Source organism: Dactylosporangium sp. NPDC051484 (genome assembly GCF_040689395.1).
Lineage (GTDB): Bacteria > Actinomycetota > Actinomycetes > Mycobacteriales > Micromonosporaceae > Dactylosporangium.
Genome location: NZ_JBFAZX010000005.1, coordinates 114,952 through 171,745 on the forward strand (window position 1 = coordinate 114,952; position 56,794 = coordinate 171,745).

At 71.9% G+C, this 56,794-nt stretch carries 54 protein-coding genes and 1 pseudogene (2 of these 55 running past the window's edge); 8 read left to right on the forward strand and 47 right to left on the reverse strand.

Translation table 11 applies throughout. The annotated features are described in order from the left end of the window. The 3 genes from AB0367_RS11450 to AB0367_RS11460 form a co-directional block, all read left to right on the forward strand. Positions 1-1,059: the 3' portion of a cellulase family glycosylhydrolase gene (locus AB0367_RS11450; protein ID WP_366226146.1), read on the forward strand. The gene continues 156 nt to the left of window position 1, outside the view; only the last 1,059 of its 1,215 coding nucleotides appear in the window; its start codon lies beyond the left edge, outside the window; it ends in the stop codon at positions 1,057-1,059. A gap of 86 nt (positions 1,060-1,145) precedes the next feature. Continuing rightward, a complete protein-coding gene (locus AB0367_RS11455; protein ID WP_366226147.1) occupies positions 1,146-1,955 on the forward strand; it encodes a DNA-formamidopyrimidine glycosylase family protein in 810 nt (269 codons plus the stop codon). Positions 1,956-2,070: 115 nt separating this feature from the next. Next, the gene (locus AB0367_RS11460) at positions 2,071-2,955 is read left to right on the forward strand and encodes a hypothetical protein (RefSeq protein ID WP_366226148.1); all 885 of its coding nucleotides are present in this window, start codon (positions 2,071-2,073) and stop codon (positions 2,953-2,955) included. A 24-nt stretch (positions 2,956-2,979) separates the two neighbouring features. Here AB0367_RS11460 and AB0367_RS11465 read toward each other — a convergent pair whose 3' ends face one another. The 18 genes and pseudogenes from AB0367_RS11465 to AB0367_RS11550 form a co-directional block, all read right to left on the reverse strand. Next, complete coding sequence (locus AB0367_RS11465) at positions 2,980-3,741, reverse strand: hypothetical protein (RefSeq protein WP_366226149.1); 762 nt, start codon at positions 3,739-3,741, stop codon at positions 2,980-2,982. Positions 3,742-3,772: 31 nt separating this feature from the next. Then, the gene (locus AB0367_RS11470; protein ID WP_366226150.1) at positions 3,773-4,627 is read right to left on the reverse strand and encodes a PspA/IM30 family protein; all 855 of its coding nucleotides are present in this window, start codon (positions 4,625-4,627) and stop codon (positions 3,773-3,775) included. Between the two features lie 145 nt (positions 4,628-4,772). Continuing rightward, entirely contained in the window at positions 4,773-5,591 is an 819-nt protein-coding gene (locus AB0367_RS11475) for a hypothetical protein (RefSeq protein WP_366226151.1), read from the reverse strand. Between the two features lie 30 nt (positions 5,592-5,621). Next, complete coding sequence (locus AB0367_RS11480) at positions 5,622-7,445, reverse strand: substrate-binding and VWA domain-containing protein (RefSeq protein ID WP_366226153.1); 1,824 nt, start codon at positions 7,443-7,445, stop codon at positions 5,622-5,624. A 312-nt stretch (positions 7,446-7,757) separates the two neighbouring features. Further along, positions 7,758-8,294 carry a helix-turn-helix transcriptional regulator gene (locus AB0367_RS11485; protein ID WP_366226154.1) on the reverse strand — a complete coding sequence of 179 codons (537 nt, stop codon included), beginning with the start codon at positions 8,292-8,294 and terminating at the stop codon, positions 7,758-7,760. Between the two features lie 93 nt (positions 8,295-8,387). Next, entirely contained in the window at positions 8,388-8,885 is a 498-nt protein-coding gene (locus AB0367_RS11490; RefSeq protein ID WP_366226155.1) for a CinA family protein, read from the reverse strand. A 443-nt stretch (positions 8,886-9,328) separates the two neighbouring features. Continuing rightward, positions 9,329-9,883 (reverse strand): annotated as a pseudogene (pgsA, locus tag AB0367_RS11495) (CDP-diacylglycerol--glycerol-3-phosphate 3-phosphatidyltransferase); the annotation flags it as partial. After that, entirely contained in the window at positions 9,880-11,319 is a 1,440-nt protein-coding gene (rimO, locus tag AB0367_RS11500) for a 30S ribosomal protein S12 methylthiotransferase RimO (protein WP_366226156.1), read from the reverse strand. The pseudogene pgsA and the gene rimO, both read right to left, overlap by 4 nt. A gap of 50 nt (positions 11,320-11,369) precedes the next feature. Then, positions 11,370-11,681: a DUF3291 domain-containing protein gene (locus AB0367_RS11505; protein ID WP_366226157.1), complete on the reverse strand. Its 312-nt coding sequence runs from the start codon at positions 11,679-11,681 to the stop codon at positions 11,370-11,372. Beyond that, positions 11,615-12,214 carry a helix-turn-helix domain-containing protein gene (locus tag AB0367_RS11510; protein WP_366226158.1) on the reverse strand — a complete coding sequence of 200 codons (600 nt, stop codon included), beginning with the start codon at positions 12,212-12,214 and terminating at the stop codon, positions 11,615-11,617. The genes AB0367_RS11505 and AB0367_RS11510 overlap by 67 nt, the downstream gene beginning before the upstream one ends. A 19-nt stretch (positions 12,215-12,233) precedes the next feature. Continuing rightward, complete coding sequence (locus AB0367_RS11515) at positions 12,234-14,621, reverse strand: DNA translocase FtsK 4TM domain-containing protein (protein ID WP_366226419.1); 2,388 nt, start codon at positions 14,619-14,621, stop codon at positions 12,234-12,236. Between the two features lie 296 nt (positions 14,622-14,917). Further along, on the reverse strand, positions 14,918-15,307 hold the full coding sequence (locus tag AB0367_RS11520) for a DUF2784 domain-containing protein (protein WP_366226159.1): 390 nt from the start codon (positions 15,305-15,307) through the stop codon (positions 14,918-14,920). Between the two features lies 1 nt (position 15,308). Then, positions 15,309-16,997 carry a ribonuclease J gene (locus tag AB0367_RS11525; protein ID WP_366226160.1) on the reverse strand — a complete coding sequence of 563 codons (1,689 nt, stop codon included), beginning with the start codon at positions 16,995-16,997 and terminating at the stop codon, positions 15,309-15,311. Then, a complete protein-coding gene (gene dapA, locus AB0367_RS11530) occupies positions 16,994-17,947 on the reverse strand; it encodes a 4-hydroxy-tetrahydrodipicolinate synthase (protein ID WP_366226161.1) in 954 nt (317 codons plus the stop codon). Before dapA ends, AB0367_RS11525 begins: the two co-directional genes overlap by 4 nt. Positions 17,948-17,983: 36 nt before the next feature. Then, positions 17,984-18,721, reverse strand: a complete 738-nt coding sequence (gene thyX, locus AB0367_RS11535) for an FAD-dependent thymidylate synthase (RefSeq protein ID WP_366226162.1) — start codon at positions 18,719-18,721, stop codon at positions 17,984-17,986. A gap of 18 nt (positions 18,722-18,739) precedes the next feature. Next, positions 18,740-19,156, reverse strand: coding sequence for a DUF2752 domain-containing protein (locus tag AB0367_RS11540; protein WP_366226420.1), 417 nt, complete (start codon positions 19,154-19,156; stop codon positions 18,740-18,742). A gap of 237 nt (positions 19,157-19,393) precedes the next feature. After that, positions 19,394-20,608: a crosslink repair DNA glycosylase YcaQ family protein gene (locus AB0367_RS11545; RefSeq protein ID WP_366226163.1), complete on the reverse strand. Its 1,215-nt coding sequence runs from the start codon at positions 20,606-20,608 to the stop codon at positions 19,394-19,396. Between the two features lie 165 nt (positions 20,609-20,773). After that, positions 20,774-22,165, reverse strand: a complete 1,392-nt coding sequence (locus tag AB0367_RS11550) for a glycosyltransferase 87 family protein (RefSeq protein WP_366226164.1) — start codon at positions 22,163-22,165, stop codon at positions 20,774-20,776. Positions 22,166-22,351: 186 nt separating this feature from the next. Here AB0367_RS11550 and AB0367_RS11555 point away from each other — a divergent pair, with 186 nt between their 5' ends. Beyond that, a complete protein-coding gene (locus AB0367_RS11555) occupies positions 22,352-22,984 on the forward strand; it encodes a GNAT family N-acetyltransferase (protein WP_366226165.1) in 633 nt (210 codons plus the stop codon). 110 nt (positions 22,985-23,094) lie between these two features. On the opposite strand, the gene dapB is transcribed toward AB0367_RS11555, so the two are convergent. The 16 genes from dapB to rimP form a co-directional block, all read right to left on the reverse strand. Beyond that, positions 23,095-23,853, reverse strand: coding sequence for a 4-hydroxy-tetrahydrodipicolinate reductase (gene dapB / locus AB0367_RS11560; RefSeq protein WP_366226166.1), 759 nt, complete (start codon positions 23,851-23,853; stop codon positions 23,095-23,097). 43 nt (positions 23,854-23,896) lie between these two features. Next, positions 23,897-25,219: a pitrilysin family protein gene (locus tag AB0367_RS11565; protein ID WP_366226167.1), complete on the reverse strand. Its 1,323-nt coding sequence runs from the start codon at positions 25,217-25,219 to the stop codon at positions 23,897-23,899. A gap of 3 nt (positions 25,220-25,222) precedes the next feature. Next, positions 25,223-27,607, reverse strand: coding sequence for a polyribonucleotide nucleotidyltransferase (locus AB0367_RS11570; RefSeq protein ID WP_366226168.1), 2,385 nt, complete (start codon positions 27,605-27,607; stop codon positions 25,223-25,225). Between the two features lie 205 nt (positions 27,608-27,812). Then, positions 27,813-28,082, reverse strand: coding sequence for a 30S ribosomal protein S15 (rpsO, locus tag AB0367_RS11575; protein WP_350545513.1), 270 nt, complete (start codon positions 28,080-28,082; stop codon positions 27,813-27,815). 107 nt (positions 28,083-28,189) lie between these two features. Then, positions 28,190-29,137 (reverse strand): bifunctional riboflavin kinase/FAD synthetase, encoded by a 948-nt coding sequence (locus tag AB0367_RS11580; protein WP_366226169.1) that lies wholly within the window; start codon positions 29,135-29,137, stop codon positions 28,190-28,192. A gap of 65 nt (positions 29,138-29,202) precedes the next feature. Continuing rightward, positions 29,203-30,093 carry a tRNA pseudouridine(55) synthase TruB gene (gene truB / locus AB0367_RS11585; RefSeq protein WP_366226170.1) on the reverse strand — a complete coding sequence of 297 codons (891 nt, stop codon included), beginning with the start codon at positions 30,091-30,093 and terminating at the stop codon, positions 29,203-29,205. 198 nt (positions 30,094-30,291) lie between these two features. Beyond that, a complete protein-coding gene (locus tag AB0367_RS11590) occupies positions 30,292-31,578 on the reverse strand; it encodes an MATE family efflux transporter (RefSeq protein ID WP_366226422.1) in 1,287 nt (428 codons plus the stop codon). Between the two features lie 902 nt (positions 31,579-32,480). Next, positions 32,481-32,699, reverse strand: coding sequence for a DUF6186 family protein (locus AB0367_RS11595; RefSeq protein WP_366226172.1), 219 nt, complete (start codon positions 32,697-32,699; stop codon positions 32,481-32,483). Next, positions 32,696-33,097 (reverse strand): hypothetical protein, encoded by a 402-nt coding sequence (locus tag AB0367_RS11600; protein WP_366226173.1) that lies wholly within the window; start codon positions 33,095-33,097, stop codon positions 32,696-32,698. The genes AB0367_RS11595 and AB0367_RS11600 overlap by 4 nt, the downstream gene beginning before the upstream one ends. Positions 33,098-33,401: 304 nt before the next feature. Next, positions 33,402-34,397, reverse strand: coding sequence for a bifunctional oligoribonuclease/PAP phosphatase NrnA (locus tag AB0367_RS11605; protein WP_366226424.1), 996 nt, complete (start codon positions 34,395-34,397; stop codon positions 33,402-33,404). A gap of 278 nt (positions 34,398-34,675) precedes the next feature. Then, positions 34,676-35,170, reverse strand: a complete 495-nt coding sequence (rbfA, locus tag AB0367_RS11610; RefSeq protein ID WP_366226174.1) for a 30S ribosome-binding factor RbfA — start codon at positions 35,168-35,170, stop codon at positions 34,676-34,678. Positions 35,171-35,294: 124 nt separating this feature from the next. Beyond that, a complete protein-coding gene (locus AB0367_RS11615) occupies positions 35,295-35,591 on the reverse strand; it encodes a DUF503 domain-containing protein (RefSeq protein ID WP_366226175.1) in 297 nt (98 codons plus the stop codon). Between the two features lie 492 nt (positions 35,592-36,083). Beyond that, positions 36,084-39,149, reverse strand: coding sequence for a translation initiation factor IF-2 (gene infB, locus AB0367_RS11620; RefSeq protein ID WP_366226176.1), 3,066 nt, complete (start codon positions 39,147-39,149; stop codon positions 36,084-36,086). Between the two features lie 159 nt (positions 39,150-39,308). Further along, positions 39,309-39,614 (reverse strand): YlxR family protein, encoded by a 306-nt coding sequence (locus AB0367_RS11625; RefSeq protein WP_366226178.1) that lies wholly within the window; start codon positions 39,612-39,614, stop codon positions 39,309-39,311. Between the two features lie 35 nt (positions 39,615-39,649). Further along, positions 39,650-40,684, reverse strand: a complete 1,035-nt coding sequence (nusA, locus tag AB0367_RS11630; protein WP_366226179.1) for a transcription termination factor NusA — start codon at positions 40,682-40,684, stop codon at positions 39,650-39,652. Next, positions 40,681-41,256 carry a ribosome maturation factor RimP gene (rimP, locus tag AB0367_RS11635; RefSeq protein WP_366226180.1) on the reverse strand — a complete coding sequence of 192 codons (576 nt, stop codon included), beginning with the start codon at positions 41,254-41,256 and terminating at the stop codon, positions 40,681-40,683. The genes nusA and rimP overlap by 4 nt, the downstream gene beginning before the upstream one ends. A gap of 219 nt (positions 41,257-41,475) precedes the next feature. Here rimP and AB0367_RS11640 point away from each other — a divergent pair, with 219 nt between their 5' ends. Beyond that, on the forward strand, positions 41,476-41,985 hold the full coding sequence (locus AB0367_RS11640) for a hypothetical protein (protein WP_366226181.1): 510 nt from the start codon (positions 41,476-41,478) through the stop codon (positions 41,983-41,985). Next, positions 41,982-42,413, forward strand: coding sequence for a ferritin-like domain-containing protein (locus AB0367_RS11645; RefSeq protein WP_366226182.1), 432 nt, complete (start codon positions 41,982-41,984; stop codon positions 42,411-42,413). Before AB0367_RS11640 ends, AB0367_RS11645 begins: the two co-directional genes overlap by 4 nt. A 398-nt stretch (positions 42,414-42,811) precedes the next feature. Here AB0367_RS11645 and map read toward each other — a convergent pair whose 3' ends face one another. From map to AB0367_RS11700, 11 genes are all read right to left on the reverse strand, one after another. Then, positions 42,812-43,669: a type I methionyl aminopeptidase gene (gene map, locus AB0367_RS11650; RefSeq protein WP_366226183.1), complete on the reverse strand. Its 858-nt coding sequence runs from the start codon at positions 43,667-43,669 to the stop codon at positions 42,812-42,814. Positions 43,670-43,985: 316 nt separating this feature from the next. Then, positions 43,986-44,705 carry a gamma-glutamyl-gamma-aminobutyrate hydrolase family protein gene (locus tag AB0367_RS11655; RefSeq protein WP_366226184.1) on the reverse strand — a complete coding sequence of 240 codons (720 nt, stop codon included), beginning with the start codon at positions 44,703-44,705 and terminating at the stop codon, positions 43,986-43,988. A 110-nt stretch (positions 44,706-44,815) separates the two neighbouring features. Beyond that, positions 44,816-45,511 carry a gamma-glutamyl-gamma-aminobutyrate hydrolase family protein gene (locus AB0367_RS11660; RefSeq protein WP_366226185.1) on the reverse strand — a complete coding sequence of 232 codons (696 nt, stop codon included), beginning with the start codon at positions 45,509-45,511 and terminating at the stop codon, positions 44,816-44,818. Between the two features lie 14 nt (positions 45,512-45,525). Next, positions 45,526-46,293, reverse strand: coding sequence for a 3-oxoacyl-ACP reductase (locus AB0367_RS11665; RefSeq protein WP_366226186.1), 768 nt, complete (start codon positions 46,291-46,293; stop codon positions 45,526-45,528). Continuing rightward, complete coding sequence (locus AB0367_RS11670) at positions 46,294-47,649, reverse strand: aldehyde dehydrogenase family protein (protein ID WP_366226187.1); 1,356 nt, start codon at positions 47,647-47,649, stop codon at positions 46,294-46,296. Positions 47,650-47,660: 11 nt separating this feature from the next. Beyond that, entirely contained in the window at positions 47,661-49,016 is a 1,356-nt protein-coding gene (locus AB0367_RS11675; protein WP_366226188.1) for a glutamine synthetase family protein, read from the reverse strand. A gap of 36 nt (positions 49,017-49,052) precedes the next feature. Then, a complete protein-coding gene (locus AB0367_RS11680; RefSeq protein WP_366226189.1) occupies positions 49,053-49,796 on the reverse strand; it encodes an FCD domain-containing protein in 744 nt (247 codons plus the stop codon). A 61-nt stretch (positions 49,797-49,857) separates the two neighbouring features. Then, positions 49,858-51,417 (reverse strand): amino acid permease, encoded by a 1,560-nt coding sequence (locus AB0367_RS11685; protein WP_366226190.1) that lies wholly within the window; start codon positions 51,415-51,417, stop codon positions 49,858-49,860. An 11-nt stretch (positions 51,418-51,428) separates the two neighbouring features. Beyond that, entirely contained in the window at positions 51,429-52,265 is an 837-nt protein-coding gene (locus AB0367_RS11690) for a hypothetical protein (protein WP_366226191.1), read from the reverse strand. Between the two features lie 492 nt (positions 52,266-52,757). Continuing rightward, the gene (locus tag AB0367_RS11695) at positions 52,758-53,132 is read right to left on the reverse strand and encodes a hypothetical protein (protein WP_366226192.1); all 375 of its coding nucleotides are present in this window, start codon (positions 53,130-53,132) and stop codon (positions 52,758-52,760) included. Positions 53,133-53,511: 379 nt separating this feature from the next. Continuing rightward, complete coding sequence (locus AB0367_RS11700) at positions 53,512-53,847, reverse strand: nuclear transport factor 2 family protein (RefSeq protein WP_366226425.1); 336 nt, start codon at positions 53,845-53,847, stop codon at positions 53,512-53,514. 85 nt (positions 53,848-53,932) lie between these two features. On the opposite strand from AB0367_RS11700, the gene AB0367_RS11705 reads away from it, so the two are divergent. Then, positions 53,933-54,802 (forward strand): LysR substrate-binding domain-containing protein, encoded by an 870-nt coding sequence (locus AB0367_RS11705; protein WP_366226193.1) that lies wholly within the window; start codon positions 53,933-53,935, stop codon positions 54,800-54,802. Between the two features lie 286 nt (positions 54,803-55,088). Here AB0367_RS11705 and AB0367_RS11710 read toward each other — a convergent pair whose 3' ends face one another. Next, positions 55,089-55,787: an SDR family oxidoreductase gene (locus AB0367_RS11710; RefSeq protein ID WP_366226194.1), complete on the reverse strand. Its 699-nt coding sequence runs from the start codon at positions 55,785-55,787 to the stop codon at positions 55,089-55,091. Positions 55,788-55,890: 103 nt separating this feature from the next. Here AB0367_RS11710 and AB0367_RS11715 point away from each other — a divergent pair, with 103 nt between their 5' ends. Next, a complete protein-coding gene (locus AB0367_RS11715; protein ID WP_366226195.1) occupies positions 55,891-56,709 on the forward strand; it encodes a helix-turn-helix transcriptional regulator in 819 nt (272 codons plus the stop codon). A gap of 2 nt (positions 56,710-56,711) precedes the next feature. Here the strand turns inward: AB0367_RS11715 and AB0367_RS11720 are convergent, their stop codons facing one another. Further along, positions 56,712-56,794 carry the 3' end of a hypothetical protein gene (locus AB0367_RS11720; RefSeq protein WP_366226196.1) on the reverse strand. 487 nt of this gene lie beyond the right edge of the window, so only the last 83 of its 570 coding nucleotides appear in the window; the start codon falls outside the window, past its right edge — the gene reads right to left on this strand; its stop codon occupies positions 56,712-56,714.

Below are 56,794 nucleotides of genomic sequence, written 5' to 3' on the forward strand. Positions count from 1 at the left end.
TCCGCCTGGCTGCGCCGAAACCACGCCACCGGGTTCATCGGCGAGATCGGGTGGCCGTCGGACAAGGACGCGCAGCAGTGGAGCGCCGTCGCCGAGGCCTGGTACGAGGCCGCCGACGCGATCGGGCTGCCCGTCACGGCGTGGGCGGCCGGGGCGTGGCCGGCCAACTACCCGATGGCCGTGTACCGGCCGGTGGCGCAGGGGCTGCAGGTCGACGTCGCCGGGCCGCAGGCACAGATCGTCGAGCGACACGGGAGTACACCCGGATATCTGCGCGGCGTGAACCTCGCCGCGGGGTCGTTCGGCAGCTCGGACGCCAACGGCGGCTTCGGCACCGGCAATCCGGGGCACTACGGCCAGGACTACACGTACGAGACCCCGTCGAGCTACACGTTCGTCGCCGGGCGCGGGGTGCGGCTCGTGCGGCTGGCGGTGAACTGGGAGCGGCTGCAGCCGCGGCCGTTCGGGCCGCTCGACGCGGCGGAGCTGGGCCGGGTGCGCGAGGCGCTCGAGCACGCGCGGCGGGCGGGCCTGTCGGTGATCATCGACCTGCACAACTACGGCGACTACGCGCTCGGCGGCGGCGACGAGGGGCCGCTGCGCATGCTGCGGCTGGGCGACGCCGAGCTGCCCACGACGGCGCTCGCGGACTTCTGGCGACGGATGAGCCGCGCGGCCGACGACCCGTCCGTCATCGGGCTCGGCCTGCTCAACGAGCCGACCCGGCTGGCCGCCGACGGGCGCGCGGGCGCGCTGATCTGGGAGCGGGCCGCGCAGGAGTCCGTCGACGCGATCCGGGCGAACGGGGACCGGCGGGCGATCCTGGTCAGCGGGTACATACCGATGGGGCCGCCCTCGTGGGGGCAGATGCACCCGCGCGCATGGATCGACGACCCGGCGAACCGGGTGGCGTACGAGTCGCACGCCTACTTCGACCACGACGGCAGCGGCCACTACTGGATGTCCTACGACGACGAGTTGCGCAGCGTCACCTGGCCGGCGCCGGCGCACTGCCAGCGGTTGACGCCGGTGGCCCGCCAGGTGCTGACGACGGACTGACACGGCGGGCCACCACCCACGGGGCGAACTCGTAGAGTGACGGTCGGGTCATGAACAGCGACTGCGTCACAGATGGGAGGTGCCCGGTGCCGGAGGGCGACACCGTCTGGAACACCGCCCGCGCGCTCGGCGAGGCGATCGCGGGCCGGGTCGTCGAGCGCAGCGACTTCCGCGTCCCGCGGCTGGCCACGGCCGACCTGTCCGGCTGGACCGCCGCCGAGTCCGCCTGCCGCGGCAAGCACCTGCTGCTGCGCCTGACCCGGGAGGGCCGCGAGCCGCTCACCCTGCACTCGCACCTGCGCATGGACGGCGCGTGGCGCACGTACGCACCCGGAGAGCGCTGGTCGGGCCGTCCGGCGCACCTGATCCGCGTCGCGCTGCACACCGCGGCCGCGGTCGCCGTCGGCTACCACCTGCACGAGCTGGAGATCGTGCCGACCCGCGACGAGGAGCGGCTGGTCGGGCACCTCGGGCCGGACCTCATGGGCCCGGACTGGGACGCCGCCGAGGCGGTCCGGCGGCTGCTCGCCCGGCCCGAGCGATGGATCGCCGACGCCCTGATCGACCAATCGAATCTGGCGGGTATCGGCAACCTGTACAAGGCCGAGACGCTGTTCCTGCGCGGCGTGTCGCCCTGGACGCCCGTCGAGCAGGTCGCGGACCTGACCGCGCTCGTGGAGAAGGCGCACGCGCTGCTCAACTCCAACCGCCACCGGTGGACCCAGGCGACGACGGGCTCGCTGCGCCGCGGCGAGACCAACTGGGTCTTCGAGCGCGCCGGCCAGCCGTGCCGCAGGTGCCACACGAGGCTGCGGCGCTGGACGGGCGGCGACCACGAGCGCATCACCTACTGGTGCCCGCACTGCCAGCCCGGCGCTCTCCCGCCGCCGGGCTGACCGCGCCCCCGCACGAGAGAAATTTCAGGTCGTGTTATCCCGCTCGACCACGCGAGGACAGCTGGCGGGAACGCGATAGTGTGCTGGGCGTAATCAGCATGGGTGGCCGCGTCTCATGGGGAGGGGCGATGCGCAGCACGGGGTCCGCGACAGCGTGCGGGGTGGCGAGCCGGTGGACGTCCGGCTGACCCGTCGCGGCCTGCTCGTCGGCATCCTGACGACGGCCACACTGTCGGCGTGCGAGAGCGCGCCCGGTGTCACGCCGACGCCCACTCCGTCGTTCGACCTGCCCGGCGACGCACCGGTCGCCGCCTGGGAGCTGACCGGCGGCCTGAGCGCGGCCGGCATCGCGGCCCTGCGCCCGCCCCGCCTGGTCGTGTACGGCGACGGCGACGCGATCGCGGACGCGGCGTACCGGTCCCGCCTCGACCCCGGCCAGCTGCGCGCCCTCGCCGTCGCGCTGGCCGACGACCTGCGCTCGACCGGCGCGCAGAAGAAGCCGACGATCATCCCGACGATCGCCGACGCGCCCGTGACGAAGGTGTCGGTGTGGTCACCCTCCGGGACACTGACGTTCGCCGCCGAGGGGCTCGACGAGCTCAAGGCCGATCGCCTGTACGCCGACGTGCTCTACGCCGCCCGCGACCGCCTCGCCGCCGTGCACAAGACGGTGTCGGCGACCGCGCAGCCCTACCTGGCCACGCGCGTGCGGGTCGTCGCGGTGCCGGGGCTGGACGGCACGGCCGGCTCGACGGGCATCGACCCCGTCACCGCCGACCCGAGCGCCTCCGCCTCGACAACGGCGTGGCCGGCTGACGTGCTGCTTCCCGCCCCTGACCGCGAGGGCCTGCGCAAGGCCGACCTGGACGGCGACACCGCGCGCGCGGCGGTCCGGATGCTGACCCGGGACCTCGACCAGCGGGGCGCCTGGCCCGTGTACCGCATGCCTGACGGCACCGTCGTCCGCGCGAGCTGGCGCTACCTGCTCCCGCACGAGTAAGCGCGTCGCGCCGCGGCCGGTTGGTCAGGCGGTCTGCGGCCGCGGTGCCGCCTGCGGGTTGCGCAGGTCGGCCAGGCCCTCGGCGACGCCGCGCAGGAACGCGGTCGCGTCCGTGAGGCTGCCCACCGCGGTGCTGTCCTCAGCCACGCAGCCGGCCGCCGCGGTCACGAACTGCTCATATGCGGTCACGCCCTGCTCCAGCTGCTCGCTGAGCGCCCAATGGGCCGGGCGCAGGCCCTCACCGGCCGGACCGATGCGCATCGCACGCTCGACGGACGCGCAGCGCTGGGCGAGGTCGCGCAGCTGGCGCTCGGCGACGGCGGCGTCGAGGACCGCGGTCTCCGCGGCCGGGCCGAGCCGGCCGACCAGGCCGCTGAGCATCCCGGAGGCCCGGTCCAGGCGCCGCCACGGCTCGGCGACGGTCAGGCCGCGCAGCTTGAACGCCTCGCGCTGCCGGTCGTACTCAGCGACCGCGGTGCGTCCCGCGGGCAGCCGCTGCACCAGGCCGACGAGCTTGTCGCGGGCCACCGCGCCAGCCAGGGCGGGGTCTGGCTCCGGTGGTACCGGCAAAGCTCGGAAGGCCCGGTAGTCGATCCACCGCCAGACGGCGACGGCGATGGAGCCGCCGGCCGCGGCCGCCCAGAACGCGTCGGCCAGGCCGAGGCCGCTGTACGGCACGAGCACGGCGGTGGCGCCGGTGAGCAGCCCGGCCCGCACCGACCAGCCCCGTGCGGAGCGGTGCAGCTTCCGCAGTCGCTTCAGGTGCTTGGTCCGATCGCTGGCCATGACCGCCCCCCGGGTTGTACCTCGTCTCGGTTCAGCCGGCGCTGGCCGAGTCCCCCGCCTGCTTGTCCTTCAAGCTCGCCCGGATCTCGTCCAGGCGCGCCACGCTGGCGTCCTTGGGCCCGGTCGAGGCCACGGCGGGCGTCTCGGGCGCGGCGGCGAGCTTCTCGCCGGCCATGCTCGCGCGGATCTGGTCGAGGCGGGAGCTGCCGGCCATGTCGAGGGTCGAGCGCTGCACCTCGAGCATCCGCCCCTCGACGGAGTTGGAGGCGAGCTCGGCGCGGCCCATGGCGTTGGCATACCGCCGCTCGATCTTCTCCCGGACCTCGTCCAGCGACGGGGTGTTGCCCGGGGCGGCGAGGCCGCTCATCGACTCCAGCGACTTGGCGACGGTCTCCTGCATCTTCGCCTGCTCCAGCTGGCTGAGCAGCTTGGTGCGCTCGGCGAGCTTCTGCTGGAGCATCATGGCGTTGTTCTCGACCGCCTTGCGCGCCTGGGCGGCCGCGTTGAGCGACTGGTCGTGGAGGGTCTTGAGGTCCTCCATGCCCTGCTCGGCGGCGACCAGCTGGGTGGCGAACACCTGCGCGGTCTGCTCATACTGCGTGGCCTTCGCCACGTCGCCCTCGGCGTGGGCCTTGTCGGCGAGCACGAGTGCCTGCCGGGCCGACCCCTGCAACTTCTCGACCTCGGACATCTGCCTGGACAGCCGCATCTCAAGCTGGCGCTGGTTGCCGATCACGGCCGCGGCCTGCTGCACCAGCGCCTGGTGCTGACGCTGCGCGTCCTCGATCGCCTGCTGGATCTGCACCTTCGGATCGGCATACTCGTCGATCTTGGCACCAAACAGCGCCATGAGGTACTTCCAGCCCTTAGCGAACGGATTCGCCATCTCGCGGTCCTCTCTCGGCCAGCACTCGGACGTGCCAGGCTTCCATGGTGTCAGGCTCGCGCTATAGCGTCACGCCCACCTCGAACGCAACGGCCGGGAAATTAGCGCTAAACCGGGGTAATTAGGGACACAACTCAGGGAGAAGTCAGGGCTGCATACCCGGATCCCCGCCCGACAGCGCGGACCGCGACAGCCGCTCGGCCTCTGCCAGGCCGGCACGCAGTCCCTCAAGATCGTTGGTGAGCTCCGCCACCTTCGACGCCGTGAACGGCGTGCCGCCGACCGTGGTCGCGTGCAGGGCGACCAGTTCCGCCATCCGCGCCACCAATCCTTCCATGCCCAGTACGGCGGACTGCATGCGAGCCAGCAGCAATCCTCGGGCCTCCTGGAGCCGCTTGCCGACGTCGAGCTGGTCGGCCACCGCGCGCAGGGCCCGCTCGCGCTCGTCGCGCAGCGGCCCGGCCGGCAGATCGGACAGGCCGCGCCGGATCTGGTTGTAGTCCTGGCGCAGCCGCTGCGTGTTGATGCCCGACGCGGTCTGCTCGATGAGTGTCACCTGCCCGGCGAAGCGGGCCAGATCGGCCAGCGCGCCGGCGGCCTGGTCGTCGACCTCGGAGATCTGGCCGCGCAGCACCGGGTCGCCGGTGCTCTCGGACTGCCGGCGCAGCGTGCGTACCGCCGTCTCGGCCCGGCGCAGCCAGCGTTCCGCGTCACTGCCCCGGGGCGGGGCGGGCAGGCTCGGCGGGGGCGCCGCGGTCACCGCCCGGGGCGAGGAGCCGCGATCGGCGAGGGCGCCGAGGCCGACCCGGATGCCATACACCGTCCCGGCGACCGCCAGCCCGACCGGCACGCCGACCGCCAGGCCCGCCGGGGCGAGGGCGGCCGCGACCGCCCCGCCCAGACCCCCCAGGATCCCGGCCGCGACGAGGCCCCACGGCTCTGTCAGCTGCTCCTTGACGCCCACGCCCGTAAGTGTGCCTTCTCCGCCGCGGTATCAGAAGTTGCTCAGGACGTTGACGAGAACCTTGTCGATGGTCGTCGGGTCGCTCGCGTCGTAGGCCGCGGCCCGCGACGCCGAGGAGATCCGCTGCAGTACCCCGAGGTCGGCCTGCCCGCCGTACGCGATGGTGAACACGCGCACCGCGATCTCCTTTTCCGACGTGTCGATGTCACGCACGAGGCCGTCGAGGTCGCTGTCCTTCGGGTACTCGTTCTTGCCGTCGGTGAGCACCACGACCGCGTTGATCCGGTTCGGGTCCGCGAGATCGGCCATCTTGCGCTGCGCGGCCCGCGTGGTGGCGTACAGCGCCGTGCCGCCCTCCGCGTGCAGCGAGTTGATCATCTGCTCCAGCCGCGCCCGGTTGCTGCTCAGCGGCCCGACCGGGACCTGTTCGGTGTACGGCGTGCTGGCCCCCGCGATCTCGGTCGAGAACGTCCACAGCCCGACCTCGTCGTCCGACGCGAACAGCGTCAGCGACTGCAGCGCGGCCTTCTTCGCCAGCGCGATGCGCGACTGCCCGTTGCCGGCGTCGGTGTTCATCGACCCGGACACGTCCAGCACCAGCAGCACCTTGGCCCGCTTGCGCTGCTCGTCCCACGTCGTCAGGGCCTTCTCCAGCACCTGCGGCGACGGCGGGTCGATCACCGTGTACTTCGCGTCCGCCAAGAGCCCGTTCTCCCGGGTCAGCCCGGCGCCCGGCTTGCCGTCGTACGTGCGGAAAGCCAGGTCGGTGAAGCGCTTCTGCTGCGGCGCGTCGCGCACGTAGGCGAGGAAGTCGGCGGCGGCCGCCTTCTGCTCGTCGCTGGCGTTGCTGAGCACCACATACGGGTGGTCGCTCAGCAGGGTGCCCTCCTTGGGGTACACCGCGACCAGCGGTACACGCGGCTTGGGACCCTTGCCCGCAAGCGCCGGGTCGCCGGTCGGGTTGCCGCTGTTGTAGTCGTACACCGACTTCTCTTCGATCGCGACCGCGCTGATGTAGTTGAGCCCGCGTCCGGCCTGGTCGGCGGCGGCCAGGTTGGACAGGAACGTCAGCGAGATGTCGCCGTAGTGCACGATGCCCGACTCGACGGACTTGACGTACTGCAGCACCTTGGGGTCGGCGAGATCCTTGTCCGTCAGGTCGGTCGAGCGCCCGGTGGCGGCGAAGTACGCGCCGACCGTCGCGTTGAGCCCCGACGTGGAGAAGTGCGGGTTGGTCTTGCCGAGCCTGAACTTCCCCCAATCCGGGTGACCCTTCGAGCCCCATCCGTTCGGGTCGGTCGTCAGCCCGAGCACGTCGCCCCAGCCGATCGGCTTGTCGGGCCAGCCCAGCGCCTCGGCCATCGGCTTGGGCATCGCGAGCACCAGCGGCGACTGCGCGATCATCGGCAGCTTGCCGTCGGGGACCAGCGCGCCCTTGTCGCCGCTGGCCAGCCGCTGCTTGAGCAGCGCCACCCAGGACGCGGACGCGGGCGTCCACACGGCCGGCTGCGGCCCTTCGCGCCCGACGTCCCACCCGGTGGCCAGCGCGTCGAGCGCCGCGCCGGAGGCCTTGCTCTGCACGATCGGGTCGGCGCACTTGCCGTCGAAGCGCCGGTCCGACTGGATGTAGCTCTTGGCGAGTTCCGTCATCAGCGCGGCCTTCTCGCTCGACGCCGCGACGTTCAGCGCGATGCACCCCTCGCGGCGCGGCGTGTCGGCCTTCTTGCCGCCGCCGTTGTCGTCGCCACGGTTGGCCAGGACGAGGTACACCCCGCAGATCGCGAACACGCCGATGACCGCCGCGATGATGATCGGAAGGGGATTGCGCCGCCGGTTGGGGGCCGGGTAGCTCACGGGTCGCTCGCCTCCGCACTGCCGCGTTCACTGGCGCCCCCGACGGGGCGCGCCACCAGTGTCGCAGGTCGCGTCGAACCGTGATCAAGGCACGTCTGGCCGCCGCGTCTCACTGGGCTCGACCGGGGCTCCGTGCGTTCGGCTCTCCGGCCGGCTTTACACGGCCGGCTTTACGACGTTTTGCGGCCCTCTACGGCCTTTACGGCCAGCCCGACGGCCTTCTCCCGGTACAGGGCTTGGTCCAACCCTGCCGGCTATCTTGCGGTCGGCTGCCTTGCGATCGACTAACTCGCGGCAGGTCGGCGCGGGAGGTCAGGCGGCGTAGACGACGTCGCGCTCGCGGTCGACCGGGCCGCGGGTGGCGCGCAGGGTGGTCCGGAGCGGACCGTCGTGGTGGACCGCCACCGACAGCTTCGCGTCGGCGGAGACCTTCGACTTCGAAGCGCCTCGCACCAGGCGGGCCTGCGGCGCCTCCGCCGGTCCGCTCGCCGCCGCCGGCACGGGCTCGCCCGACGTCGCGGGCGCCGGCACCCCGGCGGGGGACGCCTTCGCGCCGTTGGGGGCGTCGCCCTGCGCCCCGTCGGGCCCGCCGACCGGCACGAGCACCGGTGGCAGAACCTCGGAGAGGGCGAGCGAGTCGCTCACGTCACGCAACACCTCGGACAGCGCGGCCCCGAGGGCTTCGCAGATCGCGGCCAGCAGCTCGCTGGACGCCTCCTTCTGGCCGCGCTCGATCTCCGACAGGTATCCGAGGCTCACGTTGGCCGCGGTGGAGACCTCACGGAGCGTCCGATGCTGGGCCTGCCGTCGCGCTCGCAGCGCGTCACCGATCACCCGACGAAGCAGCACGGCGGCACCCCCTCTGACGCAGCTGGCAAGACCGCGAAAACTGGTACTCGTCACGGTACCTGGTGTGGCGCGGATCGACACCCTGCCCCGCCGTCATGAGATATCGAGGGTCTCCGCGAGCAGCCCGACGGCGGCCGCCACGGTCCCGGCCCGGATGTCCGCGCGATCCCCCGCAAGTGTGAGTTCGCGCACCTCGACGCGTTCGGGTTCGCCGTGGGCCGGCGCCGGCCCGACGACCGCGACGTACACCCGCCCGACCGGCTGACCTGCCTGCGGGTCCGGTCCGGCGACCCCGGTCGTGGCCGCGGCCCAGTCGGCGCCGCACCGCTCGCGGGCCCCCGCGGCGAGCGCGGCGGCGACAGCCGCATCAACGGGCCCGTGCGAGGCGAGCAGCGGAGGGGGCACGCCGAGGAGCTTCGCCTTCAACTCTGTTGCGTACGCCACGATCCCGCCCCGGAACACCCGGCTCGCCCCCGGCACCTCCACGAAGGACGCCGCGAGCAGTCCGCCGGTCAACGACTCGGCGACGGCCAGCGTCTCCCCCCGCCGCTGCAGGGCATCGAGGATCGCGCCCGCCCTTTCGTCACCCACTGAATCCCTCCTTCGCCACGCGCAGCGGCCCCGCCACACCGCGCCCCACACACGCCCATCCAGCCCGCGACGCACACAGCACCCCGCCACGCCTTTCCCCTCACGCCCACTCTGCCCGCACCGCACGCGCCCCACATGCGCGCACCCGCGGGACCTTCACGCCCTCACCCGCACCTCCAGCGCCCCAAACGAACCCTGCACCGCGGCTCACACGCACGCGTCCACGCCGCCCCGGTTGCCTTCACCCACCCGCACGGCCGGGCGACCGCATCAAGGCCGGGCGCTCACGCGACCGGCTCATCGGCCTGCGGGACCACGGCCGGGTCCTCAGGGGACACCGGACGCGAGACGCCGGGAGACACCTCAGGCGAGACGCTGAGAGGCACCGAAGGCGAGACTCCGGGAGACATCGGAGGCGAGGCGCCGGCCGACGTCAGCGGCGCGCGGCGGAGGCGCACCGCGCGGGCGACGTAGTCGAGGCCGGTGACGACCGTCACAATGACGGCGGCAGACATGATCCAGGGGCCGACGGCCGCAAGGCCGGGAGGCAGAGGCGTGAGATACCAGCCGATCGCAAGGATCTGCAGGGAGGTCTTGATCTTGCCGCCGCGGCTGGCCGGAATGACGCCGTGGCGGATCACCCAGAAGCGCAGCGCGGTCACCCCCCACTCCCGGACCAGGATGAGGACGGTCACCCACCAGGGCAGGCGGTCGTAGAACGACAGCAGCACGAGGGCGGCGCCCGTGAGAGCTTTGTCCGCGATCGGGTCGGCGACCTTGCCGAACGACGTGACCAGGTTGTGCGCGCGGGCGATCCAGCCGTCGACGTAGTCGGTGGCGGAGGCAACGATGAAGGTCAAGCCGGCTGCCAACTGCCAGGCGTCGTGGGTCATCCGGCTGGCGACCACGCACACCACGAAGACCGGCACGAGCACCATGCGCGCGACCGTGAGGATGTTGGCCGCGTTGAGGAGGGGAACGGGCTTCACCGCGCTCATGTCGACGCCGGGCTGAGCATCTCGATCGGTGTCGCGACCAGGTCGACGCCGACGCTGTCGGTTACCTTGGCACGCACGAGGTCACCCGGGCGCAGGGTGGCTGGGTCGATCGCGCCGCCGGGAACGAGGGTGGTGGAGCCGTCGACCTCGGGGGCCTGGTGGGCGCCGCGGCCCTCGATGTCGACGCCGTCGGCGTGGTGCTCGACGGTGTCGACCAGCACATCGACCATCGAGCCGACCCGGTCGCCGGCCCGCTGCGCGCAGAGCTCCTCGGCGAGGGCGCTCATCCAGTCATACCGCTTCTTGATCGTGCCGGCGGCGACCTTGCCCGGCAGGCTCGCGGCCTCGGTGCCGTCCTCGTCGCTGTAGTCGAAGACGCCGATCGCGTCGAGGCGGGCCTCGGTCAGGAACTTCGCGAGCTCGTCGACGTCCTCGCGGGTCTCGCCGGGGAAGCCCACGATGACGTTGCTGCGCGCGCCCGCCTCGGGGTCGAGCTTGCGAACCGAGGCGAGCAGCTCCAGGAAGCGCTCGGTGGAGCCGAAGCGGCGCATCCGGCGCAGCACGGGCTCGCTGGAGTGTTGGAAGGACAGATCGAAATACGGCGCGACGCCTGGCGTGGTGGCGATCGCCTCGACGAGGCCGGGGCGCGTCTCGGCGGGCTGCAGATAGGAGACCCGCACGCGCACGATGCCGGGCGTGGCGGCCAGCTGGGGCAGGAGCTTCTCCAGCAGGCGGGGGTCGCCGAGGTCCTTGCCGTAGGAGGTCGAGTTCTCGCTGACGAGGACGAGCTCGCGCACACCGTTGGCGCCGAGCCACTCGGCCTCGGCGAGCACCTCGTCCGGGGTGCGGGAGACGAAGGCGCCGCGGAAGGACGGGATCGCGCAGAACGTGCACCGCCGGTCGCAGCCGCTGGCGAGCTTCAGGGGCGCGACCGGGCCGTTGTCCAACCGCCGCCGCAGCACGCCCTGCAGGTGGGCGGGCAGGTGCCCAGGCGTGACCACCTCGATGCTGCGCCGCTCGACCGGGGTGATCGGCAGCAGGGTGCGCCGGTCGCGGGGCGCGTGCGACGGGATCTTCTCGCCGGCGAGGATCGCGTCGAGGCGGGCGGCCATGTCGGGGTAGTGATCGAAGCCGAGCACCGCGTGCGCCTCCGGCAGCTCACCGGCCAGCTGTTCGCCGTAACGCTCGGCGAGGCAGCCGGTGGCGACGACCTTCGCGCCGGTGTCGGCCGCGGCCAGCAGGGTGTCGATCGAGTCCTGCTTGGCCTTGGTCACGAAGCCACAGGTGTTGACCAGCACGACGTCGGCATCGGTGCCGTCCGTCGTCACCGACCAGCCGCCGTCGGCCAGGCGGGCGGCGAGCTCCTCGGAGTCCACCTCGTTGCGGGCACAGCCCAGGGTGAGCAGGGCTACGCGGCGGTCAGTGTTGGTGGACATGCTGTCGAGGGTACCGACCGGGACCGACAATTTGCGGAGCGGATCCTGCCTCAGGAAGCGGGGAACGGATCCCGGAATGTGAAGGCCCGCGGCGTCGGTCCCTCGCGACGCAACAGGTCAAGCCGCTCCTCTGCCTCCCCCAGCGTCGGCACATGCCCCTCCGGCACCCACCAGACGACCGCGAAAGCGTCGCCGAACGGACGGAACCACTCCCGCCGCCGTCGCAGGATGTCGAGGTGCCCACTGCGGAACGTGAACTCGCGAAGCGCCTCCAGGCTCCGCCACACCGACAGGTTCACCATGACGTCGCCGCCGAACGGGCGCAGCGAGGTCGCGTCCGCAGCGCAAGGTTGGCGCCGCACACGGCCCCGGGATGCGTCCGAGCCACCCCGTCGAACGGGCAGTTGCGCAACCGCCACACGTCCCCGTCCGCGTACGGCTCATACCCGAGCCGCCGCAGCGTCTCCTCCGCGGGCCTGCCGGCGAGCCGCGCCCCGTGCCGGCGGGCGGCGACGTACAGTGCCGGCTCCACGCCGGCGTCCTCAACCGCGTCGGCGAAGACCTCGGCCAGCGCCCGGTAGCCGCGCGGCGGCAAGCTGAACGCGTGCTCGGCGGCGGAGCGCCGGTAAAGCTTCGCGGGCCGCCCGGCGCCTGGCCCGTCCCGGCCGCCCAGCCGCGCGAACGACACGTCCAGCAGCCCGGCCTCGGCGAGGCGGTCGAGGTGGTGCGCGGCGAGGTTGCGCCCGATGCCGAGCGCCTCGGCCACCTGGTCGCGGCTCAACGCATCGCCGGCAGCCGCCACGTGCTCATACACCGCCCGGCGCCGTGTGTCCGCCAGGGCCGCGAGCGCATCGATCTCCTGCTCATCGGGAAGGTCCGGCACACGTCCAACCATTGCAGCAGCGTGGCGTAGGTCAGTCGTCTTCGGCGGACTTCAGCGCGCCGAGCACTTCGGGCAGCGCGTCGGGCTTGATCAGCACGTCACGGGCCTTGGAGCCCTCGGACGGGCCGACGATGCCGCGGGTCTCCATGAGGTCCATGAGCCGCCCGGCCTTGGCGAAGCCGACCCGCAGCTTGCGCTGCAGCATGCTGGTGGAGCCGAACTGGCTGGTCACGACCAACTCGATGGCCTGCAGCAGCAACTCGAGGTCGTCGCCGATCTCCTCGTCGACCTTCTTCTTGCCCTCGTCACGCTTGGCCGTCACCTCCGGGCGGAACTCGGGCTCGCGCTGGTCCTTGCAGAACTGGACGACGTCGTTGATCTCGGTCTCGCTGACCCAGGCGCCCTGGATGCGGACCGGCTTGGAGGCGCCCATCGGCAGGAACAGCCCGTCGCCGCGGCCGATCAGCTTCTCCGCGCCGGGCTGGTCGAGGATGACCCGCGAGTCGGCGAGGCTGGAGGTGGCGAAGGCGAGCCGGGACGGCACGTTGGCCTTGATCAGGCCGGTGACGACGTCGACGCTGGGCCGCTGGGTGGCCAGCACCAGGTGGATGCCGGCGGCCCGGGCCAGCTGGGTGATGCGGACCACCGAGTCCTCGACGTCGCGCGGCGCGACCATCATCAGGTCGGCGAGCTCGTCGACGACGACCAGCAGATACGGATACGGCCGGATCACCCGCTCGCTGCCCGGCGGCGCGGTGATCTCCCCGGCCCGGACCTTGCGGTTGTAGTCGTCGATGTGCCGCACGCCGGCCGCGGCGAGGTCGTCGTAGCGCATATCCATCTCGCTGACGACCCAGTCGAGGGCGTCGGCCGCCTTCTTGGGGTTGGTCACGATCGGCGTGACCAGGTGCGGGATGCCCTCGTAGCTGGTGAGCTCGACCCGCTTGGGGTCGACCAGCAGCAGCCGCACCTCGTCCGGCGTGGTCCGGGTCAGCAGCGACACCAGCAGGCTGTTGAGGCAGGACGACTTGCCCGCACCGGTGGCGCCCGCGATCAGGATGTGCGGCATCCTCGCGAGGTTGGCCACCACGTAGCCGCCCTCGATGTCCTTGCCGAGCGCGACGAGCAGCGGGTGGTGGTCGCCGGTGGCCGCGCGCGAGCGCAGCACGTCGCCGAGCGCCACGTTTTCCCGGTCGGAGTTGGGGATCTCCACGCCGACCGCGCTCTTGCCCGGGATCGGGCTCTGGATTCGCACGTCGGCCGACTTCACCGCGTAGGCGATGTTCTTGGACAGCGCGGTGATCCGCTCGACCTTGACGCCGTGACCGATCTCCACCTCGTAGCGGGTGACCGTCGGCCCGCGGGTGAAGCCGGTGACCACCGCGTCGACGCCGAACTGCTCGAACACGCCTTGCAGCGCGCCCATCACCTCGTCGTTGGCGCGGGTGCGCCCGCGCGGGGCGTCGCCGGTGCCGAGCAGAGTGGGCGGGGGCAGCTTGTAGTCGGGGTCGGTGAGCGCGAGCTGCTCGGCCCGGGTGGGCAGCGGCGAGTGCTCCGGCGGCTCCTTCTCCGCGACCGGAGCTGGCTCCTTCTTCCGCTTGCGCCCGGCGGGCGGTATCCGCGGCAGGACCACGGTGTCGTGGACGATGTCCGGGTCGAGGTCGGGTGCGGCGGCGTCGAACTCGCCGGCATCAGCGTCCGGTGATAGGCCCAGCGGGTGCGGCAGCGGCTCGGGCTCGTCGGCGCGGGAGCCCTGCCGGCGCCGGGCCGACGCGCGCCGCGTGGGCTGGGCCTCCGGCTCGTCGTAGAGCTCGTCGAGCTCCTCCTCGTCGGCGAGGGCGGGGTCTTCGACCCGGCCGAGGGCGAGGTCGCACAGCTGTCGCCAGCGGTGCGGGATGCGGCTGATCGGGGTGGAGGTGACGACGAGAAGACCGAAGGCGGACAGGAGCAGCAGCAGCGGCACCGCCACCCAGGCCGTGACCGCCATCCCCAGCAGCCCGCCGATACCTCTGCCGAGCAGGCCGCCGGCCTTGTCCATCCGGTCCGGGAGAGTCGGGCTGTCCGCGGCCAGGTGCATGATGCCGGTGCCGCCGATGAACAGCGCGCCCCAGCCGACGATGCCGCGGCCGCGGCGGTCCTCCGTGTCCGGCCGGGCCCGCATGATCCGGATGCCGGCGCCGAGGAGCAGCACGGGCAGCACCGCGGACGCGGCGCCGATGAACGTGTGGCAGATGTCGGCCAGCCAGCGCCCGACCGGCCCGGCCGCCTGGAACCACAACGCGGCGGTGAGCAGCACCGCGAGGCCGATCATGGCGAGGCCGGCGCCGTCGCGGCGGTGCTCCGGGTCGAGGTCGCGGGTCGTGGCGGCCTGCCGGCCGACGGCCCGCGCGCCCCAGCCGACGCTGTGCGCGAGCCCCATCCAGACGGCGATCATGCCGCGGCCGAACAGGCCGAGCGGCGTGGCGACCACCGCCCCGCGGCGGCGGCGCACCGGCGTCGCGGCGCGGCTCCCGGCAGCGGCGCGACTCCCGGCTGCGGCCCGGCCCCCGGTCGCACTCCGGCCCCGCGCAGCGGGCGTCGCTTTCGCCGGGGTGGCCGAGGCGGCCTTGGCGCGCGGCGTGGCCCGCTTCTGCGGGGTAGCACGCGTGTTCGAACCGCCGCGCGCGTTGGACGTGCCTCCGCCGCGGCCGGCCTGGGAGGTGCGGCCCGCCATGGTCACACCGTAGCGGGGGGCTCTGACATTTTTCGCCCGGCACGCCGGTGCCGGTGCCTCACGAACGCCACCGCGTAGGAGCCGATGACGATCACACCCACCAGGACCTGCAGCAAGTGGGTGTAGCGCGCGGGGTAGAGGACGTTCTGGATGTACGTGTCGATGAAGCCACGATCGCTGACGCTCTGCCCGGCCCGCCGCCGAGCCCAGTGCTCGGCGGCGGTGAGCGGACAGTTCAGGGGAAGCGTGACCACGGCGAGCCCCCACGCGGCGGCGGCCAGGTGCGGCCAGAAGGCCTTCGGCCACCGCCAGACGAGGAACCCGCCGAGCACGACGTACGCGAGGAAGCAGAAGTGCAGCACCAGCACCGTCGTCGCCAGTGCCGCGTACACCTCAGACCTCCACCACCGTCGGCACGATCATCGGACGGCGCCGGTAGGCCTCGTTGACCCAGCGCCCCACGGTGCGCCGCACGATCTGCTGTAGCTGGTGCGGGTCGGTGATCCCCTCCGTGGCGGCCTTGTTGAGCGCCTCGGTGACCAGCGGCAGCACCGCGTTGAAGATCGCCGGGTCGTCGGAGAAGCCCTTCGCCGACACGGTCGGGCCGGCGACGACCTTGCCGGTGACCGAGTCGATGACCACGGTCGCGGCGATGAACCCGCCGTCGCCGAGGATGCGCCGCTCGGTCAGCAGCGACTCGCCGACGTCGCCGATGGCCAAGCCGTCGACGTAGACGTATCGCGATCGGATGTGCCCGACCAGCCGGGCCTCGCCGCCGACGAGATCGACGACGTCGCCGTCCTCGCACAGCACCACGCGCTCGTCCGGCACGCCGGCCTCCCGGGCCAGCTGGGCGTGGGCGCGCAGGTGCCGCCACTCCCCGTGCACCGGCATGAAGTTGCCCGGCTTGACGACGTTGAGCAGGTACAGCAGCTCACCGGCGGGTGCGTGGCCGGACACGTGAACCTTCGCCACGTCCTTGTGCACGACGACCGCGCCGGCCCGGGACAGCTGGTTGATCACCCGGTACACCGCGGTCTCGTTGCCGGGGACCAGCGACGAGGCGAGCACGACGGTGTCGCCCTCGCCGATGACGATGTGCCGGTGGTCGCCGTTGGCCATGCGGCCCAGCGCGCTCATCGGTTCACCCTGCGAGCCGGTCGACATGAGCACGATCCGCTCCGGCGGAAGGCTCATCGCCTCGTCGATCGCGACGACCAGGCCGTGCGGGATGCGCAGCAGGCCCAGGTCGCGGGCGATGCCCATGTTGCGCACCATGGAGCGGCCGATGAGCGCCACCTTGCGCCCGTGCGCGTGCGCGGCGTCGAAGACCTGTTGCACGCGGTGCACATGGGAGGCGAACGACGCGACGATGATCCGCCCGGTGGCCCGGCCGAAGATGCCCTCCAGCACCGGGCCGATCTCCCGCTCCGGGGTGACGAACCCGGGGATCTCGGCGTTGGTCGAGTCGGACAGCAGCAGGTCGACGCCCTCGCCACCGAGCCGCGCGAACCCGGCCAGGTCGGTGATGCGCCCGTCGAGCGGCAGCTGGTCCATCTTGAAGTCGCCGGTGTGCAGCAGCGTGCCGGCCGCGGTGCGCACGGCGACCGCGAGCGCGTCCGGGATCGAGTGGTTCACCGCGAAGAACTCGCACTCGAACGGGCCGAGGCGCTCCCTCTGGCCCTCACGGACGGTGAGCGAGTACGGCTCGATGCGCCGCTCGGCGAGCTTCGCCTCCACCAGCGCGAGCGTGAACTTCGACCCGACGAGCGGGATGTCCGGCTTGTGGGCGAGCAGGTACGGCACGGCGCCGATGTGGTCCTCGTGGCCGTGCGTCAACACGATCGCCTGGACCTGGTCCAGCCGATCGAGAATCGAGGAGAAATCCGGCAGGATGAGATCGACGCCGGGCTGCTCGACGTCGGGAAACAGCACGCCGCAGTCGATGACGAGCAGCTTGCCGTCGAACTCCAGCAGCGTCATGTTGCGGCCGATCGCGCCTAGCCCGCCCAGCGGAGTGACCCGCAGGGTGTTGGGCCCCGGAGGGGGCGGCGGATCGAGCTCGACGTGCGCCACCGTCATAGGGCAACTCCGAGTTGGTTATGGTGCGCCATCTGGTCGGCGGATCCGATCGTGCGGCCCGCCTCTGCACAATCCTCCCGCAGCCGGCCCAGTTCCGCCGCATTCGCCGAGACCAGCGGCGGGCGAACCGGCCCGGCGGGCAGGCCTAACAGGGTGAGGGCGGCCTTGGTCAGGATGACGCCCTGGGTGCGGAAGAACCCGCAGTACGCCGGCAGCAGCCGCAGATGCAGCTCGCGGGCGAGCGCGACGTCGCCCGACTCGTGGGCGAGGATCATCCGCTTGGTCTGGGGTCCGAACACGTGCGTGGGCACGCCGACGACGCCGACCGCCCCCACCGACAGCAGCGGCAGCGTCAGCTTGTCCTCGCCGGAGTAGTACGCCAGGTCGGTGCGCTTGATCACCCAGGCGCTCTCGCCCAGGTCGCCCTTCGCGTCCTTCACGGCGACGATGCGCTCGTGCTCGGCGAGCCGGCACATCGTCTCGGTCTCGATCGCCACGCCGGCGCGCCCGGGGATGTCGTAGAGCATCACGGGCAGCCCGGAGGAGTCGGCGACGGTCCGGAAGTGGTGCAGGAGGCCGGCCTGCGGGGGCTTGTTGTAATACGGCGTCACGACGAGCAGCCCGTCGGCGCCGGCCTTCTCGGCGACCCGGGCCAGCTCGACCGTGTGCGCGGTGTCGTTGGTGCCGACGCCGGCGATCACGGTCGCCCGGTCACCGACGGCCTCCACGACCGCGCGGAGCACCTGCTCCTTCTCCGCGTCGCTCGTGGTGGCCGACTCACCGGTGGTGCCGTTGACCACCAGGCCGTCGTGGTCCTCCTCGTCGACCAGATGGGCGGCGAGGCGGGCGGCGCCGTCGACGTCGAGCGAACCGTCAGACCGGAACGGCGTGACCATCGCGCTGAGCAACCGGCCGAACGGCCGGCCGGGGACGGAACCGGAGCGTGTCATACGCACAACCTAGCGGAAGCCTTCGCCGCGCATTTCTCAAGATTCCCAGGTGTACTGCGCGGACGCCACCTCGGTGCCGTCCGGGAGCGTCGAGATCGTGAAATCCCCGAACACGCTGGGCGCGACGCGCTGCAGTTCCCGCAGGCAGGCGACGGCCACCTCGCGGATCTCCACGTCGGCCGCCTCGGTCGCGCGCATCGTCACGAAGTGCCGCCAGGCCCGGTAGTTGCCGGTCACGACGATCCGTGTCTCCGCCGCGTTGGGCAGCACCGCCCGGGCCGCCTGTCGCGCCTGCTTGCGCCGCAGCGTGCCGCTCTCGACGTCGGCGAACTTGGCCTCGAGCCCCTCGAGCAGCTCGTTGTACGCCCGCAGCGCCGCCTCGCTCGCCTCGACGAACGTCTTGTGCAGCGCCGGGTCCTCGGCGATCACGGCCGGCTCGACCATGGCCGCGTCCCGCCCCGGCACGTATCGCTGCGAGAGCTGCGAGTAGGAGAAGTGCCGGTGCCGGATCAGCTCGTGGGTGAAGGACCGCGACACGCCGGTCAGGTAGAACGTGACCGTGCCGTGCTCGAGCACGGAGAGGTGCCCGACCTCGAGGATGTGCCGCAGATATCCCGCGTTGGTGGCCGTGGCCGGGTTGGGCTTGCTCCACGACTGGTAGCAGGCGCGCCCCGCGAACTCGGCGAGCGCCTCCCCGCCTTCCGCGTCGGTCTCCCACGGGACATCGCCCGGAGGCTCGAAGTGGGTCCAGGCGATGGCTTTGACGGAGAGCATTCGCTGAGCGTACAGCCGTTACACATAGAAATACGTGAAGGGTGCCCAGGGCAGGTTGCGCAGGATCGAGAACGCGAGCCAGGCCACCAGGAAACCGATGAGCGCCCCATTGGAGATGCGCAGCATGGGAAGCTTGAACGGCAGGTTGAGCCGGTTGACGGTCCAGGCGACATACAGATACGCCAGGAACGGCGCCGCGAACACCAGCGGCGCGTGGTGCTGCGCCGCCGCCGGGATGTCCCCGTGCAGCAGATACCAGGCCGCCCGAGTCCCCCCGCATCCCGGGCAGTCAAACCCGGTGAACAGCTTGACCAGGCAGGTCGGCGCGTCGGCGGCCCCGGCGGAGGTCGGCTTCATCAGCAACGTGTAGGCGACGCCCCCGGAGATGAGCGCCCCGACCCCAGCGGGCGCGGCCCAGCCGGGCAGCCGATCGATGAACCGGGCGAACCGCCCCTTGGGGGGCTGGTAGGCGAACTGATACACCGGCGGCACAACCCCGGGGACCGGTTCCGCCGGCGCGTCAGAAACCACCGGGGCGACAGGGACCGACAGCGGCGAGCTCACCCCCAACACGCTACACCGCCCACGCACGGGACCACGCTGTACAAAATCGGCTCTCACCAACCGCACCCCGCCCGGGCGGCGACCGGCGCACGGACGCCACGACGATCTTCAGACGAGCTCCTTTCCCAACCGTTCGGCGAGGTCCCCGCGCTGGGGCAGCTCGACGACATCGAGGCCGAGCCACCCAGCGAACCGCCGCAGCTCCGCCGCCAGCGCCGCCGCCACCTCACCGGGCGCCTTCACCCCCGGCTCCACCCACGCCGCCGGGATCTGCAGCACCCGCGCCTTCCGGTCCGCCTTCAGGTCGACCCGGGCCACGAGCCGGTCGCCCAGCAGGAACGGCAGCACGTAATACCCGTAGAGCCGCTGCAGCGGCGGCACGTAGATCTCGATCCGGTAGTTGAACCCGAACAGCCGCTCCACCCGCCCCCGCTCCCACATCAGCGGGTCGAACGGGCTGACCAGCGTCGCGGCGCCGATCCGCCGCGGTATGCGCGCCTGCGTGTGCAGATACGCCCGCGGCGCCCACCCCTGCACCTCCACCGGCACCAGCTCCCCGGCCTCGACCAGCTCCGCGATCGCGGTGCGAGCCCCGGCCAGCGGCAGCCGGAAGTAGTCGCGCAGCTCCGCCTCGGCGGCCACGCCCAGGCCGCGGGCGGCGACCCGGATCAGCTCACGGAACGCGTCGGCGGGCTCGGGCGTGGGCGCGTTGATCACCTCGGGCGGCAGGATGCGCTCGGGCACGTCGTAGACCCGGGCGAATGAGGAGTTGCGCCGGGCGACGCTGACCTCGCCGGAGTAGAACAGCCACTCGATCGCCGTCTTGGTGTCCGACCAGTTCCACCCCCAGTGGTCCTTGCGCCGCGGCTGGACGAGGTCGCCCTCCACCTGGGCGGCGCTGACCGGCCCCTTGGCGCGAATCTCCTCGAGCACCCAGCGAACCAGGTCGGGCTGCTCGCGGGCGATGCGGACCATCCGGCCCCACGCGTCGCCGGAGCGCATCCGCCAGCGCAGCATCGGATGCAACCCGACAGGGACCAGGGAGGCCTCGTGCCCCCAGTATTCGAACAGCTCCCGCGGCCGGCGATAGGCGAGCCGGTCGAGCAACGCCGGATCGTAGGGACCGAGGCGGCTGTAGGCGGGCAGGTAGTGGGCACGCTGGACGATGTTCACGGAGTCGATCTGCAGCAGGCCGGTGCGCTCCAGCACACGGCGCACGTGGCGGCGCTCCGGTGGGCCCGCCGGGGCGCGATCGGCGAAGCCCTGTGCCGCGAGGGCGACCCGCCGGGCCTGGGTGAGCGTCAGATACTCGGTCATCGCCATGGAGGCTATCCCGGGGGTACGACAGAAATTCGGTCGTGACGACCGGGCCCGCGCTCCGCCGGCCACCGCAGGCGACGCGGAGGCATTGCGGCACGGGCGTTCGGCCGGCCGGTCATGACGGCGGCCCTGCGCGGACTTGCCGCGCAGGGCCGCATCGCGGTGCGTCTAAGCCCCGACGAGCGGGCGCGCCCGTTCCACACCCGGCCTGCTGGCTTCGCTGCGGACTGAGCCACCGGGGTCCTTCGCGTCGAACGCCGCGGTGACCTGCCGGTCGATCTCGAGGAGGTCCGGCACGTCTTCGACGGCGGGGCCGCTGGAGCTGCCAGGGTCGCTCGCGGGGCGCTGCGCGGCGCCGGTGTCGGCGGGCTCGCGGATCGGCAGGGCGAACAGCATCCCGATCATCAGCAGAATGTACGCATTGCTGCCGATGAGACCGAGCCCGTCGAACTTCGCGTGGAACGCCCACGGGGTGCGGCTGCACAGCAGCGCGAACGAGAAGCCGAACGCGATCGCGAAGTTGCGCCTGCGGCGCGGGTCGAGCGAGCGGTCAGTGGCGTAGTCGAACAGCACCACGAGCGCGGGCAGCACCCACACCAGGTGGTGGATCCAGGTGATCGGGCTGACCATGCAGCCGACGATGCCGGTGAGCGCCAGGCCGGCGACCTCGTCGCGAGCCTTGACCGCGCGACGGGCCCGCCAGTACCACACGGCGAGGGTGATCAGCACGAGCAGCAGCCACAGCGGCTTCATCGGATCGGGGTTGAAGATCCGCCCGACGAGGCCGGTGAGCGCCTGGTTGGACACGAACGTCGGGGAGCCGACCCGGTCGGTGTTCCACATCGCGTCGGTCCAGAAGACCCGCGAGGCGTCCGGGGCGAACGTGGCCGCAGCCCAGGTCGCGGCCGTGGCGGTCGCGGTGGCCACGGCGGCGGCCCGCCAGCGCCGGGTGATGAGCAGGTAGATGATGAACACGCCGGGGGTGAGCTTGATCGCGGTGGCGAGGCCGATGCCGATGCCGCCGAGGCGGCGCCCGCCGCGAACCAGCAGCAGCACGTCGCCCACGACGAGGAACAGCAGCAGGATGTTGACCTGGCCGAAGTTCACCGTCTCGCGGACCGGCTCGAACGCGGCCGTGAGGGCCATCGCGATGCCCATCGCGAACCAGAACGACCAGCCCTGCCGCTTGATGACCGGCCCGAGTAGCCAGGTGAGGACCGCGAGCATGGAAAGCACGCTCAGGGTCACGCTGATGAAGATCGCGGTGTGCCAGCCGATGAGCGACATCGGCGTCATCAGTGCGGCCGCGAACGGCGGATACGTGAAGCCATACGGCGTGCCGGGCGTCAGGTAGTCGTAGATGTCCCCGCCACGGTTGACCCAATAGTCCATCGCGCCGTAATAGACCTTGAGATCGAAGAACCCGTTGTGCGCCGCCGCCACCGACAGGAACCCCCACACGACGGCCCAGACGGCCACCACGATGAGTGTCTTCCTGACCCCGGGCCGCAGCTTGGGCCGGACGGCCGTCGAAACGGCGACCCGTCCTCGCTCCGCCACCTGTTCTGCCCTCCTACTCGCTCACTCGCTACCACCTGAGTTTCATCAGGCTCAACGGTCCCGCCGGTCCAACTGTGACGAACTTCGTCCAGTCCGGCTCGATGAGGCTTCGCGCCGATCGACCCAAACCAGACGCCGCTACCCCGCCGCGTCGCGCTTCACACAAAATCCGTAGGCTGGTGCTCCATGACCCTCGGGTTCGTCCGTCCGGCGCGACTCGACGACATCGTCGAGATCACGCGCATCCAACTCACGACCTGGCGGGTCGCCTATCGGCGCCTATTGCCCGAACATATCCTCGACCGGCTGGATGAGGATTGGATTACCCGCAGGTGGCGGGAGGCGATCGCGGAGCCGCCGAGTCCTGCGCACCGGGTCCTGGTGGCAGTCGAACAGGTCGATTCACCCGCCTCGGAGCCAGACGCAAGACCCGAATCAGCATACGTGGTGGGTTTTGCCGCGTCAGGTCCGGCAGACGACACCGCCCTCGCTCCAGACGAAGATCACACGGCCCTTGACAAGGCCTTCGAGGCCACCGTGGCGATCACGGACCTGCTGGTGGAGCCCCGTTGGGGCCGGCGCGGCCACGGCAGCCGATTGCTGGCGGCAAGTGTGGATTTGTGGCGAACTGACGGATTCACGACAGCGCTTGCGTGGACGTTCGCCGACGACCGCGTCACACGTCGATTTCTGCAGAGCGCGGGCTGGGCCCCGGACGGGGCCAGCCGGTCGCTCGACGTCGATGACCTGCTGATCCCGCAGATCCGCTGGCACGTGTCGCTTGAACAGGATTCCGAGGATCCTGTTATCGGCGCGTGATGTCGTTGCGGCCCAATTGGAGCCGCCAGTTCCCAAGATGTGGATACCCTGGTCCGGTCGATTGGCCCGAGTCGATCGAATGAGTCTCGTCGGGCCGGACCGGGTGAGGCTCAGCCGAGCAGGGGATCCAGCCCGACGGTCAGGCCCGGACGCCGCACGACGGCGCGCACCGCCAGCAGTACACCCGGCATGAACGACGTCCGGTCGAAGGAGTCGTGCCGGATGGTGAGGGTCTCACCCGCGGTGCCGAACAGCACCTCCTGGTGGGCGACGAGCCCCGTGGCACGCAGCGCGTGCACGCGGATGCCCTCGACGTCGCTGCCGCGGGCGCCGGCCATCTCGTCCTTGGTCGCGTCCGGGACCGCGCCCAGCCCCGCAGCCGCCCGGGCCTCGGCGATCACCTGCGCGGTGCGCAACGCCGTGCCGCTCGGGGCGTCGATCTTCTTGGGGTGGTGCATCTCGACGATCTCGACCGACTCGAAGAACCGGGCGGCCCGGGCGGCGAACTCCATCATCAGCACCGCGCCGATGGCGAAGTTCGGGGCGATGATGACGCCGACGTCCGGCTTGTGGGCGAGCCAGCCGCGCACCTGATCGAGCCGGGCCGTCGTGAAGCCCGAGGTGCCGACGACCACGTTGATGTTCTGGTCGATGCACCAGCGCACATTGTCCATCACCACGTCGGGTGTGGTGAAGTCCACGACGACGTCGGCGCCCGCCTCGGACACGTTGAACAGCTGGTCGCCGTCGTCGAGCGTGGCGACGAGTTCCATGTCATCGCTCGCGTTGACGGCACCGCACACCTCGTTGCCCATGCGGCCGCGCGCGCCCAGCACACCGACCCGGATTGGCTCCACCTCTGCACTCACGCCGCCCAACCTATCGGGTCGGGCGGCGCTGTCAGCAGGGTGGTCAGCCCAGGGCGTCGCTGAACGCCCCGTCCTCGACGTCGCCGATCACCGCGAGAGACATCGGGCGGGTGAGCAGTTCCTTCGCCACCCGCCGGATTTGCTCCGGGGTGACCTCGTCGACTCGGCGCAGTATCTCGTCGACGGACAGCAGCTCGTCGTACAGCAGCTCGCCCTTGCCCAGGCGGCTCATCCGCGACCCGGTGTCCTCCAGGCCGAGCACGACGGCGCCCTTGAGCATGCCCTTGCCGCGCTCGACCTCGTCGTCGGTCACGCCCTCGCCGGCCACCCGGGCGAGCTCGTCGCGGGTGATCGCGAGGACCTCCTCGACCTTGCCCGGGGCGCAGCCGGCGTAGACGCCGAAGAGACCGGTGTCGCTGTACTGCGAGGTGAAGGAGTACACCGAGTACGCCAGCCCCCGCTGCTCGCGGATCTGCTGGAACAGCCGGCTGGACATGCCCCCGCCGAGCACGTTGTTGAGCGCGCCGACGGCGAAGCGGTCGTCGTGCTGGCGCGGGTAGCCGGTGCAGCCGAGCACCAGGTGTGCCTGCTCGGTGTCCTTGTTGCGCACCACGATCTGCCCGGAGCGGACCGGCACCCGGGTGGTGCGGGAGCGCCGCGGTGCGGGCACGGCCGGCGTATCGCCCCAGCCGGCCGCGTCGAACGCGGCGCGCACGGCCCGCACGACCTTGGCGTGGTCGAGGTTGCCGGCTGCGGCGATGACCATGGTCTCCGGCCGGTACCGCCGGTGGTAAAAGCCGTCGATCTGCTTTCGGCTCAGCGCCGAGATACTCGACACGGTGCCGGAGATCTGCCGTCCGAGCGGGTGGTGGCCGTACACCGCCTCGGTGAAGACGTCGTGGACCTCGTCGCCGGGCTCGTCGTCGTGCATGGCGATCTCCTCGAGGATCACGCCACGCTCGGTTTCCACGTCCGCCTCGGTCAGCACCGAGTCGGTGACGAGGTCACAGACGACGTCGATGGCCAGCGGCAGGTCCGCGTCGAGCACCCGCGCGTAGTAGCACGTGTACTCCTTCGCGGTGAACGCGTTGGTCTCCCCGCCGACCGCCTCGATCTGCGCGGAGATGTCCAGCGCGGTGCGCCGCTTGGTGCCTTTGAACAGCAGATGCTCGAGGAAGTGCGAGACGCCCGACAGCGTGGGCGTCTCGTCCCTCGAACCGATGCCGACCCAGACGCCGAACGACACGCTGCGCATCGCCGGGATGGACTCGGTCAGGATCCGCAGCCCGTTGGGCAGGACGGTGCGTCGCACCGTTCCGCCCAGCGGGTCGTCGGACAGCGTCTGGGTCAGCGCTCGGGTTGCCATGGATCAGCTGTGCCGGCTGCGCCGGCGACGGAACTCCCCGCCCTCGCCGCCCTCTTCCCCGGCTGCCGGGGCGGCCTCGTCACCGGAGGACTGGCGCGGGGCGCGCTCGCCCCGCTCCCGGCGCGGGCCACGGTCGCCGCCGCGGTCGCCGCCCCGGTCGCGCGCGGGCGGGCGCTCGCCGCCCTCGGCCGGCTCCGCCGGGGCCTCGCCCTCGGCGAGCACCTTGTCCAGGTAGATCTTGCCGCGGTTGTCGATGTCCGCGATCTGCACCTCGACCTTGTCGCCGACGTTGAGGAAGTCCTCGACCTTCTCGACCCGCTTGCCGTTGCCCACCTTGGAGATGTGCAGCAGGCCGTCGCGGCCCGGCAGCAGCGAGATGAACGCGCCGAACGCGGCCGTCTTCACCACGGTGCCGAGGAACTTGTCGCCGACCTTCGGCATGGTCGGGTTGGCGATCGCGTTGATCCGCTCCACCGCGGCCTCGGCCGACGGGCCGTCGGTCGCGCCGACGTAGATCGTGCCGTCGTCCTCGATGCTGATCTCGGCGCCGGTCTCGTCCTGGATCGCGTTGATGGTCTGGCCCTTGGGGCCGATCACCATGCCGATCTTGTCGACCGGGATGCGGACCGTGGTGACCCGCGGCGCGTACTGGCTCATGCCGGCCGGCGACTCGATCGCCTCGGCCATCACCTCAAGGATGACGTGCCGCGCGTCGTGGGCCTGCTGCAGGGCGCCGGCCAGCACGTCCGACGGGATGCCGTCGAGCTTGGTGTCCAGCTGCAGCGCGGTCACGAAGTCGGGGGTGCCGGCGACCTTGAAGTCCATGTCGCCGAACGCGTCCTCGGCGCCGAGGATGTCGGTCAGCGTCACGTAATGCGTCTTGCCGTCGATCTCGTCGGAGATCAGGCCCATCGCGATGCCCGCGACCGGCGCCTTCAGCGGCACGCCGGCCGACAGCAGCGCCATGGTCGAGGCGCAGACCGAACCCATGCTCGTCGAGCCGTTGGAGCCCAACGCCTCCGACACCTGCCGGATCGCGTAGGGGAACTCCTCACGCGCCGGCAGCACCGGAATCAGGGCCCGCTCCGCGAGCGCGCCGTGGCCGATCTCGCGCCGCTTCGGCGCACCGACCCGGCCGGTCTCGCCGGTGGAGTACGGCGGGAAGTTGTAGTTGTGCATGTAGCGCTTGGACTTCTCCGGCGCCAGCGTGTCGAGCGTCTGCTCCATGCGCAGCATGTTCAGCGTGGTGACGCCCAGGATCTGGGTCTCGCCGCGCTCGAACAGCGCCGAGCCGTGCACCCGGGGCAGGACCTGCACCTCGGCGGTCAGCGGCCGGATGTCGCGCGGGCCACGGCCGTCGATGCGGACCTGCTCGCGCAGCACGCGGGCGCGGACCTCGTTCTTGGTCAGCGACCGCAGCGCGGCGCCGATCTCCTTCTCGCGCCCCTCGAACTGCGAGCCGAGCCGCTGGAACGCGGCCTCCTTGATCCGGTCGAGGGCCTCCTCGCGCTCCGCCTTCGAGGCGATGCGCAGGGCCTCGGCGACCTCGTCCTTGAGTGCGGCGGCGACGGCCTCGTAGGCGTCGGGCTGGTAGTCGAGGAAGACCGGGAACTCCTGCACCGGCTTCGCGGCCACCTGGGCCAGCTCGGCCTGCGCCCGGCACAGCTCGCGGATCGCGGGCTTGGACGCCTCCAGGCCGCCGGCGACGACCTCCTCGGTCGGCGCGGGCGCGCCACTGGCGACCAGGCCGACCGTGTGCTCGGTCGCCTCGGCCTCCACCATCATGATCGCCACGTCGCCGTCGGGCAGGACCCGGCCGGCCACGACCATGTCGAAGGTGGCCCGGCCGAGCTCCTCGACGGTCGGGAACGCCACCCACTGGCCGTCGACGTGCGCCATGCGGGTCGCGCCGATCGGGCCGGAGAAGGGCAGGCCCGACAGCTTGGTCGACAGCGACGCCGCGTTGATCGCCACGACGTCATACGGGTGGGCCGGGTCCAGCGCGAGCACGGTCTCGACGACCTGGACCTCGTTGCGCAGGCCCTTGACGAAGCTCGGGCGCAGCGGACGGTCGATAAGCCGGCAGGTGAGGATCGCGTCCTCGCTGGGCCGGCCCTCGCGGCGGAAGAACGAGCCGGGGATGCGCCCGGCCGCGTACATGCGCTCCTCGACGTCGACCGTCAGCGGAAAGAAGTCGAACTGGTCCTTGGGCTGCTTCCCGGCAGTGGTCGCGGACAGGACCACGGTCTCACCGAGCTGGGCGAGGGCGGAGCCCGCCGCCTGGCGCGCCAGGCGGCCGGTGGAGAACGTGATCTCCCGGGTGCCGAACGAGCCGTTGTCGATGACCGCGGTGCTGCTGTGAGTACCGAGAGTGTTCTGCTCGGTCATGTTGGTTGTTGCTCCCTTTGGGTCGTGGGTCGCCCTCGGCGGAGCTGTCTGCGGCCGGTCTTCGATCGAAGCTCACGGGGCGTGGGCCCGGAAGCCACTACCGAGGACCGGTGCGCCGACCCGCTCGGCGGGGCGCTGCCATTTCAGTGTGTCACTACTCGACGGGGGAGCGGCGAATCCTCGCCACTCCCCCGTCGGTGCGTCGTTATCGCCGCAGGCCGAGCCGCTCGATCAACGAGCGGTAGCGGGCGATGTCGCTGCGCTGCAGGTAGTTGAGCAGGCGACGGCGACGGCCGACCAGCAGCAGCAGGCCGCGCCGGCTGTGGTGGTCGTGCTTGTGCTGCTTGAGGTGTTCGGTGAGGTCTGCGATCCGCTTCGTCAGCATCGCGACCTGGACCTCCGGCGAGCCGGTGTCACCCTCGACGGTCGCGTACTTCGAGATGATCTCGGTCTTCTGCGCAGAATCGAGCGCCATGTTCTCCCTTTACCGTGGATTCGTCGGCCGGCTCCCACGGCGTCGTGCAGGCAGCCTGGCCCCCGCCAGTCAGTCGGCGTCAATCCCAGGCTAACAGACAGAGCTGTTCAGCCGCGCATCGGACCGCTGGACAGCGCCTCCCGCGCCTGCGCGACGTCCTCCGTCATCTGCGCGATCAACGGCTCGATGTCCTGGTAGGTGCGCTGCTCGCGCAGCCGGTCGGCGAAGTCCAGGCTTACCCGTTCGCCGTACAGATCACCCTTGAAGTCCAGCACGAACGCCTCCACCCGCCGCTCCTTGCCGGAGAAGGTGGGGTTCGTCCCGATCGACACCGCCGCCGGGTGCCTCGCACCGTCGCGGTCGCGGTTGAGCCACGCGGCGTAGATGCCGTCGGCGGGCACCGCCGCGTTGGCCGGGACCAGCAGGTTTGCCGTCGGAAAGCCCAGCTCGCGGCCGCGCTGGTCGCCGCGCACCACCACGCCCTCAAGGCGGTGCGACCGCCCGAGCGCGCGGGCCGCCGCCACGACGTCCCCCGCGTCGACGCAGCTTCGGATGTACGTCGAGGAGAACACCGTCCCCTCGTCCGCCACCAGTGGCGCTCCCTCGACGGCGAAGCCGAAGGTCCGCCCGAGCCGGCGCAGCAGCTCGACGTCGCCGGCCTGCCGGTGGCCGAACCGGAAGTTCTCCCCCACCACGATCAGCGCGGTGTGCAGGTGTTCGACGAGCGCATCGTGCACGAACTCCTCAGGCGTCAGCCGGGAGAACTCGGCAGTGAACGGGATGACGCACAGCACGTCGACGCCCAGCGCCTCGATCAGCTCCGCCTTGCGCCCCGGCTCGGTCAGCACCGCCGGGTGCGATCCGGGCCGCACCACCTCGGACGGGTGCGGGTCGAACGTGATGACGACCGACTGCACGCCGAGCTCCCCGGCCCGCTTCACCGCGTGGCCGATGATCTGCTGGTGTCCCCGGTGGACGCCGTCGAACACGCCGATCGTCGCGACCGCGCGCCCCCAGCCGCCGGGCACCGCCTCCGTTCCCCGCCACCGTTGCATGCCACCGAGCGTACTGCCTCGGCCCCGCCCGCCCGTTCGCCGGCGGCGGGTCGCGTCGTGGGTCGTCACGGGACGAGGACGATCTCCGGGCGGGCCTTGCCCTCGCGCTCGCGCACGATCGCCAGAACGGTGCCGTCGGGGGCGAAGACCGCGTACGGGTCCGGGATGCCGATCGGGGACAGCGGGCCGCCGTGCGAGAGCGTCTTCGCCTCGTCGGCGGTGGCGTCGCGGCGTGGGAAGCAGCGGTCCGCGGCGGCCGGCAGCGGGAGGGTCACCGGGTCCGGGAGCTGCGCGAGCTCGTCCAGCGTGGCCGCCTCGGCCAGGGTGAACGCGCCCACCGCCGTGCGGCGCAGCGCCGTCAGGTGGCCGCCGACGCCGAGCGTGGCGCCCAGGTCGCGGGCGAGGGCGCGGATGTACGTGCCGGACGTGCAGGCAACGTCCACGTCCAGGTCGATGTGCGCGCCCACGCGGCGGGTCGCCAGGACGTCCAGGCGCGAGACGGTGACCGGGCGGGCGGCGAGCTCGACCTCTTCGCCGGAGCGGACGCGGTGGTACGAGCGCACGCCGTTGACCTTGATGGCCGAGACCGCGCTCGGGACCTGCAGAATGTCCCCGCGCAGCGGGGCCACCGCCGCGGCGATCGACGCGTCGGTGACGGCGGAGGCGTCCGCGCGCGCGACGACCTCGCCCTCGGCGTCGTCGGTGACGGTCGACTCGCCCAGGCGGATCGTGGCGGTGTACTGCTTGGTGCTGCCGATCACGTACGTCAGCAGCCGCGTCGCCTTCTCCACGCCGATGATGAGCACGCCGGTGGCCATCGGGTCGAGGGTGCCGCCGTGCCCGACCCGGCGCGTCCGCGCGATGCGGCGCATGCGCGACACCACGTCGTGCGAGGTCATGCCGCCGGGCTTGTCGACGACGACGAGGCCGCCCTGGGTCGCCGCCTTCTGTGCCATGCGCGACACCTTAGCGTCCGGACCGGACCGCCTCGGAACTCCCGGGTAGGCCGGAGGACGCGCGGGCCGCGTTGGGGCTGACTCGGGGGCCGCGCGGGCTGGCTCGGGGCCGCGCGGGCTGGCTCGGGGCCGCGCGGGCTGGCTCGGGGCCGCGCGGGCTGGCTCGGGGCCGCGCGGGCCGAGTTGAAAGTGCGGGGCTTACCGCACGGCGCCTGCGACCGCCCAGCCGTCGCCCGCGAGGCGGTACAGCAGGCCGGCCAGGCGCAGCGCGATGAACAGCGTCAGCGCGGCCCAGACGCCGCTCAGGCCGAAGTCGAGCAGGTACGCCAGCCAGATGCCGGGCAGGAAGCCACCGAGGGCGGCGACCAGCGTGAGGTTGCGCAGGTAGCGCACATCCCCGGCGCCGAGAAACACCCCGTCGAGGGCGAAGACGACGCCGGCGGCGGGCATCATCGCGACGAAGAACCACCAGGCGTGGCGGGCCTGGGTGTACACCTCCGCGTCCGCGCCGAACCACGGGCGGACGCTGAGCAGGGCCGCGGCCACGAGCACCGCGAACGCCGCGCCCGCGACGAGGCCCGCGACCGTGATGCGGCGGGCGAGGTGGCGGGCCTCCGCCACGCGCTCGCCCCCGAGCGCCGCGCCGACGAGCGACTGCGCGGCGATGGCGATCGCATCCAGCGCCAGGGCGGTGAAGAAGAACAGCTGGATCGCGATCTGGTGTGCGGCGAGCGCGGCCTCGCCGAAGCGCGCGGCGACCGCGGAGGCGGACAGGAAGCAGGCCTGGAAGGCCGCGCCGCGCAGCAGCAGGTCGCGTCCGAGCGCGAGCTGACGGCCAATGACCGCGGGCTGGGGCCGCAGCGGTACCCGCTCGGTGCGCAGCGCGCGGACGAACAGCACGCCGACGACGGTCTGCGCGGTCACGTTCGCCACCGCGGAACCGGTCAGGCCGAGGCCCGCCGGGTACGCGAGCAGCGGGCACAGCGCGGCCGAGAGCCCGTTGGCGGCAAGCACGTAGTACAGCGGGCGGCGGGTGTCCTGCACCCCGCGCATCCAGCCGTTGCCGGCGGTGGCGAGCATGAGCCCGGGCGCGCCGAGTGCGGCGATGCGCAGCCAGCCTGCGGCGTTGTCGGCGACGTCGCCCGGACCTCCCGCGAGGACGCGGGTGAGCGGCCCGGCGACGGCCTCGATCACGAGCAGAATGACCAGCCCACCGGCCAGGGCGAGCCAGGACGCCTGGACACCCTCCTCGACGGCGGCGGCGCGCTGTCCGGCGCCGAAGCGACGGGCGGCGCGCCCCGTGGTCCCGTACGCCAGGACGGTCCCCAGCCACACCGCGAACGTCATGACGGAGCCACCGAGGGCCAGGCCGGCGAGCTGGGTGCGCCCGAGGTGGCCGACGACGGCGGTGTCCACGAGCACGTACAGGGGCTCGGCGGCGAGCACCACGAGCGCCGGGATCGCCAGCGTGGCGACCCGGCGCATCGTTGAGGCCTGATCTACCGTCACCCGGCCATCGTAAGGTGCGGTGACTGGATTGGAGCTTACCGGCACAACCCCCGGGAAACCGTGACGTCAGCGCGGGGCGTCCCGGCTTCCCGGAGTTTGTGTCGATGCGGCGGATCAGCCGCGGCGGTCCATCGACATCTGCAGGGCGGCACGGGCGCGCTCACGGGTGTCGGCGGCCGGCTCCTGCGGCTTGGGCTGGGGCTTCTGCTGGTCAGACATGACCCTGGTCTCCTCTGTCGCATGGTGCTGATGGTCGTTGCGGGCTGGTCGCGCCGGGATCACCGGTGGACACGCGCAACGCACGGCGAGGAGACCGACGTGGGTGGTGTCGGCCTGTTCACACGGGTTGCTACGCACGTGGTTCCTCGCTTCCGGCGGCATGCTGGATCGGGCCGTTCACCCGCCACCGGTGTCCGCCTTCAGGAGGGGGCGCCCCGGGGCGGGCAGCGAAGAATTCGTACTGTGCGCATGCGAACTAAGCTATCGTTAAGTTCCAGCATGTGCGAAGACATCCCAAAATCTGGAACGGCGTGTCGCGCACCCGTCACGATCAATTTCCCAGCTCAGCCGGGTGCGGACGCGTCGCGGGGCCTGGCGCGGGGGCGTTATCGAGTCCCCATACGAACGCGCTGAAAGCCCGGCACGGACGCGTCATCAGGCCGCCGCACGGACGCGGCGCGGGCAGCGCATCCGAGCGCCGCCGCAGGGGTCGTGGGCTGCCTCAGGCGCAAAGACCCAAGGAGCGCCGCGGGCGCGCGGGGCCGCGCGGACTCGGCGGCTGCGGGGATGGGCCTGCGCCCACAGGGACGGGGCGCGAGCGCGTCGAGCACTGCGCGGGATCCAGACGTGCGGAGCGCGAGCCTGGGCGCGAATGGGTTTCAGCGCGCCAGGAAGTGCCAGCCGAGCCACCACCAGAAGCCGAACATCACGATGCGGCCGACGGGCAGTGGCCCGACCCGGTATCGCATGACGACGCCGCACACGTCGCCGATGCTCGGTACGCGTGACCCCTCGCGGTGGGCGGCGATCTCGACCGCGGCGAAGAGCCCCAGCGCGACACTGAACAACACGATGACGAGCAGCTGACCGCCGCTCATCGGCGCACCATCGCCCAGAAGGACCACAACCAGCCGAAGTACGCGGCCGCGCGGGCCCAGTAGTGCTCCAGCACCGGGTCCGCGAGGCGGGACAGCGTCGGGTACGCGTCCGAGCCGTTGAGGAACGTCGCACCCTCGACGACGCCGAACAGCACCAGCGGCAGGAGCCACCACGCGGCCTGGCGCGGGAGCCGCGCGGGCGCGGGGCGGCGCGGGAGTGCGGCCGACGTACCGAGCCAGAACAGCGCGGCGCCAGCGCCGAGCACCAGCAGGTTGGCGCGGAGGGTGAACGACGGGAGGGCTCCGCCGACAAGGGAGATCAGGGCGAACACGGGAATGAGGACAACCGGCCGGGCCCAGGCCCGGTCGACCTCCGCAGCGAGCTCGGGTCGGTCCATTTGTCGATTGTCACCTCACTGGATGCCGACTGGCCAGCCGTTATAGCCAGGAGATTCTCCCGGAGCCGCCCCTGACGCGCGCCGGGGGTCCGCGTGGGAGCGGGACAGCGCGCGGACGCCGCCAACGCGGAGCGCACCCCAGCGCAAGCCCAACAGCGCCCGGCCGCGCGTCAATGCCCGGCAACACGGCAAGGCACGGAAACGCGGCAACCTCCGCCAGCGCGCGGGAACGCGGCAACGCACGAACCTGACGTCGCGCCGAGGGTGCGAAAGAGCCGGGTAGTGGGGCGCGTACGCCGCCGAGTCAGTCCTGGCCGGCGCCGGAAGCCCGCGCGGGAGCCGGCAGCAGGGCGCGGATGGCGGCGATGACGTCCGCCACGGTACCGCCGGCGCTGAAGCCTGCCGCGAACCGATGCCCGCCACCGCCCAGCGCGACCGCGACCGTGCTGACGTCGACCGCGCCCTTGCTGCGCAGTGACACCGACCACTCCCCCGCGCGGACGGGCTTGACCACGCAGGCGACGTCCGCCTCGGCGACGCTGCGCACGGTGTCGATGAGTGCCTCGACTGCAGACGGCGGCTGGTCGTGCGCGGCGAGGTCGTCGGTCGTCAGATATGTCCAGGCGAACCCGAGCCCGCCCGCGCCCTCGCGCTCGAGCACGGTGCGCGCGAGGGCCACGCCGAACAGCCGCACGGCGCCGATCGGTCGCGTGTCGAAGAGTCGCCGCGAGATCTCGCCCACCGCAATGCCGGTCGCGATGAGCCGCGCGGCGAACTCGTGCACGGCCGGCGTCGTCGAGGCGAACTTGAACGAGCCGGTGTCCGTGGCCAGCGCCACATAAAGGCACTCGGCGATCTCCGGGTCCAGTGGTACGCCAAGCCGCCGCAACAGCCCATCCGACAGCACGGATGTCGCGGCCGCCGCAGGGTCGACGAGGTTGATGCTGCCGAACCCGGGGTTGGACGCGTGGTGGTCAAGGACGATGCCGACCGGCGCCGCGCGGAGGCGGTCAGCGAGCCCGCCGAGCCGCTCGATGCTCGCCACGTCGAAGACCAGCATCGCGTCCGGCGCGGGGTCGGCGTCCTCCTCCGCGACGAGCAGCCCGGCGCCCGGCAGCGTGTCGAACGGTGCGGGCAGCCGCATCGGCCCAGGGAACGTCGCCGCGAGGTGCCCGATGCCGAGCTTCCCCGCGACGCGCCGCAGCCCGAGCGCGAAGCCGAGCATGCTGCCGAGGGCGTCGCCGTCGGGGTTCACGTGGCAGGCGAGGAGCACTCGCGCCCCGCTCGGTAGCCCGCGCAGGGCCGCGACGGCCGCGTCCCACTCGGCCTCGGCGGGCCGGTGCCCGCCCGCGCCCGCGCGTCCACCAGGCGCAGCCGCCCGCGCGTCCGCGCAGTCGTTCGAAACCGCATCTTGCGCGCCCGTGCGATCGCGTGAGGCTCCCTCATGCGCGTCCGCGCGGGCTTGTTTCGGGGCGGGCGCGTGGAAGGCTTCCGGGGCGGGCGCTTCCCCGGCCGGGAGGCCGGGGAAGGTGTTGAGTTCGGTGCCCGCGCCCGGTGCGTTTCCGGGCGCGAGCCCGGTCACCGCCGGTCCTGGCCGACGACCACCTCGTCGTCGGCGCCGTCGACTCCCAGGTCGTCGACGTCGCCGTTCGCCTCGTCATCCAGCTTGTACGGCTGTGAATCGCCCGCGTAGTGCGCGCCGGCCGCAAGGCGCTGGACCTCCGCGTCGGCGTTGCGCGCGCTGGCGAGCAGCTCGTCGATGTGCTTGGCGTGTTCGGACACGTCGTCGTGCACGAACGCGAGGCTCGGAGAGTGACGCAGGCCAAGTGCCTTACCGACGGTCGAGCGCAGCAGGCCCTTGGCGCTCTCCAGGGCAGCCGCGGTGCCGGCCTGCGCCGCCGCGTCGCCGAGCACCGTGTAGAACACGGTCGCCTCGCGCAGATCGGCCGTGATCCGCGCGTCGGTGATCGTGATCATGCCGAGCCGGGGGTCCTTGATCTGCGTCCGTACCACCGATGCGACCAGTTCGCGCACGCGCTCCGCGTGCCGCCGCACCTTCGCCGGATCCGTCATCTCGAACACCTCCGCAGCCAAACGGCCCACCGGTGACCTCTCGGTCACCCGGGAACCTGAAGACCTGACCAACGCCTTGACAGTACCCGCGCCCCACCGGTGGGACCGCGTTGAGAAGTCGGGATTACTCGTCGTCGTCGCCGTGCAACCGACGGCGCACGGAGAGCAGTTCAACCTCGGATCGCCCGGCGACCGCGCGCTCGCAGGTGTCGAGCACCTCGCGCACGTGCCCCGGCTCGGCGGCGACGACTGCGACACCCACCTCGGCCCGCCCGGTCAGATCCAGGGCCCCGACCTCGGCGACGGAGACCTCGAACTTTCGCAGGTGCGCGATCAGCGGCCGCACGTACGAGCGCTTGGCCTTGAGCGATCGCGAATCATCGGGCAGCAGGAGGTCGAAGACCGCGGTTCCGGTGTACACGGCGCAAGATCTTATCCCGCTCGCCCCGCTTCCGCCTCGGATTTACCCCGCCACTTCGAGCCGGCATTGATGCGAACATATCAGAAATATCGCAACGAAGCCCGAGAGTACGGCAGAACGTGACGAACGGTAGAAAAGCGAAGAAGCCCGAGGGCCGCAACAGAGAGTAAACGGCCCCCAACGGCTGGGAGGGGACGCGCCGCCGAAGGTGCGCGACGAAGCAGCGACGGCCTCAGCGGGGCCGAGGACCGTACGAGCGACTCAAACGACCAGCAGCGGCGGACGATCGGCGGCTCGGGGTCGACGGGCAACGTCGCGGCGCCTGCGGCCGGGAGCGGGCCACGACGCCGGGGCCCGGCGGTGCCCGCGCTGCCGCGGTACACAGATTCATGATGTGAGCGACGTCATGCCCCGTCGGGCCGTCCCCGTCGAACGGATCGGCACGCCAGAAGGGGCCGTGGATCGGTGATCCACGGCCCCTTCTTCAAGGCGTCAGACGCGCGGCTTCTCGCGCAACTCCCACGTCTCGATGACATCGCCGACCTGGATGTCGTTGTACGAGCCGAGCGTGATACCACACTCGAAGCCCTCGCGGACCTCGGTCGCGTCGTCCTTGAAGCGGCGCAGGCCGGCGATCGTGAGGTTTTCGGACACGACCGCGCCGTCGCGGATCAGGCGCGCCTTGCTGTTGCGCCGGATCAGGCCGGTGCGGACGATGCAGCCCGCGATGTTGCCGAAGCGCGACGAGCGGAAGACCTCGCGAATCTCCGCCTGGCCGAGCTCGACCTCCTCGTAGACCGGCTTGAGCAGGCCCTTGAGCGACGACTCGATGTCCTCGATGGCCTGGTAGATGACGGTGTAGTACCGGATCTCCACGCCCTCGCGGTCGGCCAAGTCCCGCGTGCGGCCCTCGGCCCGCACGTTGAACCCGATGATGATCGCGTCGGAGGCGCTGGCCAGGTTGACGTCGTCCTGCGTGACCGCACCGACACCGCGGTGGATGATCCGCAGCTGGACCTCGTCGGAGACGACGATCTTGACCAACGCGTCCTCGAGCGCCTCGACCGAACCCGAGCCGTCACCCTTGAGGATGAGGTTGAGCGTGGTCTTCTCGCCCTGCTTGAGCTGGTCGAACAGCGTCTCCAGGGTGACCCGGCCGGTGCGCGCCGCCATCTCGGCCGCGCGACGGCGGGCTTGCCGCTGCTCGGCGATCTGGCGCGCGGTGCGGTCGTCGTCGGCGGCGAGGAACGTGTCGCCGGCGCCGGGCACCGAGGTCAGGCCGAGCACGAGGACCGGACGGGCCGGACCCGCGTGCGGCACGGGCTTGCCGTTCTCGTCGAGCATCGCGCGGACGCGGCCGTAGGCGCGACCGGCGACGATCGAGTCACCGATATTGAGCGTGCCCTTCTCCACCAGGACGGTGGCGACCGGGCCGCGGCCTCGGTCGAGGTGCGACTCGATCGCGATGCCCTGGGCCGGGCCGTCGACGGGCGCGCGCAGGTCGAGCGCGGCGTCGGCGGTGAGCAGCACGGCCTCGAGGAGTCCGTCGATGTTGATCCGGCTCTTCGCCGAGATGTCGACGAACATCGTCTCGCCGCCGTACTCCTCGGCGACCAGCCCGTACTGCGTGAGCTCCTGCCGCACCTTGGCCGGGTTGGCCTCGGGCTTGTCGATCTTGTTCACCGCGACCACGATCGGCACCTCGGCCGCCTGGGCGTGGTTGAGCGCCTCGATCGTCTGGGGCATCACGCCGTCGTCGGCCGCGACCACCAGGACCACGATGTCCGTGGCCTGCGCACCACGAGCACGCATGGCGGTGAACGCCTCGTGACCCGGGGTGTCGATGAAGGTGATCGCGCGGTCCTCGCCGTCGTGCTCGACGCGGACCTGGTAGGCGCCGATGTGCTGGGTGATGCCGCCGGCCTCGCCCGCCGCGACGTTCGTCTGGCGGATCGCGTCGAGCAGCTTCGTCTTACCGTGGTCGACGTGACCCATGACGGTCACCACCGGCGGCCGGATGACCAGGCGCTCCTCGTCGACCTCGGCGTCGAGGTCGATGTCGAAGCGGGCCAGCAGCTCGCGGTCCTCGTCCTCGGGGCTGACGATCTGCACGTCGAAGCCGAGGTGCTCGCCGAGCAGCTGCAGCGTCTCGTTGGTGCACGACTGGGTGGCCGTCACCATCTCGCCCAGGTTGAACATCTCCTGGACGAGCGAGCCCGGGTTGGCGTTGATCCGGTCGGCGAAGTCCGACAGCGACGCACCCTGCGGCAGGCGGATCGCCTGACCCTGCCCGCGCGGGGCGCCCGAGCCCATGGTGGGCGCGGAGAGGTTGTCGAACTCCTGTCTGCGCTGCTTCTTGGACTTGCGTCCGCGCGTCGGCCGGCCACCCGGACGCCCGAAGGCACCCGCGGCGCCGCCGCCGCGACCACGGCCACCAGCGCCACCGCCACCGCCCGGACGACCGGCAGTGCCGGCGCCCGCACCGGGTGCGCCTCCGCCACCGCCACCAGGGCCGCCACGGAAGCCGCCGCCACCGCCGCCGCCAGGGCCGCCACGGAAGCCGCCGCCACCGCCGCCACCACCGGGGCCGCTACGGAAGCCGCCGCCACCGCCACCGCCGGGGCCGCCGGGACGACCGGCGCCACCGCCGGGACCGCCACGGAAGCCGCCACCGCCACCGCCACCGCCCGGACGACCGGGCCGGTCACCGCCGGGGCCGGCGGGACGACCGGGCCGCTGGCTCGGCATCTGCGACGGGTTGGGCCGGGGGCCGCCCATCGAGGACGGGTTGGGCCGCGGGGGCATCGAGGACGGGTTGGGCCGCGGAATGTTGCCCGGCGACGGCGGGCGCGGAGTCGCGCCGCCGGAGACGCCGAACGGGTTGTTGCCCGGGGACCGGGCCGGCGGCCGGGCGCCGCCCGGACGCGGGCCCTGGCCGGGCCGCGGCGCGGACGGGGTCGGCGCACCGCCGCCGGACGGGCCGGGGGTCGGGCCCGGGCGCGGCCCGGGCGTGGGGGCACCGCCACTGGGCGGCTGCGGCGTGTCACGCCGGGTGTGCTCACGCTGACGGGCCTGCTGGGCGGCCTTCATGGTCGCTTCCTGCTCAGCCTTCAGCGCGGCGGCACGCTGCTCGGCGGCCGCCACCTCGATGTCGTGCGCGCTCGTCGGCCGTACCGCGGGCGGCGGGGTCGGACGCGGCGGGCCGGGAACGGGGCCACGGCCGCCTCCGCCTCCGGAACCACCTGGTCCGCCGCTCGCCGGCGGCTGAGGCCGCTTCGGGGGCGCAAAGGGCTTGACTGCCGGGGACGGCGTCGGGCGCGGAGCCGCCGGAACGGGCGCCGACGGTACCGACGGGGCCGGCGCAGGAGGCGCGGAGGGCGCTGGGGCGGAGCCTCCACCGTTTTCGAAGCTCGCACGCAGCCGGCGCGCCACTGGCGCCTCGACCGTGCTGGATGCGGACTTCACGTACTCGCCAAGCTCCTGCAGCTTCGCGAGTACGGTCTTGCTTTCGACCCCGAGCTCTTTCGCCAGCTCGTGTACGCGGGCCTTGCCTGCCACTACACTCCTCACCTCGAGGCCGGGCGGCAAGTTCCGCTCCGACCTCACTCGTGCACTTGAAGCCTGGTCATCTCAGGGACTTCATCGTGTGCTCATGTCCGTCGTCCTACCTTGCGTGATCCGGGTGGGGCGTCGCGCTCCCACCACCGGCGGTTCCGGTCACTGCGTATGCTCCGGCTCCGTCACCGTCGCCGAGGCGACGGCTTCGGCCAGCGGACCGGTGTCGAAGACCCCGGTGAGGCGTAGAGCCCGCCCGAAGGCGCGCCTGCGCTCCGCTAGCGCGAGGCAAGCCGGATCAGGATGCAGGTGCGCTCCCCGACCCGGCCGTCTGCGAGCCGGATCGGGGACAGCCCTGAACTGGCCAGGGCCGCACTCGATCGCGACAAATCGCAGCAACTCGGAGGATGACGCACGCTTCCGGCATCCAATACAGGTGCGAACCGGCATAGCCGGGATCGCAGGCATGCCAGCCGGGGGCGTGCGACGTACCGTCAAGAAGTCTACCCTGCACTTTCGGCGCGCGCCGCGCCCGGTCCGGTGACGTGATCGACGTTGCCGTCCGCGGCGTTGTCAGGTCTGATATCGATCCGCCATCCGGTGAGCCTCGCGGCGAGCCGAGCGTTCTGGCCCTCTCTGCCGATGGCCAGGGAAAGTTGGAAGTCCGGGACGGTCACCCGGGCGGCCCGGTTGGCCGCGTCGACGACCTCCACGTTGAGCGCTTTCGCGGGAGAAAGCGCATTTCCCACAAATTGCGCGGGGTCCTCCGACCAGTCGATGATGTCGATCTTTTCGCCGTGCAGCTCGCTCATGACGGCGCGGACCCGCTGGCCCATCGGGCCGATGCAGGCCCCCTTCGCGTTCACCCCCGAGACGGTCGAACGGACCGCGATCTTGGTCCGGTGGCCGGCCTCCCGGGCGATGGCCGCGATCTCCACGGTACCGTCGGCGATCTCCGGCACCTCGAGCGCGAACAGCCGCTTCACCAGGTTGGGATGCGAGCGCGACAGCGTGACCTGCGGCCCGCGGAAGCCCTTGGCCACGTGGACGACGATGGCCTTGATCCGCTGGCCGTGCTCGTAACGCTCACCGGGCACCTGCTCGGCCGCGGGCAGCATGCCCTCGATCTTGCCGAGGTCGATGGTGACGATGCCCTTCTCGGCGCGCGCCTCGTGCGCCTGGATCACGCCGGTGACCAGGTCACCGTCGCGGCCGACGTACTCGCCGAAGTGCACCTCGTCGGTCGCCTCGCGCAGCCGCTGCAGGATGACCTGCTTGGCCGTCATGGCCGCGATCCGGCCGAAGTCGTGCGGGGTGTCGTCGTACTCGCGGACGACGGCGCCGTCCTCATTGAGATCCTGGGCGAGCACGGACGCCGCGCCCGTGCGCCGGTCGATCTCGACCCGCGCGTGCGGGTTGGCTCCCTCGGTGTGCCGGTACGCCGTGAGCAGCGCCGTCTCGATCGCCGCGAGGATGGTCTCGAACGGGATCTCGCGCTCGCGCTCCAGTGCGCGGAGGGCCGCAAGGTCGATGTTCACTCCCCGTCCTCCCCTTCCTCGTCGTCTTCGTCGTCGATTTCTTCATCATCCGGGTCCGGCAGTTCGGCGAGGCGCTTGAGCTCGACCTGGACCCGGCCCGGGCCGAGCTCGCCGTGCGCGTGGGTCTGCCGATCGCCGTCGACGTCGAGGGTCACCCCTGCGTCATCGGCCGCGACCACCCGCCCGGTCACCTCGCGTCCGGCGGCCTTCACCTTGACCAGCCGGGTGCGGTTGCGCCGCCAGTGCCGCGGCAACGTGAGCGGCCGATCGACACCCGGCGAGCCGACCTCCAGCTCGTACTCACCCGCGATCAGTTCGTCGCCGCCGGCCTCGGCCGCATCGAGTGCGGTGGAGATGCCCCGGGAAAGCTCGGCCACGGCGTCGAGGTCGACACCGTGATCGCTGTCGACCGCGATGCGCACCAGATGCCGCCGCCCGACGCGGGTGACGGTGAGGTCCTCGAGGTCGTAGCCACCCTGGGTGACGACCGGTTCGACCACCGCGAGGAGGCGCTGTCGATGCTGTTGCGCCATAGATCGACACCCCTCCTTCGGGCACCCGCACGGGCGCACGGCTCATCGCCGCCTGCGTGACAACGCGCGGGCGGCTCGTGCAGAGCGTAACGCGACGTGACTCGGGACGTCCCGGCGGCGCTCCGAAGGCCACCCGGCCGCGCCCGCGCGCAGCCCCCGGCGGTGCGTCCGCCGGAGCCCACGGCCGCATGAGCAAGCGGGTGAGGGAGTACCTCACCGAGGGCGGGTGCACCGCAAATCGCTCGGATGGTGTTCACTATGCGCGTGCTGATCCGCCGACGCGCCCTGCTCGCCGCCGCCGTGGTGACAACGACCGGCTCGGTGGCGGGCTGCGACCCGCTCGGCGGCAAGCAGGCGCCGCAGTGGAGCCCTGCACCAGACGTACTGCTGCCACTGCTGACCCGGACCGTCGCGCTGCGCGACCGTTACGCGGCGGTCCTCACGGCGTTCCCGGCTCTGAAGGAGCGCATCGGGCCGCTCAAGGACGACCACGCCCAGCACGTGATCGCGCTCGCCCGGGAGATCGGCCTGCCGGAGGCCGGGCCGTTCCCGGCCCCGAGCGGCGCTGCCGGGTCCGGCGCTGAACCGTCCGCGACATCCATGGCGGTGCCGAACGAGCAGAGCGCGGCCCTGTCGGACCTCGCCGCGCTGGAGAAGGTGGCGCGAGAGGAGGCGGAAACGGCGTGCCTGGCCGCGCCGTCCTATCGTGCGGCTCTGCTCGGCTCGATCGCCGCGTGCCGCGCGGGACATCAGGAGGTGCTGACGTGACCCCGGCCGACGAGAGGCTCGTGGCGGCGCTGCAGGCCGAGCACGCGGCCATCTACGGCTACGGGGTGCTGGGGCCGAGGCTCGACGGTGCGGCCCTCACCCAGGCGCACAACGCCGACAACGCCCACCGGGCGCGCCGCGACGCGCTGATCGTGCGGCTCTCCTCGGCCGGGGTGACGCCGCCACCGACCGCCGCGAGCTACCAGCTGCCATTCGCGGTCGCTGACCGCGCGGACGCGCTGAAGCTGGCGGCACTGCTCGAAGACCGCACAGCGGCGCAGTGGCGCCTTGCGCTGCCGGCCACTGACGGCGACGTCCGCAAGATCGTGCTGGACGCGCTCGTCGACTGCACGACGCGCGCCGTGGGGTTCCGCAGGACGGGCGGTCTGACCCCGCTTGTACCGACGTTTCCGGGCAAAACGGCATAATTGGGGATAAACCCATCACGCCAGAGCGAACCGGAAGCGGCGGAGATACTCCCGAAAGCGTGCCACAGCAAGGCGGCGTCGCCCCATCGGGCTGTTCGCTCCGCGACGATCGTTGCATCACGCCACGAGCGTCTAGACGAGAGGAGGACCCGACATGCGCCGCACCGCGTGGGCCGGTCCGACGATGCACCCGCGTCGTTGACGAATACACCGTCTCGTGAGCCTGCCGTCTCGGGGAACACCGCCCCCGAGACGGTTCAGGCCACACGAGACCCAGGCCACCACACCGATGGGATGAACAACGAAAACACAGGAAGCCCCGGCGTCCGCACCCAGCAGCAGCTGCCGAGTCCGGAACGCCACGGGGCATGCCGTCGATCAGCGCGACGCCAGGTGGCTCACGGCAGGGTCAGGATCTCGTAACCGTCCTCGGTCACCAGGATCGTGTGCTCGAACTGAGCCGTCCACTTGCGGTCCTTGGTGACGACGGTCCAGCCGTCCTTCCAGATGTCGTACTCGTGGGTGCCCAGCGTGATCATCGGCTCGATGGTGAACGTCATCCCCGGCTCCATGATCGTGGTCAGCCGCGGGTTGTCGTAGTGGGGCACGTAGAGCCCGGTATGGAACACCTCGTTGATGCCGTGCCCGGTGAAGTCGCGCACGACGCCGTACTGAAAGCGCTTGGCGTATGCCTCGATGACCCGGCCGATCGCGTTGAGCGGACGCCCGGGCGCGACCGCGCGGATGCCCCGCATCATCGCCTCGCGGGTGCGCTCGACGAGCAGCCGGTCCTCCTCCGCGACGTCGCCGACGCAGAACGTCTGGTTGGTGTCGCCGTGCACGCCGCCGATGAACGCGGTCACGTCGACATTGAGGATGTCGCCGTCCTCGATCACGGTGGAGTCCGGGATGCCGTGACAGATCACCTCGTTGAGCGAGGTGCAGCACGACTTCGGGAAGCTCTTGTACCCGAGCGTCGACGGGTAGGCGCCGTGATCACACAGGAACTCGTGCACCACGCGGTCGATCTCGTCGGTCGTCACGCCCGGCCGCGCGTGCTCGCCGGCGAGTGCGGTCGCCTGCGCCGCCAGCTTGCCCGCGACCCGCATCCGCTCGATGATCTCGGGCGACTGCACGTCGGACCCGCGGTGCTTGGCCGGCGCCCGCTTGCCGACATACTCGGGGCGCACGATTTCGGCGGGGACGTGACGCCAGGGACTCTGCGTGCCAGGGGCGAGCGGTGCGCGAACCTTCATGGCCAGAAGCCTAACGCGCATCAACCCCGGGCTGTCCGGGTAGCCACCCAAGCATGATCGACGACGACCGCGCCCACGCTGCTCCCTGAGCCGACAACCCTTAAGCGTGGCCGAGGCCCGTCCTGCGGACCCCGTGAGCCGCGTCCGGGGGGCTGAGAGGACCGCCCCGGACGATCGCCAAGCCGGCTCGGACACCAACCGGACAGCGCCGTGTGTCGGTCAGGCCTCCTCGGCGAGCAGTTCCTCGACCGCAACCACCCGGGTTTCGTCCCTTTCGAGCACGGCAACCTTTCCCATTGCGCGAGGTTAACATGGATTATGGCCGTGTGGCCATATTCTCCCGGCGGGCGCGCGCGGCCTCCACGAACGCGGCGAACAGGCGGAAGTCTGTGGTGTCCTCCGGGTGCCACTGGACACCCACCGCGAAGCTCTTCGACGGGTCCTCGACGACCTCGATGAGGTTGTCCTCCGGACACCAGCCGGTCGGAACGAGCCGGCCGGGGTCGGCGCAGCCCTGGTGGTGGAACGAGTTGACGATCACCGCGTCACCGAGGATCGCGGCCGCCCGGGAGCCGCGCGACAGGCGCACTGGGTGCTCGCCGAACTTCGGGCCGCTCACCGGGCGGTGGTTGTGGTGGCCGAGGACGTCGGGCAGGTGCTGGTGCAGGCGCCCGCCGTACGCGACGCACATGAGCTGCATGCCGCGGCAGATGCCGAACAGGGGCAGGTCTGCGTCGAGCGCGGCCCGCATGAGCAGCAGCTCGGCGGCATCCCGCTCCGGCTTGACCTTGGTGGTGGCGTGCGGGGGCTCGCCGTACAGGTCCGGATTCACGTCCGATCCGCCGGTGAACATGATGCCGTCGAGACCCTCGAGCACGTCGATGTCGGGGTCGTCGGGGGTGATGAGGACCGCCCGGCCGCCCGAGCTGTGTACCGCGTGCACGTAGGACAGCGGCAGCACCGCGGAGAAGGTGTCGTTGAGGCCGAAGCGGGTTTCCTCGGCGTACGTGGTCAGGCCGATGACCGGTCGCGACATGACCTCAACTTAGTCCTCTCGGGGCGAGGTTGTGCAGGCCGTCCACGGCGCGCTCCCCCGCGGCTGCCGGGTCGGCGTCCGGCCCGGCGATCCGCGGGTCCCGGTTGAGGTCAGATCGCGGCGACGAGCGCGGCGAAGGGCCGCACGTCGCCCGCCTCCTCCGGGTGCCATTGCACGCCGAGCACGAACCGGCGCCCGGGATGCTCGAGGGCCTCGACGACGTCGTCGTCGGCCCAGCCGGTGACGGTGAGCGTGCCCGGCTTGTCGACGGCCTGATGGTGGTACGAGTTCACCTCGGCGGTGAGGCCGAACACGGCGGCCGCGCGGGAGCCGGGAGCGAACCGTGCCCGGTGCGTCCCGTAGACGCCGGGCGCCGGCTGGTGGCGCTCGTCGCCGAGCAGGTCGGGCAGGTGCTGCACGAGCGTGCCACCACAGGCGACCGCGAGCAGCTGCATGCCGCGGCACACGCCGAGGACCGGCAGGTCGGCGTCGAGGGCCGCGGCGAGGACCGCCAGCTCGCCGGCGTCGCGGTCGGGGCGCGTCTTCGTGGTGGGGTGCGCGATCGCGCCGTAGCGGGCCGGCTCGATGTCGGCGCCGCCCGCCAGGACGAGCCCGTCGAGCCGGCCGACGAGCGCGGTCGCGTCCGCGGGGCCGCCGAGTTCGTCCGGCGGCAGCACGACGGGGCGCGCGCCGGCCTCGCGCACCATCCGCACGTACACCTCGGGAATCAGCACGGCTCGGGTGTCCCACACGCCCCACCGCGCCGGCTCGGCGTAGGCGGTGATCCCGACCAGGGGTCTCGTCATGAGATCCGGCCCGGCTACAGCGGCGTGACGTAGGCGCCGGTGATGCCGCCGTCCACCAGGAACGTGGAGGCGGTGATGAACGACGCGTCGTCGCTGGCCAGGAACGCCACCGCGCCCGCGATCTCCTCCGGAGTGCCGAAGCGGCCCATCGGCACGTGGACCAGGCGGCGCTGGGCACGCTCCGGGTCCTTGGCGAAGAGCTCCATGAGCAGCGGGGTGGCGATCGGGCCGGGGCACAGCGCGTTGACCCGCACGCCCTGCCGCGCGAACTGCACGCCGAGCTCGCGGGTCATCGACAGCACCGCGCCCTTGGAGGCGGTGTAGGCGATCTGCGAGGTGGCGGCGCCCATCAGGGCGACGAAACTGGCGGTGTTGATGATCGAGCCCTTGCCCTGGGCGAGCATGTGCGGGATGGCGTACTTGCAGCAGAAGTAGACGCTGGTGCTGTTGACCTTGAGCACGCGCTCCCAGGCCTCAACACCCGTGTCGAGGATCGAGTCGTCGTCCGGCGGGGAGATGCCGGCGTTGTTGAAGGCGATGTCGAGCCGGCCGTAACGCTGCGCCACGCCGTCGAACAGCGCCTTGACGGCGGCCTCGTCGGCCACGTCGGCGGCGACGAACTCGCCGCCCACCTCGTCGGCGACGGCTTGGCCGGCGTCCTCGTTCAGGTCGACCGCCACCACCTTCGCGCCCTCGGACGCGAAGCGGCGCGCGGTGGCCAGGCCGATGCCGCTGCCGGCTCCGGTGATGACCGCGACGCGATCCTGCAGACGTGCCTGCACCTAAACCTCCGTGCTGAAGTAGACGTTCTTGACTTCGCAGAACGCGGCGAGCGCGTCCGGGCCGAGCTCGCGGCCGAGGCCGCTCTGCTTGACCCCGCCGAACGGGGTCCAGTAGCGCACCGAAGAGTGCGAGTTGACGCTGAGGTTGCCAGCCTCCACGCCGCGGGCGACGCGGATGCCACGGCCGAGGTCGCGGGTCCAGATCGAGCCGGACAGGCCGTACTCCGTGTCGTTGGCGAGCCGGATCGCCTCGTCCTCGTCCTCGAAGCGCAGCACGGACAGCACCGGGCCGAAGATCTCCTCGCGCCAGTGGCGGTCCTGTGTGGACCGTGCGGTGAGGACGGTCGGCGCCATCCAGTAGCCGGGGCCGTCGGGTGCGCTACCGCGGAAGGCGACCGCGTCGTCGTCCACATAGGACCGCACGGAATCGAGCTGCCCGGCCGAGATGAGCGGGCCCATCTGCGCGGACTCGAGCGCCGGGTCCTCGCAGCGAAACGCCCGCACCGACTGCTCCAGCAGGCCCATGAACTCGTCGTGGACGCTTGCCTGCACGAGTAGGCGCGACCGGGCGCAGCAGTCCTGGCCGGCGTTGTCGAACACCGAGCCGGGCGCGGACGCGGCGGCCCTGGCGAGGTCGGCGTCGGCGAAGACGATGTTGGCGCTCTTGCCGCCGAGCTCGAGGGTCACCCGCTTCACCTGGTCGGCGCAGCCGGCCATGATGCGCTTGCCGACCTCGGTGGACCCGGTGAAGCAGACCTTGCGGACCAGCGGGTGGGTGACGAAGCGCTGGCCGACGACCGCGCCCTTGCCCGGCAGTACCGTGAGGACACCCTCGGGCAGGCCCGCCTCCAGGGCCAGCTCGCCGAGCCGGATCGCGGTGAGCGGGGTGAGCTCGGCCGGCTTGAGCACGACGGTGTTGCCCGCGGCCAGGGCGGGCGCGAAGCCCCAGCCGGCGATCGGCATCGGGAAGTTCCAGGGGACGATGACGCCGACAACGCCGAGTGGCTCGTAGAAGGTAACGTCCAGGCCCCCGGGGGCCGGGATCTGGCGGCCGCTGAGCCGCTCGGGGGCGCCAGCGTAGTAGTCGAGGACATCGCGGACGTTGCCTGCCTCCCAGCGGGCGTTGCCGATGGTGTGCCCGGCGTTGCGGACCTCGAGCCGCGCCAGCTCCTCGATGTGCGCGTCGACGACGGCTGCGAAGCGGCGCAGCAGCCGCGCCCGGTCGCCCGGCGCGACCGCGCGCCAGGCGGGGAACGCGGCGTGGGCACGCTCGATCGCGGCGTCGGTCTCCGCCAGGCCGAGCGACGGTACGGTCGCCACGACCTCCTCGGTGACCGGAGAGATTACGTCGTGCATGGGTCTGCCTTTCAGAGCCGTTCGAAGCCGCGCATGAGCTCCCAGTCCGTGACCGCCGCGTCAAACGCTGCCAGCTCGATGCGCGCCATGTTGGCGTAATGCGCGACGACGTCGTCGCCGAAGGCCTCGCGGGCGGCGTCGCTGGCCTCCCACAGCTCCAGCGCCTCGCGCAGCGTGGCGGGCACGCGCGGGGCGTCCGCGTCCTCGTAGGCGTTGCCGCGATAGACGTCCTCCAGCTGGAGCCCGTGCCGGATGCCGTGCAGCGCGCCGGCGGTCATGGCGGCGATGGCGAGGTACGGGTTGACGTCGGCGCCGGGCACCCGGTTCTCGACGCGCATCGAGGGGCCGTGTCCGACGAGGCGCAGCGCGCACGTGCGGTTGTCCAGGCCCCAACGCACCGCGGTCGGAGCGAAGGAGCCGGCCTGGAAGCGCTTGTAGGAGTTGATGTTCGGCGCGTAGAAGAGCGTGAAGTCGCGCAACGTGGCGAGGATGCCGGCCATCGCGCTGCGGAACACCGGTGAGATCCCGTGCTCACCGTCGCCGGCCACGGCGGGGCGGTCGTCGGCGGCCGAACGCAGCGAGAAGTGGATGTGGCAGGAGTTGCCCTCGCGGGCGTTGGGCTTGGCCATGAACGTGATGGAGACGCCCTCCTGCGCGGCGATCTCCTTCGCGCCGTTCTTGTACAGCACGTGCCCGTCGGCGTTGGGCAAGGCGGCGTCGTATCGGAAGGCGATCTCCAGCTGCCCGAGATTGCACTCGCCCTTGGCGCTCTCCGGGGTCAGCCCGGCGCCGGCCATCTCGTTGCGGATGCGGCGCAGCAGCGGCTCGACTCGCGAGGTCTGCAGCAGCGAGTAGTCGGAGTTGAACAGGGTAACGGGCGTCAGCTCGCGGTACCCCTGCCGGAAAGCGTCCTCATAGGACTGCCGGAACGCGATGAACTCGAGCTCGGTGCCGGTCCAGGCGGTGTACCCCGCGCCGCCGAGCGCGGCGACCTGGGCCTGCAGGATCTGCCGGGGCGACGCGGTCACCGGGGCACCATCCTCCAGCAGCCGCAGGTCGGCCAGGACCAGCGCGGTGCCTGGGTGCCACGGGATGCGGCGCAGGGTGGCGAAGTCGGGGATCATCGCGAAGTCGCCGTAGCCGCCGGCCCAGGAGGACATCGCGTAGCCGTCGACGGTGTTCATGTCGACGTCGACGGCGAGCAGGTAGTTGCAGCCCTCGGTGCCGTGCGCGACGACGTCGGCGAGGAAGTGCCGAGCGTGGAACCGCTTGCCCTGCAGCCGGCCCTGCATGTCCGTGACCGCCACGATGACGGTGTCGATCTCGCCCTCGTTCACGGCGATGCGCAGCTGCTCGACGCTCAACATCGACTACCCCTAAAGGTCTAGAACAAAACCATAAACTCAACCCAGCAGACCGCGCAACAGCGCCGCGGTGGCGTCGCAGTGCTCCTCCATCCCGCTGCGGGCGACGACGGGGTCGCCCGCCAGGATCGCCTCGACCACGCGCTCGTGCTGGGCGTCGGAGTGGTCGAGGTTGCGCCGCAGCACCGGGATCGAGGCGAGGAGCCGGTCCAGCCGCAACTGCACGTCGGCGATGGACGCCGCCACCGAGGTAGAGCCGCTGGCCGCGGCGATCGCCAGGTGCAGCCGGGAGTCGTTGACCCGGCGGGTCAACGGGTCGCGGGTGCGCGCGGCAGCCAGGCACGCGACGAGGTGCGCGCGGTCGGCCGCGGACAGCGTCCGGGTCGCGGCGAGCGCGGCCGCGCCCGGCTCCAGCACACGGCGGAAGTCCAGCGCGTCGTGCAGCGCGTCGCCCATCTCCCGGGCGAGCGCCGCGGCGTCCGGTGTGTGGGCGCCGTCGACCGCTTCGCCGCTGGCGCGGACCACGAACGTGCCCCCGGAGCGGCCGCGGCGCGACTCCAGAAACCCGGCCTCGCGCAGGGCTGCGATGGCGTCTCGCAGCGTGACGCGGCTGACCTGGAGCCGCTCGGCGAGCTCACGCTCGGGCGGGAGCCGCTCCCCCACCGGCACCAGCCCGAGCCGGATCGCCTGAGCCAGCCGGGCGACGGTGATCTCGAAGGCGTTGCCGCCCCGCACCGGCCGCCACATCGGCACACCCGACAGGGGCTCCGTCGCCACCGGCATCCGACCTCCCGAAGCTGTCTCCGGGCCGGCGCGGCCCGGCCGGCCCGGAGACCATCATCCTCTACTCCGCTGCGGCCGCCGTGTCCTCGGCGACGGCCTCGTCGATGGTTCGAATGGGACCGTGGAACCACTTCCTCGCCGACAGTGCCCACCACAGCGCGGCGCCACCGATGACGATGAGCAGCGCGATTGGCGCGTAGTTCACCGCGGTCCAGGTGAAGCCATCGTGTCCCGGGATCGCGGTCGGCGTGAACGGCATGATGAAGTAGATCGACACGATCACGATCTCGACCACGGCGATCCAGCCGAGCACCTTGTACTTGGTGCCCAGCGTCCACGGGCCGGGCACGAACCGGTCGCCCATCCGCAGCCGCAGATAGATCGGGATCAGGAACGCGACGTAGAGGCCGATGACGGCGACGGAGACGACGGCGTAGAACGCGGTCGGCGCGCCGGTCGGGCTCTTGTACAGCGCCGGCAGGGTCAGCACGCCGCCGGCGATGGCCGCGCCGATGATCGCGTTGACCGGGGTGCCGTTGCGGTCCACCTTGGACCACAGCCGCCAGCCGGGCACCGCGCGGTCGCGGCTGAACGCGTACGTCATCCGAGACATACTCATCACACAGCTCATGCCGCAGAAGAACTGCCCGATCGTGGAGATGAGGATGACCACCTTGAAGAAGCCGGGGCTCAGCGCCGTGGAAAAGATGGCGCCCGAGAACCCGCTGGCCTTGGTGATCGCGTCGACGTCGGTCGCGGCGAACAGGAACGACAGCAACAGGATCCAGCCGCCGATCGCCGAGTAGAAGATGGACTGCCACAGGCCCCTCGCGGCCGCGACCGACGCGCCCTTGGTCTCCTCCGAGACGTGGGCACAAGCATCAAAACCGGTGATGGTGTACTGCGTGAGCAGGAACCCGAACGGCAGGACGAGGAACCAGTAGGTGCCGTCGGAATACCCGGAGTTGTTGAACCGCTGGGTGAAGACGAACTCGAGGCTCTGGTGCTTCTCGGGCACGAACACGAGGATGAGCACGACCGCGGCCGAGCCGGCCACGTGCCACCACACCGAGACGTTCTGCAGCACGTCGATGATGTTGTGGCCCCAGATGTTGATGGCCATGTGCGCGGCCAGGATCACGACGAACAGCAGGAACGTCAGGTACAGGTTGGCGCTGTCCCAGGAGCTGTAGGCGTCCAGGACGAGGCTGAGGAACGTGGCGCAGCCGTAGTCGACCGAAGCGGTGACCGCGATCAGGCCGACGAGGTTGAGCCAGCCGGTGAACCAGCCGTGCACCGGCCGCCCCATCCGGGACGCCCACCAGTAGATGCCACCGGCCGTCGGATACGCCGAGACCAGCTCCGCCATGCAGAAGCCGATGATCAGGATGAAGATCGAGATGAGCGGCCAGCCCCACGAGATGGCGATCGGGCCGCCGTTCATCCAGGCCTGGCCGAAGGTCGTGAAGCAGCCGGCCAGGATCGAGATGATGGAGAACGAGATGGCAAAGTTGGAGAACCCGCTCCACTTGCGCCGGAGCTCCTGCTTGTAGCCCAGTTCGGCGAGCCGCTTCTCGTCGTCGTCGATGGGCCGGCCGGCCTGGGTCGGCGATGCCGACATGGCACCTCCTCTTATTCGTCGGGGGTGATGGGTTTCCTTCCGGTCACCGTTGCGAGGAGCCGCCCGAGTCCGGGGTCTTCCAGCGCGCGCCGCGCCTGGCCCCACTCGCCGGCCGCCTCCGCCTCGTAGTCGAAGCCCACCGGGTCCTCGCCGTGGGCGGCGGCGAGAAGTCCGTGGTGGACGGTGAACCACAGCGCCCACGTGACGTTGGACGCGATGTGCAACAGCCGGACCCGGGCACGTAGCGCCGGGTTCGGGCCGGCGCCGAAGTACGCGCCGGCCAACTGGCCGGTCAGGTCCGGGTCGTAGTCCGCCTCGAGGGCGATATCCCCGAGCCACGCCACGGCGCGCAGCTGCCACTCCGCCGGCTCCGCCCGGGTCGCATCCACTGTGGAGGAGGCGTCCGGGTAGCCGCCCGGCAGCGGCAGTTCGTGGCGCTCGCACACCTCCATCAGCTCGGCGCGCTGGGCGAAGATGTCGAAGTCGTCGCCGAAGGCGGGCCCCGCGTGCAAGCGCAGGCACGCCTCGGCCGGCTCCGGGCTCACCCCGGGCCGGCCCGCCTCGGCGGCGCTGAGCGTGCGCCCGGGCAGGAACTCCAGCACGATCGCCGGCACGCCGGGCAGCACGGCGCACACCTGCGCGTCGGCGGTCCGCGCGGCCAGCCGCGTGTTGCCGATCTCCCGCCCGGCTGCGGAGACCTTCGGCTCGAGCACCCGCAGCACGTACGGGACGTGGTCGACGTCGATGCGGAGAATTTGGTGCGACAGGCCGCCCTCCAGGCGCAGCCACTCGACCGCGCGGCCCACCCACGACAGGACCCGCTCCAGCAGGTCCGCGATGGACGGCACCGCACGCATGACATCCGGCCCTTCGCCGCGATCCATACGTCGAATTCGGGCGAAGTCAGGCCTTAACCCGGCGAGCTCGAAGTGACCGACGTCATAGTGTGACAGAGTTAACGCCCCTGTCAGCCACTCGTCAAGAGCAATCCTCGCGCTACATCCTGGAAACAGTTGGCACGCCTTCAGACCTTTTCCGGGACGTACCGCCGGGTCCACAATCATGCGATGCCGGTCGATTCGAACCTGCCTCGCACGGTCCGCGGCGTGGTGGTCGGCGGCGGCGTCGGTTGCCCCACCGCGTACCACCTCGCCCGGCTCGGCTGGATCGACGTGGGCCGCCTCGCCGGGGTCGACCTGCCAATCGTGCCGATCAAGCATCAGTACGTCGTGACGGCGTCGCGTCCCGGCGGCTCCACGACGGACCTTCCGACGATGCGCGACCCGGACCGCGGCGGGTACTTCCGCGGCGCCGACGAGACCGGGCCTGCTGGTCGGCGGCTACGTGCGCGACCCGGCGCCGTGGCGCCCGGAGTCCGGCGCATCGCTGGACGAGCCGCGCACGCTGTTCGAGGCCGACGTGGCGAAGTTCGCCGAGTCCTGGGGCAACGCCCGCCACCGTGTGCCCGCGCTGCGCGAGCTGGACGTCCTACGTGTCGTGCACGGCCCGGAGGCGTTGACCCGGACGGGAGTTCCTGCTCGGCGAGACGCCCCGGCCAGACCCCGCAGCGGCGCAGCGCCCGCCCACCGTCGGCTCGCCGCGTGGCCGCCGAAGCGGCGTACCTCCATCGTGGACACCTCGTACTCGGGCGTGCCGTCGGCGATCCGCTCCGCCATCACCTTGCCGACCCCGCCGGCCGATGCGAGGCCATGCACAAGCTCGAATGCACGGCCCGGGCGCGCTGGGCCTGCTGCAGCGCCTGTACGCCAACGACGCCGGCCGGCCGGATCCACGACATACACCCAGTTGCTCAACGCGCGCGGTGGCGTCGAGGCCGACCTGACCGTCACCCGGCTCCGGCGACGCGCTCTTCCGCGTCGTCGGGCGCGAAGGCGCGACGCAACCCAGAGGCCTGGCCCGGAGACACCTGCCGCGCGTCCGAGCCCGGCCCGCGGCCCGACCCGCGCCGGGAGCGCGGAGGCGGGGCCGCCGAGCACGGACGCGGGGCCCGCCGAGTGCAGACGCGGGGCCGCAAGCGCGAACGCCGAGCCCCGAGCGCGGAGGCGGGTCGCCGCGCACGGCCCGCCCGGTGGGTCAGGAGCGCTGCTCGGGGCGGTCGATCACACGCAGCCAGCTGCCGTCGGGCTGACGGCGCACCACCTGCACACGGCCGCCGGTGCCGTCCTTCGCCTTGGTCGAGGTGAGCGCGAGGTCGCCGTGATGGATCGTCGGCAACGCCTCCTCCACCTCGAAGCGCGGTAGGCGCCTGAGCATCTCCTCGCAGACGGCACGGATCGCGTCCCGGCCGACCGTGGTGCTGCCCGGCGGGTAGGCGAGCACGGCGTCTGGCTCGTACAGCTCGGCCAGGCCCGCGGCGTCGCCGGCGTTGACGCGCTCTACAAACAGGCGGGAGATGTCTTCCGGTGTCATCGCCTTCGTGGTCATGCCTCAACGCTCCCTTGGCGTAGTCCATAAGTCCAAGAGTTGTTCATGCTCGTATCTAGAATCAATCGTTATGGAGCTGCACCAGCTGGAGTACTTCGTCGCGGTCGCCGAGGAGGGTGGCTTCACCCGCGCGGCCGCGCGGTTGCGGATCGCCCAGCCGGGGGTCAGCGCCCAGGTGCGCAAGCTGGAGCGGGAGCTTGGTCAGCCGCTGCTGGACCGCTCCGGCCGCACGGTTCGGCTCACCGCGGCCGGGCGCGCGGTCCTGCCGTTCGCCCGCGCGGCCCTCGGCGCCGTGGACGGGGCGCGGCAGGCGGTGGACGAGCTGACCGGCCTGACGCGCGGGCGCGTGGCGATCGGCAGCGTCACCTCGCACACCGTCGACCTGGCGGCCGTACTCGCCGATTTCAACGCCGCGCACCCCGCCGTCGAGGTCACGCTCGTCGAGGACGCGTCCGAGCGCCTCGCCGACGCTGTGCGCGAGGGGCGCCTGGACGCGGCGATCGTCGCGTTCGCAGAGACGCCCGAGGGGCTCGGCGTGGACCTGATCAGCGACGAGGAGATCGACGCCGCCGTGTGGCCCGGCCACGAGCTCGCGACCCGCGACACGATCCCGCTGTCCGCCCTGCGCGACCGCGCGCTGATCTGCCTGCCACGCGGGGGCGGCATCCGGGCCGTCCTCGACGCCGCGTGCGCGGCAGCGGGCTTCGCGCCGCGGGTGGCGTTCGAGGCCGGCTCCCCCGCGGTCCTGGAGCAGCTCGCCGCCCGCCGCCTGGGCGTGGCGATCCTGCCGGCCTCGATCGCGCGCAACCGCGAGCACCTGCACCCGCTGCGTATCGTCCGGCCAACGCTGCGCGGCCGTCTGGGGCTGGCCTGGCGCCTGGCCGGCCCGACCAGCCCCGCCGCGTCCGCGTGGCTCACCCACGCCCGCCGCTACCTCTGACGCCCATCTCGCACCGAAATCTTCGGGCCCGCGCGACGTCCGCCACAGTCACCACCACGCCCGGGCCAGCGCGACGCCCGCGCCCCGCGATCGCCTCGCGCCGCGTCCCCGCGCCGTTCGCCGCCAACCGCGACACCGCGCCCATCCCCGACGCCGCTGCCCGCGCACGCACGACGCTCACCGAGCACCACGACGCCCAGGCCCGCGCGACACCTGCCCGCCGAGCCGCGCCCGCGCGACGCTGGCCGCCCACTGCGGCGCTCGGGCGGTCAATAACGGCCGTGGCTCACCAGGGCACCGGGCCCTCGTCGTCGAAGGCGCCGCCCGTCGGGCCGTCCCCCGGCAGCGTGGCCAGGCGGATCGCCGCCACCGCGCCCTGGGCCGGGGTTCGGGGGCCGGCGTGGCCGTTGAGGTCGGTCGCGCAGTAGCCCGGGTCGGCGACGTTCACCTTGATCGGGGTGTCGCGCAGCTCGTTCGCGTACGAAAGGGTCACCGCGCTGAGGGCCGACTTCGAGGAGTTGTACGACAGCAGCGTGTTGCGGGCGTAGATGTGCGACGGGTCGGCGGCGTAGGTGAGGGAGCCCAGGCCGCTGCCCAGGTTCACGATCCGGGCGGCCGGCGCGCGGCGCAGGGCCGGAAGGAGTGCGTTGGTGACCGCCACCACGCCGAAGACGTTGACGGCGAACGTGTCGCGCAGCAGTTGCACAGGGGTCGCGCTCGGCGGGGCGCCGCGGTCGAGCAGAATGCCGGCGTTGTTGACGAGCACGTCGAGGACCTCGACGCGCTCGGCCACGCGGGCGATGGACTCCTCGTCGGTCACGTCGAGCCGCACGGCCGTCGCGCCGATCGCCTCTGCCGCCTCCTTGCCACGGATCGGGTCGCGCGCGCCGAGCAGCACGGTCATGCCCAGCGCCCGCAGTCCGCGCGCGATCTCCAGGCCGATGCCCTTGTTGGCCCCCGTGACGAGGGCGGTCTTGGTCGTCATGCCCAATACCGTCGGGCCGGCGGCGCCCGGGCGGGAGAGACGCGTGGAACATCGGATCGCCGGTCCCTGGTTACGGCGCGGCGCCATCCAGCAGCATGTGGGCATGAACCGGGTACAGCTGGCCGAGTTCCTCAAGGACCGCCGGGCGCGCGTGAGCCCATCCGCCGCGGGGTTGCCCGCGGGGGTGCGACGGCGCACGCCGGGGCTGCGGCGCGAGGAGGTCGCCCGGCTCGCCGGGATCTCGGTGGACTACTACGCCCGGCTGGAGCAGGGGCGCGGGCCGCACCCGTCACGGCAGGTACTGGCCGCGCTGGGCCGGGCGCTGCGGCTGTTCGAGGACGAGCGCGCATACCTGTTCCGGCTGGCCGGCGAGCAGCCGGGCCCGCGCGCGGGGCCGAGCCGGGTCGTGTCGACCGGCATCCGGCACCTCCTGGAGCGCCTGGACGACACGCCGGCCTTCGTCATCGACGCGAAGTACGACCTGCTGGCCTGGAACCGCATGGCGGTGAAGCTGATGGGGCCGCCGCCGCCGGAGCGGAACATGATCTGGAACGCGTTCTGCGGGCCGTCGCCGATCACGCCCGACTCACCGGCGGACGTCCACGCGTTCGCCGAGGAGTCGGTGGCCGACCTGCGCGCCGCCTCCGTGCGCTACTCGGACGACGAGGGCATCCGCGCGCTGATCGCCCGGCTGCACGCGGCCAGCCCCGAGTTCACGCGCCGGTGGAACGAGCACCACGTGTGCGTGCGGCGGACCACGACGAAGACACTGCCCCATCCCGAGTACGGCGAGCTGGTCCTGGAGTGCCAGCTGCTCCACGCCGACGAGCAGGGTCAGCGCGTCGTCTTCTACACCGCCGCGCCGGGCTCCCGCACCGCGCGGATCCTCTGCGACCTGCGCGAGCCCGCCCGCGCCCGCTGATCCTAGGACGCCACCCGCGTGGCGTCGGGATCGGCGGGGACGACGCGGGTCTGGTCGGGGTCGGCGTCGGGCATGCGGCGGGTGG

What these genes read in the sequence shown, in the direction of transcription:
- AB0367_RS11460 (WP_366226148.1), top strand. Translation starts at nt 2,071, where the DNA reads ATGGGGAGGGGCGATGCGCAGCACGGGGTCCGCGACAGCGTGCGGGGT.
- AB0367_RS11465 (WP_366226149.1), bottom strand. Translation starts at nt 3,741, where the DNA reads ATGGCCAGCGATCGGACCAAGCACCTGAAGCGACTGCGGAAGCTGCAC.
- AB0367_RS11470 (WP_366226150.1), bottom strand. Translation starts at nt 4,627, where the DNA reads ATGGCGAATCCGTTCGCTAAGGGCTGGAAGTACCTCATGGCGCTGTTT.
- rimO (WP_366226156.1), bottom strand. Translation starts at nt 11,319, where the DNA reads ATGTCCACCAACACTGACCGCCGCGTAGCCCTGCTCACCCTGGGCTGT.
- AB0367_RS11510 (WP_366226158.1), bottom strand. Translation starts at nt 12,214, where the DNA reads ATGGTTGGACGTGTGCCGGACCTTCCCGATGAGCAGGAGATCGATGCG.
- AB0367_RS11515 (WP_366226419.1), bottom strand. Translation starts at nt 14,621, where the DNA reads ATGGGGCTCGCGCACAGCGTCGGCTGGGGCGCGCGGGCCGTCGGCCGG.
- AB0367_RS11525 (WP_366226160.1), bottom strand. Translation starts at nt 16,997, where the DNA reads ATGACGGTGGCGCACGTCGAGCTCGATCCGCCGCCCCCTCCGGGGCCC.
- dapA (WP_366226161.1), bottom strand. Translation starts at nt 17,947, where the DNA reads ATGACACGCTCCGGTTCCGTCCCCGGCCGGCCGTTCGGCCGGTTGCTC.
- thyX (WP_366226162.1), bottom strand. Translation starts at nt 18,721, where the DNA reads ATGCTCTCCGTCAAAGCCATCGCCTGGACCCACTTCGAGCCTCCGGGC.
- AB0367_RS11545 (WP_366226163.1), bottom strand. Translation starts at nt 20,608, where the DNA reads ATGGCGATGACCGAGTATCTGACGCTCACCCAGGCCCGGCGGGTCGCC.
- AB0367_RS11555 (WP_366226165.1), top strand. Translation starts at nt 22,352, where the DNA reads ATGACCCTCGGGTTCGTCCGTCCGGCGCGACTCGACGACATCGTCGAG.
- AB0367_RS11565 (WP_366226167.1), bottom strand. Translation starts at nt 25,219, where the DNA reads ATGGCAACCCGAGCGCTGACCCAGACGCTGTCCGACGACCCGCTGGGC.
- AB0367_RS11570 (WP_366226168.1), bottom strand. Translation starts at nt 27,607, where the DNA reads ATGACCGAGCAGAACACTCTCGGTACTCACAGCAGCACCGCGGTCATC.
- rpsO (WP_350545513.1), bottom strand. Translation starts at nt 28,082, where the DNA reads ATGGCGCTCGATTCTGCGCAGAAGACCGAGATCATCTCGAAGTACGCG.
- AB0367_RS11580 (WP_366226169.1), bottom strand. Translation starts at nt 29,137, where the DNA reads ATGCAACGGTGGCGGGGAACGGAGGCGGTGCCCGGCGGCTGGGGGCGC.
- truB (WP_366226170.1), bottom strand. Translation starts at nt 30,093, where the DNA reads ATGGCACAGAAGGCGGCGACCCAGGGCGGCCTCGTCGTCGTCGACAAG.
- AB0367_RS11590 (WP_366226422.1), bottom strand. Translation starts at nt 31,578, where the DNA reads ATGCGCCGGGTCGCCACGCTGGCGATCCCGGCGCTCGTGGTGCTCGCC.
- AB0367_RS11595 (WP_366226172.1), bottom strand. Translation starts at nt 32,699, where the DNA reads ATGAGCGGCGGTCAGCTGCTCGTCATCGTGTTGTTCAGTGTCGCGCTG.
- AB0367_RS11600 (WP_366226173.1), bottom strand. Translation starts at nt 33,097, where the DNA reads ATGGACCGACCCGAGCTCGCTGCGGAGGTCGACCGGGCCTGGGCCCGG.
- rbfA (WP_366226174.1), bottom strand. Translation starts at nt 35,170, where the DNA reads ATGACGGATCCGGCGAAGGTGCGGCGGCACGCGGAGCGCGTGCGCGAA.
- AB0367_RS11625 (WP_366226178.1), bottom strand. Translation starts at nt 39,614, where the DNA reads ATGCCTGCGATCCCGGCTATGCCGGTTCGCACCTGTATTGGATGCCGG.
- AB0367_RS11640 (WP_366226181.1), top strand. Translation starts at nt 41,476, where the DNA reads ATGCGCGTGCTGATCCGCCGACGCGCCCTGCTCGCCGCCGCCGTGGTG.
- map (WP_366226183.1), bottom strand. Translation starts at nt 43,669, where the DNA reads ATGAAGGTTCGCGCACCGCTCGCCCCTGGCACGCAGAGTCCCTGGCGT.
- AB0367_RS11655 (WP_366226184.1), bottom strand. Translation starts at nt 44,705, where the DNA reads ATGTCGCGACCGGTCATCGGCCTGACCACGTACGCCGAGGAAACCCGC.
- AB0367_RS11660 (WP_366226185.1), bottom strand. Translation starts at nt 45,511, where the DNA reads ATGACGAGACCCCTGGTCGGGATCACCGCCTACGCCGAGCCGGCGCGG.
- AB0367_RS11670 (WP_366226187.1), bottom strand. Translation starts at nt 47,649, where the DNA reads ATGCACGACGTAATCTCTCCGGTCACCGAGGAGGTCGTGGCGACCGTA.
- AB0367_RS11675 (WP_366226188.1), bottom strand. Translation starts at nt 49,016, where the DNA reads ATGTTGAGCGTCGAGCAGCTGCGCATCGCCGTGAACGAGGGCGAGATC.
- AB0367_RS11680 (WP_366226189.1), bottom strand. Translation starts at nt 49,796, where the DNA reads ATGCCGGTGGCGACGGAGCCCCTGTCGGGTGTGCCGATGTGGCGGCCG.
- AB0367_RS11685 (WP_366226190.1), bottom strand. Translation starts at nt 51,417, where the DNA reads ATGTCGGCATCGCCGACCCAGGCCGGCCGGCCCATCGACGACGACGAG.
- AB0367_RS11700 (WP_366226425.1), bottom strand. Translation starts at nt 53,847, where the DNA reads ATGACACCGGAAGACATCTCCCGCCTGTTTGTAGAGCGCGTCAACGCC.
- AB0367_RS11705 (WP_366226193.1), top strand. Translation starts at nt 53,933, where the DNA reads ATGGAGCTGCACCAGCTGGAGTACTTCGTCGCGGTCGCCGAGGAGGGT.
- AB0367_RS11710 (WP_366226194.1), bottom strand. Translation starts at nt 55,787, where the DNA reads ATGACGACCAAGACCGCCCTCGTCACGGGGGCCAACAAGGGCATCGGC.
- AB0367_RS11715 (WP_366226195.1), top strand. Translation starts at nt 55,891, where the DNA reads ATGAACCGGGTACAGCTGGCCGAGTTCCTCAAGGACCGCCGGGCGCGC.